General features: G+C 64.6%; 48 protein-coding genes and 5 pseudogenes (2 of these 53 cut by a window edge). 15 read left to right on the forward strand and 38 right to left on the reverse strand.

Features of this window, described 5'->3' with window-relative positions:
* Positions 1–735: pseudogene (locus tag ACNANG_RS12400) on the reverse strand (LysR family transcriptional regulator); it reaches 158 nt to the left of the window's first position.
* A 269-nt stretch (positions 736–1,004) separates the two neighbouring features.
* Here ACNANG_RS12400 and ACNANG_RS12405 point away from each other — a divergent pair.
* Together ACNANG_RS12405 and queC are read left to right on the forward strand one after the other, a co-directional pair.
* On the forward strand, positions 1,005–2,501 hold the full coding sequence (locus ACNANG_RS12405; RefSeq protein ID WP_420227532.1) for an MFS transporter: 1,497 nt from the start codon (positions 1,005–1,007) through the stop codon (positions 2,499–2,501).
* A 96-nt stretch (positions 2,502–2,597) separates the two neighbouring features.
* Complete coding sequence (gene queC / locus ACNANG_RS12410; RefSeq protein WP_420227425.1) at positions 2,598–3,296, forward strand: 7-cyano-7-deazaguanine synthase QueC; 699 nt, start codon at positions 2,598–2,600, stop codon at positions 3,294–3,296.
* Between the two features lie 33 nt (positions 3,297–3,329).
* Here queC and ACNANG_RS12415 read toward each other — a convergent pair whose 3' ends face one another.
* The 4 genes and pseudogenes from ACNANG_RS12415 to ACNANG_RS12430 form a co-directional block, all read right to left on the reverse strand.
* Positions 3,330–4,250 carry a CAAX protease gene (locus tag ACNANG_RS12415; protein WP_420227426.1) on the reverse strand — a complete coding sequence of 307 codons (921 nt, stop codon included), beginning with the start codon at positions 4,248–4,250 and terminating at the stop codon, positions 3,330–3,332.
* 307 nt (positions 4,251–4,557) lie between these two features.
* A pseudogene (locus ACNANG_RS12420) lies at positions 4,558–5,813 on the reverse strand (malic enzyme-like NAD(P)-binding protein); the annotation flags it as partial.
* Between the two features lie 226 nt (positions 5,814–6,039).
* Entirely contained in the window at positions 6,040–6,993 is a 954-nt protein-coding gene (locus tag ACNANG_RS12425; protein ID WP_420227427.1) for a hypothetical protein, read from the reverse strand.
* Complete coding sequence (locus tag ACNANG_RS12430) at positions 6,990–7,946, reverse strand: Bug family tripartite tricarboxylate transporter substrate binding protein (protein WP_420227428.1); 957 nt, start codon at positions 7,944–7,946, stop codon at positions 6,990–6,992. The genes ACNANG_RS12425 and ACNANG_RS12430 overlap by 4 nt, the downstream gene beginning before the upstream one ends.
* Before the next feature lie 189 nt (positions 7,947–8,135).
* On the opposite strand from ACNANG_RS12430, the gene ACNANG_RS12435 reads away from it, so the two are divergent.
* On the forward strand, positions 8,136–9,086 hold the full coding sequence (locus tag ACNANG_RS12435) for a LysR substrate-binding domain-containing protein (RefSeq protein ID WP_420227429.1): 951 nt from the start codon (positions 8,136–8,138) through the stop codon (positions 9,084–9,086).
* 35 nt (positions 9,087–9,121) lie between these two features.
* On the opposite strand, the gene ACNANG_RS12440 is transcribed toward ACNANG_RS12435, so the two are convergent.
* The 3 genes from ACNANG_RS12440 to pcaB form a co-directional block, all read right to left on the reverse strand.
* Complete coding sequence (locus tag ACNANG_RS12440; protein WP_420227430.1) at positions 9,122–9,904, reverse strand: MBL fold metallo-hydrolase; 783 nt, start codon at positions 9,902–9,904, stop codon at positions 9,122–9,124.
* A gap of 99 nt (positions 9,905–10,003) precedes the next feature.
* Positions 10,004–11,194 carry a 3-oxoadipate enol-lactonase gene (pcaD, locus tag ACNANG_RS12445; protein WP_420227431.1) on the reverse strand — a complete coding sequence of 397 codons (1,191 nt, stop codon included), beginning with the start codon at positions 11,192–11,194 and terminating at the stop codon, positions 10,004–10,006.
* 14 nt (positions 11,195–11,208) lie between these two features.
* Complete coding sequence (gene pcaB / locus ACNANG_RS12450) at positions 11,209–12,594, reverse strand: 3-carboxy-cis,cis-muconate cycloisomerase (RefSeq protein ID WP_420223204.1); 1,386 nt, start codon at positions 12,592–12,594, stop codon at positions 11,209–11,211.
* Positions 12,595–13,445: 851 nt separating this feature from the next.
* Between pcaB and ACNANG_RS12455 the strand changes: the two are divergent.
* Both ACNANG_RS12455 and ACNANG_RS12460 read left to right on the forward strand, forming a co-directional pair.
* A pseudogene (locus ACNANG_RS12455) lies at positions 13,446–14,132 on the forward strand (DNA-binding response regulator); the annotation flags it as partial.
* Between the two features lie 409 nt (positions 14,133–14,541).
* Positions 14,542–15,195, forward strand: a complete 654-nt coding sequence (locus tag ACNANG_RS12460) for a DNA-binding response regulator (protein WP_420223205.1) — start codon at positions 14,542–14,544, stop codon at positions 15,193–15,195.
* Between the two features lie 258 nt (positions 15,196–15,453).
* Here ACNANG_RS12460 and ACNANG_RS12465 read toward each other — a convergent pair whose 3' ends face one another.
* The 12 genes from ACNANG_RS12465 to ACNANG_RS12520 form a co-directional block, all read right to left on the reverse strand.
* Positions 15,454–16,707, reverse strand: coding sequence for a glycosyltransferase WbuB (locus ACNANG_RS12465; protein ID WP_420223206.1), 1,254 nt, complete (start codon positions 16,705–16,707; stop codon positions 15,454–15,456).
* Positions 16,704–17,264 carry a putative colanic acid biosynthesis acetyltransferase gene (locus tag ACNANG_RS12470; protein WP_420223207.1) on the reverse strand — a complete coding sequence of 187 codons (561 nt, stop codon included), beginning with the start codon at positions 17,262–17,264 and terminating at the stop codon, positions 16,704–16,706. Before ACNANG_RS12470 ends, ACNANG_RS12465 begins: the two co-directional genes overlap by 4 nt.
* Positions 17,261–18,160 carry a glycosyltransferase family 2 protein gene (locus ACNANG_RS12475; RefSeq protein WP_420223208.1) on the reverse strand — a complete coding sequence of 300 codons (900 nt, stop codon included), beginning with the start codon at positions 18,158–18,160 and terminating at the stop codon, positions 17,261–17,263. The genes ACNANG_RS12470 and ACNANG_RS12475 overlap by 4 nt, the downstream gene beginning before the upstream one ends.
* A gap of 1 nt (position 18,161) precedes the next feature.
* Entirely contained in the window at positions 18,162–19,310 is a 1,149-nt protein-coding gene (locus ACNANG_RS12480) for a glycosyltransferase (RefSeq protein ID WP_420223209.1), read from the reverse strand.
* Positions 19,303–20,568, reverse strand: a complete 1,266-nt coding sequence (locus ACNANG_RS12485) for an O-antigen ligase family protein (protein ID WP_420223210.1) — start codon at positions 20,566–20,568, stop codon at positions 19,303–19,305. Before ACNANG_RS12485 ends, ACNANG_RS12480 begins: the two co-directional genes overlap by 8 nt.
* Positions 20,565–21,497, reverse strand: a complete 933-nt coding sequence (locus ACNANG_RS12490; protein WP_420223211.1) for a glycosyltransferase family 2 protein — start codon at positions 21,495–21,497, stop codon at positions 20,565–20,567. The genes ACNANG_RS12485 and ACNANG_RS12490 overlap by 4 nt, the downstream gene beginning before the upstream one ends.
* Before the next feature lie 6 nt (positions 21,498–21,503).
* Positions 21,504–22,862, reverse strand: a complete 1,359-nt coding sequence (locus ACNANG_RS12495; protein ID WP_420223212.1) for a lipopolysaccharide biosynthesis protein — start codon at positions 22,860–22,862, stop codon at positions 21,504–21,506.
* Between the two features lie 2 nt (positions 22,863–22,864).
* On the reverse strand, positions 22,865–23,818 hold the full coding sequence (gene fcl, locus ACNANG_RS12500) for a GDP-L-fucose synthase (protein WP_420223213.1): 954 nt from the start codon (positions 23,816–23,818) through the stop codon (positions 22,865–22,867).
* A 6-nt stretch (positions 23,819–23,824) separates the two neighbouring features.
* Complete coding sequence (gene gmd / locus ACNANG_RS12505) at positions 23,825–24,937, reverse strand: GDP-mannose 4,6-dehydratase (RefSeq protein WP_420223214.1); 1,113 nt, start codon at positions 24,935–24,937, stop codon at positions 23,825–23,827.
* A gap of 178 nt (positions 24,938–25,115) precedes the next feature.
* Entirely contained in the window at positions 25,116–26,210 is a 1,095-nt protein-coding gene (locus tag ACNANG_RS12510; RefSeq protein WP_420223215.1) for a sugar phosphate nucleotidyltransferase, read from the reverse strand.
* On the reverse strand, positions 26,207–26,713 hold the full coding sequence (locus ACNANG_RS12515) for a GDP-mannose mannosyl hydrolase (RefSeq protein WP_420223216.1): 507 nt from the start codon (positions 26,711–26,713) through the stop codon (positions 26,207–26,209). The genes ACNANG_RS12510 and ACNANG_RS12515 overlap by 4 nt, the downstream gene beginning before the upstream one ends.
* A complete protein-coding gene (locus ACNANG_RS12520) occupies positions 26,703–28,112 on the reverse strand; it encodes an undecaprenyl-phosphate glucose phosphotransferase (protein ID WP_420223217.1) in 1,410 nt (469 codons plus the stop codon). Before ACNANG_RS12520 ends, ACNANG_RS12515 begins: the two co-directional genes overlap by 11 nt.
* 277 nt (positions 28,113–28,389) lie before the next feature.
* Here ACNANG_RS12520 and ACNANG_RS12525 point away from each other — a divergent pair, with 277 nt between their 5' ends.
* The 3 genes and pseudogenes from ACNANG_RS12525 (at position 28,390) to ACNANG_RS12535 (ending at position 32,862) form a co-directional block, all read left to right on the forward strand.
* Positions 28,390–29,523, forward strand: a complete 1,134-nt coding sequence (locus tag ACNANG_RS12525; RefSeq protein ID WP_420223218.1) for a polysaccharide biosynthesis/export family protein — start codon at positions 28,390–28,392, stop codon at positions 29,521–29,523.
* Between the two features lie 95 nt (positions 29,524–29,618).
* A complete protein-coding gene (locus tag ACNANG_RS12530; RefSeq protein WP_420223219.1) occupies positions 29,619–31,862 on the forward strand; it encodes a polysaccharide biosynthesis tyrosine autokinase in 2,244 nt (747 codons plus the stop codon).
* Positions 31,863–32,077: 215 nt separating this feature from the next.
* Positions 32,078–32,862 (forward strand): annotated as a pseudogene (locus ACNANG_RS12535) (response regulator transcription factor).
* Between the two features lie 35 nt (positions 32,863–32,897).
* Here the strand turns inward: ACNANG_RS12535 and ACNANG_RS12540 are convergent.
* The 6 genes from ACNANG_RS12540 to ACNANG_RS12565 all read right to left on the reverse strand — a co-directional run bounded on the left by ACNANG_RS12540 (position 32,898) and on the right by ACNANG_RS12565 (position 38,320).
* Complete coding sequence (locus ACNANG_RS12540) at positions 32,898–33,767, reverse strand: ABC transporter substrate-binding protein (RefSeq protein WP_420223220.1); 870 nt, start codon at positions 33,765–33,767, stop codon at positions 32,898–32,900.
* Positions 33,768–33,945: 178 nt separating this feature from the next.
* Positions 33,946–34,941, reverse strand: coding sequence for a Bug family tripartite tricarboxylate transporter substrate binding protein (locus ACNANG_RS12545; protein ID WP_420223221.1), 996 nt, complete (start codon positions 34,939–34,941; stop codon positions 33,946–33,948).
* A gap of 118 nt (positions 34,942–35,059) precedes the next feature.
* Entirely contained in the window at positions 35,060–35,866 is an 807-nt protein-coding gene (locus ACNANG_RS12550; RefSeq protein ID WP_420223222.1) for an aspartate dehydrogenase, read from the reverse strand.
* Between the two features lie 67 nt (positions 35,867–35,933).
* On the reverse strand, positions 35,934–36,758 hold the full coding sequence (locus ACNANG_RS12555) for an IclR family transcriptional regulator (protein WP_420223223.1): 825 nt from the start codon (positions 36,756–36,758) through the stop codon (positions 35,934–35,936).
* Entirely contained in the window at positions 36,755–37,681 is a 927-nt protein-coding gene (locus tag ACNANG_RS12560) for an alpha/beta fold hydrolase (RefSeq protein WP_420223224.1), read from the reverse strand. Before ACNANG_RS12560 ends, ACNANG_RS12555 begins: the two co-directional genes overlap by 4 nt.
* Positions 37,682–37,771: 90 nt before the next feature.
* A complete protein-coding gene (locus tag ACNANG_RS12565; RefSeq protein ID WP_420223225.1) occupies positions 37,772–38,320 on the reverse strand; it encodes a cupin domain-containing protein in 549 nt (182 codons plus the stop codon).
* Positions 38,321–38,698: 378 nt separating this feature from the next.
* Here ACNANG_RS12565 and ACNANG_RS12570 point away from each other — a divergent pair, with 378 nt between their 5' ends.
* Positions 38,699–40,147, forward strand: coding sequence for a DEAD/DEAH box helicase (locus tag ACNANG_RS12570; RefSeq protein ID WP_420227533.1), 1,449 nt, complete (start codon positions 38,699–38,701; stop codon positions 40,145–40,147).
* Between the two features lie 15 nt (positions 40,148–40,162).
* Complete coding sequence (gene otnI / locus ACNANG_RS12575; protein ID WP_420223226.1) at positions 40,163–40,984, forward strand: 2-oxo-tetronate isomerase; 822 nt, start codon at positions 40,163–40,165, stop codon at positions 40,982–40,984.
* 78 nt (positions 40,985–41,062) lie between these two features.
* Here otnI and ACNANG_RS12580 read toward each other — a convergent pair whose 3' ends face one another.
* The gene (locus ACNANG_RS12580) at positions 41,063–41,467 is read right to left on the reverse strand and encodes an RES family NAD+ phosphorylase (protein WP_420223227.1); all 405 of its coding nucleotides are present in this window, start codon (positions 41,465–41,467) and stop codon (positions 41,063–41,065) included.
* Positions 41,468–41,741: 274 nt separating this feature from the next.
* Positions 41,742–42,145: pseudogene (locus ACNANG_RS12585) on the reverse strand (MbcA/ParS/Xre antitoxin family protein).
* A gap of 272 nt (positions 42,146–42,417) precedes the next feature.
* Here ACNANG_RS12585 and ACNANG_RS12590 point away from each other — a divergent pair.
* Complete coding sequence (locus ACNANG_RS12590; RefSeq protein ID WP_420223228.1) at positions 42,418–44,043, forward strand: peptide chain release factor 3; 1,626 nt, start codon at positions 42,418–42,420, stop codon at positions 44,041–44,043.
* Between the two features lie 71 nt (positions 44,044–44,114).
* A complete protein-coding gene (locus ACNANG_RS12595) occupies positions 44,115–44,810 on the forward strand; it encodes a hypothetical protein (RefSeq protein ID WP_420223229.1) in 696 nt (231 codons plus the stop codon).
* A 123-nt stretch (positions 44,811–44,933) separates the two neighbouring features.
* On the opposite strand, the gene bfr is transcribed toward ACNANG_RS12595, so the two are convergent.
* The 6 genes from bfr to ACNANG_RS12625 all read right to left on the reverse strand — a co-directional run bounded on the left by bfr (position 44,934) and on the right by ACNANG_RS12625 (position 52,551).
* Entirely contained in the window at positions 44,934–45,413 is a 480-nt protein-coding gene (gene bfr, locus ACNANG_RS12600) for a bacterioferritin (protein WP_179582979.1), read from the reverse strand.
* A gap of 254 nt (positions 45,414–45,667) precedes the next feature.
* On the reverse strand, positions 45,668–45,970 hold the full coding sequence (locus ACNANG_RS12605) for a (2Fe-2S)-binding protein (RefSeq protein WP_420223230.1): 303 nt from the start codon (positions 45,968–45,970) through the stop codon (positions 45,668–45,670).
* A 202-nt stretch (positions 45,971–46,172) separates the two neighbouring features.
* Entirely contained in the window at positions 46,173–47,624 is a 1,452-nt protein-coding gene (locus tag ACNANG_RS12610) for an efflux transporter outer membrane subunit (RefSeq protein WP_420223231.1), read from the reverse strand.
* Between the two features lie 113 nt (positions 47,625–47,737).
* Complete coding sequence (locus ACNANG_RS12615; protein ID WP_420223232.1) at positions 47,738–50,038, reverse strand: MacB family efflux pump subunit; 2,301 nt, start codon at positions 50,036–50,038, stop codon at positions 47,738–47,740.
* A gap of 10 nt (positions 50,039–50,048) precedes the next feature.
* A complete protein-coding gene (locus ACNANG_RS12620; protein WP_420223233.1) occupies positions 50,049–51,617 on the reverse strand; it encodes an efflux RND transporter periplasmic adaptor subunit in 1,569 nt (522 codons plus the stop codon).
* Positions 51,618–51,789: 172 nt separating this feature from the next.
* Positions 51,790–52,551, reverse strand: coding sequence for an SDR family oxidoreductase (locus tag ACNANG_RS12625; protein ID WP_420223234.1), 762 nt, complete (start codon positions 52,549–52,551; stop codon positions 51,790–51,792).
* 332 nt (positions 52,552–52,883) lie between these two features.
* On the opposite strand from ACNANG_RS12625, the gene ACNANG_RS12630 reads away from it, so the two are divergent.
* Together ACNANG_RS12630 and ACNANG_RS12635 are read left to right on the forward strand one after the other, a co-directional pair.
* On the forward strand, positions 52,884–53,792 hold the full coding sequence (locus tag ACNANG_RS12630; protein ID WP_420223235.1) for an AraC family transcriptional regulator N-terminal domain-containing protein: 909 nt from the start codon (positions 52,884–52,886) through the stop codon (positions 53,790–53,792).
* Between the two features lie 115 nt (positions 53,793–53,907).
* Complete coding sequence (locus ACNANG_RS12635) at positions 53,908–54,756, forward strand: NUDIX hydrolase (protein WP_420223236.1); 849 nt, start codon at positions 53,908–53,910, stop codon at positions 54,754–54,756.
* A gap of 139 nt (positions 54,757–54,895) precedes the next feature.
* Here ACNANG_RS12635 and ACNANG_RS12640 read toward each other — a convergent pair whose 3' ends face one another.
* Positions 54,896–55,138, reverse strand: a complete 243-nt coding sequence (locus ACNANG_RS12640) for a DUF3717 domain-containing protein (RefSeq protein WP_420223237.1) — start codon at positions 55,136–55,138, stop codon at positions 54,896–54,898.
* A gap of 154 nt (positions 55,139–55,292) precedes the next feature.
* Here ACNANG_RS12640 and ACNANG_RS12645 point away from each other — a divergent pair, with 154 nt between their 5' ends.
* Positions 55,293–56,021 (forward strand): glycine zipper 2TM domain-containing protein, encoded by a 729-nt coding sequence (locus ACNANG_RS12645; protein WP_420223238.1) that lies wholly within the window; start codon positions 55,293–55,295, stop codon positions 56,019–56,021.
* Positions 56,022–56,134: 113 nt separating this feature from the next.
* Here ACNANG_RS12645 and ACNANG_RS12650 read toward each other — a convergent pair whose 3' ends face one another.
* From ACNANG_RS12650 to ACNANG_RS12660, 3 genes are all read right to left on the reverse strand, one after another.
* Positions 56,135–56,608 (reverse strand): SET domain-containing protein, encoded by a 474-nt coding sequence (locus ACNANG_RS12650; RefSeq protein WP_179588476.1) that lies wholly within the window; start codon positions 56,606–56,608, stop codon positions 56,135–56,137.
* A 254-nt stretch (positions 56,609–56,862) separates the two neighbouring features.
* Positions 56,863–57,411: a hypothetical protein gene (locus ACNANG_RS12655; protein ID WP_420223239.1), complete on the reverse strand. Its 549-nt coding sequence runs from the start codon at positions 57,409–57,411 to the stop codon at positions 56,863–56,865.
* Positions 57,408–57,671 carry the 3' portion of a hypothetical protein gene (locus ACNANG_RS12660; protein ID WP_420223240.1) on the reverse strand. The gene runs 303 nt beyond the window's last position, so only the last 264 of its 567 coding nucleotides appear in the window; its start codon lies off the right edge, out of view; its stop codon occupies positions 57,408–57,410. Before ACNANG_RS12660 ends, ACNANG_RS12655 begins: the two co-directional genes overlap by 4 nt.

A 57,671-nucleotide genomic window follows, 5' to 3' on the forward strand; every position in this document is an offset into this window, starting at 1 on the left:
GGTCGGGAACGCTGGCGATCAGGTCCGAACCGGCAGCCAGGGCCAACGCTGCGCCATAGCCGCCCACGGTCGTCACGATGTGGCGCGTTTTACCTTCCTGGCTGAGCGCGTCGTCGATCGGGCCGCTGTCCCGGCCACGGCGCGAGACCAGGATGTGCTGCCCGGCTGCATATCGGGTGGTGGTGATGCGGCGTCCGGTCAGCGGATGCCCACGGCGCACGACGCCGATCAAGCGGTCGGCGAACAGCCGCTGCGCGCGCACTTCGGGCCCCATGTCCCGGCCGATCACGCCGGTTTCCAGATCCACGTCGCCTTGACGCAGCGGCGTGCTGTCTTTATCCAGCTTGGGCAGAAAGCGCAACCGCACCTGGGGGCATCCCGCGCCACCCGCGCAATTAACGCCGTCCCGAACGTTTCGACGAATCCTTCGCTGCACCGTAGCGTGAAGGCCGCCGCCAGCTGGGGCAGATTCAATACCTTGTCGGGCTGCAGGACGGCGTGGGCATCGCGCAGGACCGGGCCGATGCGCGTGCGCAGTTCAATGGCGCGTGGCGTCGGCACCAAGCCTCGGCCGGCCCTGACCAGCAGCGGATCGCCGGTGGTGGCGCGCAGACGGGCCAAGGCGCGACTCATGGCGGACGGGCTCAGGCCCAGGCGTTCGGCGGCGCGCGCGACATTGCCTGTGTCCAGAAGCACATCCAGGGTGACCAGCAGATTGAGATCGGGGCGGGACATGTGCGCAAGGTAGCACGGTGCCGGTCGCCTGGGGAGTGACATGGCGTTCCATGCATCTATGACGTTCGGATCATGCGGCTTCCGCCATGTCATGACGTTGCTTAATCTTGGACTTTCTGGTCTTGCAGCATGCTTCAAAGGTTCTTATGCGAACGTTCTGGATAGGTCGATTTTCGGTGTTGCAGTCTGGTGGGCAGTCGCAGGTATCGGGATCCGTACCGGTGCCGCCTTGCCGGGTCAAGCCCGCCCTGGCTGGCCTGTGTTTGTCGATGTTGCTGGCGTCGCTGGGCACCAGCATCGCTAACGTCGGGCTGCCTGCCTTCGCCCAGGCGTTCGGCGCCCCGTTCGGGCAGGCGCAGTGGATCGTGCTGGCGTACCTGCTGTCCACGACGACGCTGATCGTGGTGGCAGGCCGGCTGGGTGACCAGTTCGGCCGGCGGCGCGTGCTCGTTGCGGGCGTGATGCTGTTCACGGCAGCATCGGGCTTGTGCGCGTTAGCCCCATCGCTCAGCGTACTGATCATCGCGCGGGCGATGCAGGGCGCTGGCGCGGCGGCCATGATGGCGCTGACGCTGGCCTTTGTCGGCGACCTGGTGCCCAAGGCGTCGGCGGGTCGCGCCATGGGTTTGCTCGGCGCGATGTCTGCCACGGGAACGGCACTGGGGCCGGCTGCGGGTGGACTCCTGCTGTCGATGTGGGGGTGGCCTGCGCTGTTCGCGGTCATGCTGCCGTTGGGTGTATCGGCGGCGTGGTTAGCAGGGAAGTATCTGCCTGCACCAGCGCTCGCCCCAGCACCAGCGCTCGCCCCAGCACCAGCACCAGCACCAGCACCAGCACCAGCACCAGCACCAGCACCAGCACCAGCATCTGCCGCTGCACCCGCACCCGCCCCCGCACGCACGCTCGTCTCCGCCTCGGTACTACCTTCACCGCCTGCTACCCGATCCTCTACCGCCGCAAGACTGGATGCCCAAGGCATGCTGCTGCTGACGCTGAGCCTGGCCGCCTACACCCTGGCCATGACCCTGGGTCGAACGTCGGGCGGCCCGGGGACCATGGTCCTCCTGCTTGTCACCGCAGCCATCGGCGTCATTGCCTTCGTCCGGGTGGAAACGCGAGCCGCCTATCCGTTGATCCGCCTCGATATCCTCCAGCGCCCCGACGTCGGCGCCGGGTTCGCGTACAGCGCCGCCGTGTCGTCCGTGGCCATGACGACACTGGTGGTGGGGCCTTTCTATCTGTCGGCCGGGCTGGGGTTGCGGCCGGCACAGGTAGGCCTTGTGATGTCCGCGGGCCCGATCGTGGCCGTTCTGCTCGGGACGCCAGTAGGCCGCTGGGTTGACCGGCATGGCGCAGCCGTCATGACGCGCGCTGGCTTGCTCGGGATGCTGACTGGCTGCCTCCTGCTCGCGGCGGACCCGATATCTTTCGGCGTTCCAGGCTACCTGTTTGCTCTGGTCACCCTGACCGCAGGCTATGCGGTATTCCAGACGGCCAACAATACCGCCGTCATGGCCTCGTCACGCCACGATGAACGCGGCGTGGTCGGCGGCGCGCTCGGGCTGTCACGCAACCTGGGCTTGATCAGCGGTGCATCGTTGATGGGCGCGATCTTCCTGTCCGGTGCGGCCACGACCAACCCGTCGGCTGCGTCACCGGGCGCCGTGGCGGCAGGCCTGCGCCTTGTCTTTTTTGTGGCGGCAGCACTGATCGCCGCGTGCCTGGTGGCCCGCCAGGTCTTGCGCCAAGCCCGCCAGCGCAATTGACCTGCCTATAATTCCCGATTGTCCGCCGCGACCAGACGCCCCGCGCTTGCTTTCCGTGCGCGGCGTGCTCCCTTCACTTTCCGACCGAACATCCACATGATGCGAAAAGCGCTCGTCCTATTTTCCGGAGGCCAGGACTCCACCACCTGCCTGGCCTGGGCTGCCGACCGGTATGAAGTGGTCGAAACCATCGGCTTCGACTACGGCCAGCGCCACCATGTCGAACTCGACGCGCGCCAGCACGTGCTCGAGGCCATGCGCGCCCAGTTTCCCGACTGGGCGCCGCGGATCGGCGCCGACCACATGGTGGACCTGGGCGTGCTGGGCGCCATCAGCGATACCGCGTTGACCAGCGACACCGAAATCAAGATGGCCGCGAACGGCCTGCCCAACACCTTCGTGCCGGGCCGCAACCTGGTGTTCCTGACGATGGCATCGGCCGTGGCCTACCGTCGCGGCCTGGACGTGATCGTGGGCGGCATGTGCGAGACGGATTTTTCGGGCTACCCGGATTGCCGCGACGACACCATCAAGGCCCTGCAGGTGGCCGTGTCCCTGGGCATGGGCCAGCGGTTCACGTTCGACACGCCTTTGATGTGGATCGACAAGGCGGAAACCTGGGCCCTGGCCGACGATCTTGGCGGGCAGGCTTTTGTCGACCTGGTGGTCGAGCATACCCACACCTGCTACCACGGCGACCGCAGCCAGCGCTTCGACTGGGGCTACGGCTGCGGCACCTGCCCGGCCTGCGAATTGCGCCGGAACGGGTTCGAGAAGTGGCGGGCGGCGGCGTAACGGCCGAGATATGTCGGCGACGGCGCTGTGGAATTATCGCGGCACGATAAGAAAGCCGGATGCAGGGTCGCCAACAAGATGTGCTGCCACGACGCAGTTGTGTTCGTGGCAGCGAGCTACCGATTCAGCCAGCACATTCAAGGACCCGATGGGATGGACCCTGGCGAGGTGCTGGAAGCGCCGGATCTCGGCGGCGTTGCATGCACGATAGGCATTCTGCAGAAGCCCGTTGATTTCAAGCCAGCTCAGGCTTTCGGGGTGGATCAAACGTAGCAGGTTTTCTGCCTTGCTCAATTTCTCGTGCAGGTGAGCCAGTGCGTCGACTTCGGCCTGCACGCCGTATCGTTTCCACGCCGGTTCATGGTGGAACAGCCGATTGCGAAAGTCTCTGAGGGTCGCGACGTTCTCTTTAGCCTGCGCCAAAAGACTACCGGCCTGTTGCGTTGGCCAGCGTCCGGAGAACACGGAAGACAGATGCCTGGGCCAGATCAAGTTGCGTCCCATGAACTCGGCGTCCAGAAGACACTCCCAGGTTGAAAAGTCCGTTTTTGCCAGCACGCCTGCATGGGTCGGTCGGATGTGTCCTTTAACCTGGTAGCGCTTGCGAGTGTCCGCAATGTATTTCCGGGCCGCGGCGACGAAGTTGTCATTCACGATCTGAACGGCACGGGGTGACGCTGCGCCTGCGCGATAGGAGCGGTACCGCAGCTGGGTGCTGGACCACCAGAAGGTGCCGAGGTCTCGCGTCAACGCATGATCGATGGCGTTGCGGAGGCTGATTTCAACGGCGCTGATCAATGGGTACAGAGCACTGCAGACATGCGCGTTCCAGAGGTAGACACCCATCAGTTCAACGTCGTTTGCTGGCTGGAAGACGAGCCGGTAGCTGTTCAATCGTTCAGTGCTGATGAGTTTGTTGATCAGCTCGGGTCGGTAGTGCAGCGTGGTCGGCATTACGGGCACCTTCGGCATTGGCGTGCGGGCGTGACGTCATTGACCGCTGCAGGCCGAAAACCTAAAATCGTGGCAAGGTTGGTGGTGGCTTCCAATGGGCGAAAGCCTACGACCCATCATGTAAGACCTGATTTCACCCCGGCCGCGAGCCGGGGATTTCATTTGTGGCGTACAAATGTCCTGGCGACATCTACGTATGCCTGCGCCACCCATAAAAAAGCGTCCGGCAAACACCGGACGCTTTTTCATTCACCAGACCGCGCGCAACGCGCGCGGCCCACCCGGCTTACGCCGAGAAGTTCTTCAGCAGTGCATCGCGATACGCTTCGATGTCGGCGATGGGACGGCGGGCGACGCCGGATTCCATGGCGGCCAGCGCGACGGCCGAGGCGATCTCGCTGATCAGGCGGGGATCGAACGGCGTCGGGATGAAGTAGTCGGGACCGAAGGTCAGGGTCTTGCCCGGGTAGGCCTTGGCGACCTGCTCGGGGATTTCCTTCTGGGCCAGACCGGCCAGCGCGTTCACGCACGCCAGCTTCATTTCGTCGGAGATGCGCATGGCATCGACGTCGAGGGCGCCGCGGAACAGGAACGGGAAGCACAGCACGTTGTTGACCTGGTTCGGATAGTCCGAACGGCCCGTGGCGATCAGCACGTCGGAGCGCACGGCCTTGGCCAGTTCCGGCAGGATTTCCGGTTCGGGGTTGGCCAGTGCCAGGATCAGCGGACGCAGGCCCATGGACTTGACCATGTCTTGCGTCAGCAGCTTGCCGGCCGAGCAACCGAGGAACACGTCGGCGTCCTGGCAGGCATCGGCGAGCGAACGCGCGGTGCTGGACGTGGCGTAGCGCGCCTTGTTGAATTCCATCGACGAATCGCGGCCTTCGAACACGACGCCCTTCGAGTCGACGAGCAGCACGTTTTCTTTTTCAGGCCCAGGCGGACCAGCAGGTCCAGGCAGGCGATGGCCGCGGCGCCGGCGCCGGAGCAGACCAGGCGCACGCTGTCGAGCGTCTTGTCAGCCAGCTTCAGGCCGTTGACGATGGCCGCGGACGTCACGATCGCGGTGCCGTGCTGGTCGTCGTGGAACACCGGGATCGACATGCGTTCGCTGAGCTTGCGTTCGATGTAGAAGCACTCGGGCGCCTTGATGTCTTCAAGGTTGATGCCGCCAAAGGTCGGTTCCATCATGGCGATGGCATCGATCAGCTTGTCGGGATCGGTTTCGGCCAGTTCGATATCGAACACGTTGATGCCGGCGAACTTCTGGAACAGGCAGGCCTTGCCTTCCATGACGGGCTTGGCCGCGTAGGGGCCGATGTTGCCGAGACCCAGCACGGCGGTGCCGTTCGAGATCACGCCCACCAGGTTCGAGCGCGAGGTGTACAGGCGCGCGGTCTGTTGGTCGTTGGCGATGGCTTCACACGCCGCGGCAACGCCGGGCGAGTACGCCAGCGACAGGTCTTCCTGGTTCGCAAGCGGCTTGGTCGGGACCACGGCGATTTTGCCGGGGATGGGGAACTGGTGGTAGGCGAGGGCCTTGTCCGAGAGCGTGGAGTCCATTGCTTATCTGTAAATCGCCGAAGGGCACAAGGAAAGCATTGTATGCCTTCACGTGCCGGCGCGTGCCGCAAACCATGTTGCAGCGCGGCACAACGGCCCGGTTCCCCGGGTCGGTGCACGCGCTATCCCATATGCCGATAAAAACCACGACAAAGCCTGCGCAAATTCCAAGATCCGCACTGCTTCGGTGCCCGCCGCGTTGCGCGGGGACATCGTCAAGGCGCGCTCATACCCCCTTATGGATGAGCCAGTCGGACACGCGCCCGGCAATCGCAAGGCTGTTGCGATCCATCATCAGCATGTGGGAGTTGCCGTGCATGCCGATGTCCGGAAGCGACAGGATGTCCACCGCGGCATGGGCGTTGGCGAAGGTGCGGATCCGGTCGGCCATGCGTGGCCATCGCGCATCGGTGTCGATGTGATCACCCAGTACGACCAGCGTTGGCACGTCATAGGCGCGGGTGGCGGTGTCCAGCATCGGGATGCTGGCCGGTTCGAGCGCGATCACAGCGCGAACGAGGTCGGGACGGGCATGCGCCGCGCGCAGGGCAAAGACCCCTGCCTGCGAATGACAGACGATGACTGCGGGGCCGGTGCGTTCCAGCAGGGCCAGGTAGCCCGCAAGTACGGCGGCGTCGGTGGTGGTCCAGCGCGGCACCATCTGCCGTGCCAATGCGTCGAAGGCGGCTACCGGGAATTGCGTGTCGGGAAAGGGGCAAAGCGCGCCGGTGGCCGGATCCCGGGTGCCGATGCGAAAGCGCGTAAAGATGTCCGCGGGGGTCTGGATCACGGGCGCTTCCGGCCAGACGTGCGGCACCGGTGCAAATCCCGAGCGGCCGCGTTCCACCGCGTCGCAAAGATAAACGTCGCGGCCGCGACGCAGGAATTCGTGCAGCCAGCCCGGCCGGCCATCCGGCGTCGTTTCCCAGGTCGCGCCCGTCATGCCGCCACCATGCCAGAGCAGGAGGGGAAGGCGCCCCGCGTCCGGGTCGGCCAGGAAGTACTGGGCGTACATCTGTTCGACCACATAGCGGCCGTTGGGATCGATGCGCACCGGTTGCCCCCCTTCCGCCATCAGGTGTTCGCGAACGGGCAGGCCGGACAGCTCGACGTCGCGCCCGCCGACGTGGAAGGCGCCCATGCCGCGCAGACGCAAGGGAACAGTGGCGTGCTCCGTCATTCGACGCGAATGCCGTTGGTCTGGATGATCGTCTTCCACTTCTTGTCCTCACCTGCGATGAACGCGCCCAAGGCCTCGGGCGTGCCGGGGCCGACGTCCACGCCCAGCTGTTGCATGCGTTCGCTGACGGCCGGGGTGCGCAGGGCGGCCACGAAAGCCTCGTTCAACGTCTGGACCACTGCCTTGGGGGTGCCGGCCGGCGCCATGACCCCGAACCACGGCGTGATCAGGAAATCAGGGACGCCCGCTTCGGCAAAGGTCGGCACATCGGGGATGGAGGGCGACCGCCGTTCGCTGGCGACCGCCAGTGCGCGCAACTTGCCTGACCGGATGCTGGCGAGCGATGCCGGCAGGTTGTCGAAATACATGTCGACCTGGCCTCCGAGCAGGTCGGCCGCCACTTGCCCGGCGCCCTTGTATGGAATGTGGGTCAGCTGCACGCCCGCCTTGGTGTTGAGCAGTTCGGTGGCAAGATGCGCCGAAGTACCGATGCCGGACGAGGCCGAATTGAGTTTGCCCGGATGCGTCTTGGCATAGGCCAGCAGGTCCTTGAGCGTCTTTGCCGGCACCGATGGGTTGACGACCAGGACGCTGGGCACCGTCCCGACCATGACGACGGGCGCAAAGTCCTTCACGATGTCGTAGGGTGCGGGCTTGTACAGCGATGGCGCGACGGCGCAGCCGAACGCGCACATCAGCAAGGTGTAGCCGGTCGGCTCGGCGCGGGCGACTGCCTGCGCGCCGATGTTGCCACTTGCGCCGACGCGGTTTTCCACCACCAGGGTCTGACCAAAACGCTTTGACAGGTGTTCACTGAGCACGCGCGCCAGGATGTCTGGCGTGCCGCCCGCGGGATAGGGGACCACCAGGGTGACGGGCCGGTCCGGGAAAGACGCGGCATGGGCTGGCGCAGCCAGGACGGACACCGTGGCAGTGAACGCGGCAACGGTCATCGCGACCCCGCGCAGTAGAGGGGAACGCAGTAAAGGGCAACGCAGCATGGCGGACATCATCAGTCTCCAGAATTTCCTGGCTCGTCGCAGTGCGGCCGGGTCCGGCGGACTATACCGAGCACGCATCCCCGCGCCCAATGCCGGGATGGCAATGCGTCCATAGCAAATTTGGTATAGATTCCTTCAACCATGATCCGCGCACATACCCCTGGCGATACGTCGAGGCTGCCGCAACTGCGGCGTATCGACATGAATCTGCTGTTGACCTTCGATGCGTTGATGAAGACACGCAGCGCGACGGCAACGGCGGCGCAACTGCACAAGACGCAGCCCGCCATCAGCCGTGAGCTGGCGCGGCTGCGGCAGGTGCTTGACGACCCCCTTCTGGTGGTGACCAAGGGGCGGCTGGTGCCCACCGAGCGGGCGCTTGAACTGCACGCAACCGTGCGCGACTCGCTGATTCGCATCGAAACCGCGCTGGCGCCGCCCGAGGCGTTCGAACCCGCGCGGGCCGCCGGCGTCGTGAACATCGGCACCGGCGCGCATACCGAATTGCTGCTGGCGGCTCCCTTGCTGGAGCGCCTGAGGCGCGCCGCGCCGAATCTGGTGGTGCGCTTCCAGTCCGTGCACGGAAATGTGGAACCCGACGATCTGGACAGCGAAAGGATGGACATCGCGATAGGTCTGTTCGCGAATGTGCCGCCTCGGTTCCACAGTGTGTCGTTGTTCCGGGACAAGCGCGTCTGTGTCGTCGCGTCCCGGCATCCCATGGCGCATCGCAAGCGGCTGAGCCTTGACGATCTAAGCCGCTTCCAGTGGTTCGCCTTCGCGCGGATGTATGGCCGGGAGACCAACTTCGACCGGCTGTTGAAGCCGTCGCATCGCGTCGCGTTTTCGGCCTATCTGTCAGGATTCGGGATCACGCCTTATGTGCTGCTCGACACCGATTACGCGACCACGATGCCCAGCCGCGTCGCGCGCGTGCATGGCCGGCATTTTCCGTTGACGACGATCGACCTGCCGGCGCCCCTGCGCGACATCGAATGCTTCATGACCTGGTCCAAGCGACAGCACACGTCGCCGTTGAACCGTTGGATACGCGAGCAGATTGTCGACATCGTCAACCAGGAACCGGAATGAGCCCGGGCCGGTAGCCTTACCGCTGAGTCACGCCGTCACCCTGCGCGCGCCTTGTCCGTCAGCCATCCCGCCGCGGGGCCGCCGCACAGATCGATCAGTTCGGGCGATTCCAGGTCTTCGTTGAACCACGCCGAAATCGACGCGCGGCGCTCGCCGACATAGACGGGCGTGTCCTGCTCCAGACGCATGCTCAGGTCATGGCCAGGGATCAGGAGCGTGCCGGGCACCTTGCGCCACACGGCCCAGATGCGGTCCAGGCTGCTGACGCTGGCGGCGTGATCGTCGCTGTCATGCACCGCCATCGACAGCAGCTCGGCGCGGTTCTTGGCGGCGTCGCCGGTGAACAGCACGGGCAGGTCCGACGCGGTCAGGTAGAACAGCAGATGGCCGGGCGTGTGGCCGGGGGCGGCGATCGCGGTCAGTCCGGGCAGGATCGTGTCGCCATCGCGAAGCCGGGTCACGCGTGGGGAGGTCGACAGTTCCTTCACGTACAGCTCGGGCAGCGGATTGAAGCCGGGCGGCTGGTCGGCGGCCCACGCCAGTTCGTCGGCGCCGATCCAGACGGTGGCGTTCGGGAACAGCGTGAAGTTGACGGCGTGATCGTAGTGCGCGTGGGTCAGCACCACGTCGGTAACCTCGCCAGGCGCGACGCCACAGGCATTCAGCTGGCGCAGCAAGGGCTTGCGCACGCCAAAGGCGCCCACATCGATAAGCGCCGTGCGGCCGCCGCCGCGCAGCAGGGCTACGGTGCTCCAGCCCAGCCCGCCGTGACACACTGCGCGGCCAGGGTAGCCCTGGATCAGAACGTCGAGTTGCATGGATGTCTCCTCCGTCAATCCGGGCGTTCGAGCGCCCTGTGATGACCTGTTCACAAGGCGCCTGGCAGCGCCTTCTGGCAGTCCAGCTGCAAGGTCAGCTTACTTCGCTGCCGCACCCTTGGCCGCGTCTTCGCTTGCTTTGGCCAGGATCTTTCCGGCCAGCGCAAAACCGGTGTTGGCCGCGGGCACGCCGCAATACACGGCCGCTTGCACCAGCGCTTCTTCGATGGCCTGCGCTTCGACCCCTGCGCGCAGGGCGGCGCCCACGTGCAGTTCGAATTCTTCCCAGCGGCCCAGCGCCACCATCATCGACAGGACCATCATGCGGCGTTCGACATCCTGGAAGCGGCTGGACGTCCACAGTTCGCCCCACGCATAGCGGGTGATGAAGGCCTGGAAGCGTTTGTTGAACGGCGTGACGGACGCCACGCGCTGTTCCACGTACTCGCGGCCCAGCACCTGCTTGCGGCGGTCCAGGCCGTAGGCGTAGCGGTCGGCTTCGGTTTCCACCGGCGGCTCGACCAGGAATTCGATGACGGCATCGCAGAACTGCACGGGCGTTTCGGTGGCGGCGATGTGCGCGGCGGGCAAGGCGACGACGGCGGCGCCGTCGATGGCGGCGGCGATCTGTTGGCCCACCGCGGGCGGCGTCGACAGGTCGCGTTCACCGGTCAGCACCAGGGTCGGGACCTTGATGGCGGACAGGGACGACGTCAGGTCCAGGTCACGGATGGCCGCGCAGCAGCCGGCATAGCCCGGCGCCGACATGGACAGGAAGGTGTTGCGCACGCGCTGGAATTCGATGCCGTTGCGGGCGACGAATTCCGGAGTGAAAAAGCGCGCCATGGCCATGTCGGCAATGCTGTCCATGCCTTTTTCGAGCACGGTGGCGATGCGGGTGCGCCAGATGGCGGGGTCGAACTTGGGCGCGGTGTTGGCCAGGATCAGCCGGCGCAGGCGCGCGGGGCGATTGGCCGCGTACCACATGCCGACCATGCCGCCGAGCGAGACGCCGCAGTAGTCGAAGCGGTCGAGCCCGGCCGCGATCGCGACGGCATCCAGGTCCGCGCCCAATTGCGCAATGGTGTATTCGCCAGCCGGTGCGTCGGACGCGCCATGGCCTCGCGCGTCGTATCGCACCACATAGAAATGGCGCATGAGGCGCGGCATGACCGGGTCCCATGCGGCGAAGTCGGTACCGATGGAATTGCCGAGGATGAGCGGCGGCAGGCTGCGGTCGCCGTCGGCGCGCCAATAGATGCGGGCATCGCCGCTGAGTGCATGAGGCATGGGATCTCCTGGTGTTATGGGTGGGCAAGTCGCCACTGGCGCAGCACGGCATCGCACATGGGCTGGCAGGCGGCGATCTGCGCGGCGGGGCTGGCAAGGCGGTCGAGGGTGGCGTCGTCAAGGACGGCCGTCACGTCGGGCATGGCTTTGAGCAGGTCGGCGACCGGCGTGCGCTGCTGGATGGCCTGTTCGCACACCTGTTCGACGATGCGCGCGGCGGCGGCAGGGCCAAGCTTGCCGGACAAGGTCAGCGAAATGCCTTCGGAATAGACGACACCGTACAGACGGTCGATGTTGGCCTGCATGGCTTCGGCATCGATGCGCAGGCCTTCGCCGATATCGACCGCGGCCGACAGGCTGCTGCCGGCCAGGTCGAACAGGTCGGCCAGCACGGGCAGGGCATTGGGCCAGCTGCCCAGTCCCCGTTCATGTTCGGATGCCAATTCGCCGGTCAGGATCGCCGCGACCATGGGTGCGCGATTGGCGGCGTCGAGCAGGTACATGCTTGATACCGGATTGCGTTTGTGCGGCATGGCGGACGATCCGCCGCGGCCTTCGCCGGTGGGCTCGAAGGCTTCGGCCACCTCGAATTGCATCAGCAAGGACACGTCGCGGCCGATCTTGCCGAGCGCGCCACACAGAATGGCCAGCTCGCTGCCCAGTCGGGCGATGCGATCGCGGGCGCCGTGCCACGACATGGCAGGCGTGCGCAGTCCCAGTCGGCCGGCCAGCGCCTGCGTGACCGCCCCGGCGGCATCGCCATGCATAGCCAGGGTGCCGTTGGCGCCGCCAAATTGCAGCGTGCACGCTTCATCGCCCGCCGCCTTGAGGGCTGCCGCGCAGCGCGTGACGGCGTCCAGCCACCCGGCGACTTTCCAGCCGAACGTGACCGGCGCGGCCGGCTGCAGCAAGGTGCGGCCCAGCACGGGCGTGGTCCGGTACCGATCCACCTGGACGGCCAGCGCATTGCCCAGCCGGCCAAGGTCGCGTTCCAGCACGTCCATCGACGCCCGCGCCTGGCACAGCAACGCGGTATCGCTGATGTCCTGGCTGGTGGAGCCGAAGTGCACGTACGCCACGGCGGCGGGGTCCACTTTCTGGACCGCCGCCTTGAGCGCTTTCATCAAGGGGATGGCAAGGGTGCCGGCGTTGCGGGCTTCGGTCGCAAGCTGAAAGGGATCGATACGGAAGGTGGCGCAGGTACGGGCGATAGCGTCAGCGGCGCTGGCGGGGATGACTCCGCATTCGGCCTGGGACGCGGCAAGCGCCGATTCAAACCGGATCATGGCATCGATCACGGCGGCATCGGTCCAGAGGGAACGCAGGGCCGGTGTCGAGAAGAAGGAGTTCAGGGCATCCACGGTGTAGACCACTCGCAATTCGGGTACGGGGTGAGGCAAGCCACGCAGGGGAGGAATCGTGTGGACGATAGCACGCGTCCCGGACGTGGCCAGGAGGAGAAAGAGGCGGTAAGGAGTTGTCCTGGGATGAGGGCCCACCGTGCGGAAAAGCGCCTGCAATACGGCTGGCGCAACATAGGCGAAGGTTGAGGCGCTTACTGCGGCGCAACATGGGAAAAGGTTGAGCATGCTCAACCATGCCTCGTCTACCCGAGTGAATCCGACTCGCTAATCTTTGTCCTGCATTCGCTCTGTGGGACGCGCCGTGGGTGCATGGTAGTTTGGAGGTGTCGCAAATCGTAAGCGTGAGAAAGGGGTAGCCGGAAGGCGGGCTCATCAGTAAATGGATGCGGTGCGGAGTGATTTCGACCCTTCGTTTTGGGTTGAAAAGTCAGGTCCGCGTCAGTCTGACTGCTTGTAGGCGCATTTCTGACTGCAACAGGAGAAATTAATTTGTTACGGCGTGGGGCTGAATACCATCGGATTGGAAGGTCCAATCCGGTTTTACGCGCCGACAATGACGTGTTCATGCGAATTAATGCATCCCTTTTTCCATGCATTTGCATGTTTTCCCTAGAAAAATTAGGCGGCGAAAACCGGTCTCAGTCTTTTGATTGAGGTCTGATGATGGGCCTGATGGCGTAGGTAAGCATTACGTCTGAGATGCATTGATTTAGAGGATTTCGCAAACTAGTATCTACTCGTCGATCCTCTTCAGGCTAATCACAACGACGGTTGAGTCAACCGCGAGCGGCCAGATGCCCCCTATACGAATCGGACTGATGAGGTGGGGCTTCATGAAAAAAATCAACACCTTCCCTACTCACAATTAATCTCGCCTCGAGGGCAAAATGGCAAAAGTCTTGCTGGTAGAAAGTCAACCACTGTTGATGCACGGTCTGTGTCAGATCCTGACACGCGCCAACAGCGCGACCGAAGTGGTCGTCGTGAACATGGCCCGTGCCGAACAGGATGCTGCAGCGCATCAAAACGCCGATCTGGTTATCCTGAGCGTACTGCCCGACGTGGCCGCCACCGATGCCCTGCTGGAACGAGTGCGTACGCTGCTTGACCCCCAGAAGATGCTGCTGTTGTCGGATGACGAGTCCTTCAAATTGTCGGCGCTTCGTTCATCGCAAAAGATCTACGGCTGCGTTCGCAAGACCGAATCCCTGGAAGTGCTTGAAGCCGCGATCCGCCTGGTCATGGTCGGCGGTTACTGCTTCCCTGGCGAAACCGCCGCGCCCGCGCCGTTCAACGCCATGCAGCCTTTCCAGCTGGGCCACCCGACCCGTCAGCCGAGCGCCGATGGCCGCGCCGCCGTGGCCGGTGCCGAGCTGTTGAACATCACGCCGCGTCAATATCAGGTGCTGGTGCTGCTGGCCCGTGGTTATCCGATCAAGACGGTCAGCCGCATGCTGAACATTTCGGTCGCCACCGCCAAGACGCATGCCTGCACGCTGTATCAGCGCCTGAACGTGAAGAACAAGAGCGAAGCCGTCTACGCAGCCCTGCAGCGCGGCGCCACGCTCGATTGGCAACCCGACCGCGCGTCCGCCGATCTGAGCCCGGAGCCGCCTGTAAATTTTAAGCGTGCCGACGACCTCGGGTGGCGCTCGCCATCTAGCTTTTCCAGTGTGGAGCTTCCCGGGACGGCGGGTGGCTTGGACATCCGTCGTCCGTTGGCCGCAAACTCTTGAGACTCACAGACCCGGGACTGCAACCGGATGCCCCGACCACAGGCATCCCCCATAAAAGTCCCGGCGTCCGTCAACCGTTGGTCATCCACATGCAGGAGATACACCGCCCCTACACGCTAGCTATGATCGGTCTCACTAACGCGATCATGGCCTCATGGTATCGGGAAGTTTGAACGATAGGTCGCGCAACGGTGTAGCAGCCCTCGGCTGTGCAGCCGCCGTCTAGCCCCATACCTGGATTTCCAGAATGAATGTTTTGCTGATCGAAGACCAGCCTGTTTTCCAGGCGGCCGTGCGCCGTGTCCTGGAAACCATCCAGGGCGTCAATAACGTCTCATTGATGACGCCCGACAATGTTGCGGAGCAGGCCAGCTCTGGAACCGTCGAACTGCTGGTGTTCGGATGCACCTCGCGCAGCGATACCGATCTTCGGCTGCTGTCCGATGCCGTGCGCAAGTTCATGCCATACCGCAGTCTCGTGTTCTATGACACGCCGGACCCCAGTTTCATCTACGGCGCCGTGCTGTCCGGCGTCTCGGGATATGTGCCCAAGTCGGCCACGCCCATGGCCGTGTGGGCCGCCATCAACCTGGTGCTTGCCGGGGGCTACTGTTATCCGCCGATGGCGGGTGGCATGGCGCCTGCGATGTCCAGCGTAGGCGCGCTCAATCCGGCCTCGGGTCCGATAGCGCTGCGCGCCGGGCCGCGTTCCGAACTGACCAAGCGACAGTACGAGCTGCTGCGGCTGCTGGCATCTGGCGTGAACATGCGCATCATTGGCGAGCGCATGGGTATCTCCGTGGCCACCGTCAAGAGCCATGCCCGCAGCCTGTATTGGAAGCTGAGCGCAAGCAACCAGACCGAAGCGGTATTCAACGCCATCCAGCGCGGCCTGTTGTAAAGGCTGAGTGGTGCGACGGCAAGACTAGAGACGCGGCTTAGGCCGCGTTTGTGTTATGGGCAGGCCCACAGCGCCTGGCCAGCGGCATGCGTAGGCACGATGATGCCGCAGCCGTGCACGAACGACCGGTGCTTGCACGAACGACCGGTGCTTGCACGACTGGATCACATGCTTGTAAAAAAGCCCGGCCCCGAGATCATCCCGGGGCCGGGCTTTTTATCGTCCGCCAGCGCGTTGGCACGCGCCTGGCAGGGCCGTTCAAGGCTTGGACTGGTGCTGGGGCGCGCGGGCGTCGGGCAAGGTCTGCAAGAGGGCTTCTTCGAAGCGGCGGAAGATCGTTTCCGCGTCGAGCCAGTTGCGGGCGTAGGTGCGGCCGGCGGCGCCAAGCACCGTGCGGCGAACCGGATCCCGCGCCAGCTTCAGAAGGGCATCGGCCATCGCCGCGGCGTCTTCAGGCGGCGTGAGCACGCCGCAGTTCGCGACCACGTTGGCCAGTTCCGTCCCTTCGGGCGACGCGCAGATCAGCGGCTTGCCGCTGGCCAGGATGCCCGTGAGCTTGGAGGGCATGACCAGGTCGGCTGCGTCCTTGCGTTGCGGCAGCAGATGGATGTCGGCCGCGCCCAGGAGTTCGGACAGGCGTTCGATCGGCTGCAGCGGCAGGAAGTGCACGTTGGGCAGGTCGCGGCACGCAGCCTGCAGCACGGGTTTCGTCGGGCCTTCGCCGCAGAACACGAACCGGATATCGGGTTGCGCGGCCAGCAGGCGCGCCACTTCGCCCAGGATTTCGAGGCCCTGTTTGCCGCCCATGTTGCCCGAGTACAGCGCGACCACGGCATGCTCGGGAATGCCGAGTTCGGCGCGGATCACGCTGGGCCGATCCAGGGGTTTGACGGCATCCAGATCGACGCCGTTGGGGAAGAGCACCACCCGGTCCGGCTCGACGCCCTTGGCCAGCAGACGCTCGCGCATCTTGGACGAGATGGTCGACACCCGCGTAAAGCGGCGCATCAGGAAACGTTCGACACCCAGCACGGCCTTGCGCAGCGTCTTGCCCGACAGCATGCCGAGATCGAACGCCGCATCGACTTCGAAGTCCTGCACGTGCAGCCAGCTGCGGCTGCCGACCACGGCGGCGCCAAGCAGCGTGGCCGGGGCGCAGAACAGCGGCGGTTCCACGACCAGCACCGCATCGGGCCGGTGGGCAAGCCGCCACCACGCCACGGGCAGGCTGGTCGCCGCAAAGCTGGCCAGGTGCAGGATGCGCTTGAGGCCCGACGGCCGCTTCGGCACCCACAAGGGCACGCGGTACACCGTCACGCCCTTCCAGATTTCCTTGCGGTAACGCCCGGCCTTGTAGCCGTCATGCACTTGCCATTCGGGGTAGTAGGGCGGCGCCGTGACGACGCTGACCTCGTGGCCGCGCGACGCGAGCCAGGCCGCGAGTTCACCGGTGTACTTGCCGATGCCGGTAAGCTCGGGCGAAAAATTGATGCCGTAAAGCAGGATCTTCATGGGGCCGAGACCGTGCGTTGCCGCACGACCTTGCAAGGATTTCCGTGATTGACGGTGCCGCCCGGAACGTCCTTGAACACCGAGCTGCGCGCGCCGACGATGGCGCCGTCACCAATGCTGACGCCCGGGCCGACGAATACGTCGGTGGCGACCCAGGCCTGCTTGCCGACACGGATCGCGCGGGCACGGATGGGGAAATCGACTTGGGCCGAATCATGGTCGCCCGCGCACAGATAGCTGCGCTGCGAGACCACCGCGTGATCGCCGATGGTGATCTCGCCCAGGTTGTACAGCACCACGTCATCCCCCACCCATGCATAGTCCCCGATCGTCAGGTTCCAGGGGTAGGTGATGGTCGCGCTTGGACGGATCACGACGTTCTTGCCGATCTTCGCGCCGAAGCAACGAAGCAGGAAACGCCGGAAGCCGTAGGCGATCTGCGGCGACCCGCGAAACAGCGACGCCTGCGTCAACCACCACAACTGCACGGTCAACCCACCCCGCCGGCGAAAGCCCGCCGGCATGGTGAACAGGTCCAGTCGCTGGAAGTCGCTCATGTCGCCGATTCCTTCGTGGCGGGCCGGGCGGTGACCACGCCGGGGCGGACCAGCTTGGTCTGCTTGCGCGCGGCCAGTTCGTCCATCTTCAGGCCGATCTGCCAGTAGTAGGTGGCGCGGGCCATGGCGTAGTGGAAGCCGGCGGCGCCATCCAGGAAACCGAACTTCAGGATGTAGCTGTGCAGGAAGCTGATCAGCGGCTTGAAGGGCAGGTTGTCCAGCACCTTCTTCATCATCGAACGCAGGCCCAGGTTGGCCTCGCGCGGATCGTTCATCAGGCCCTTGCTGCGCAGCTGCGCTTCCCAGTCCGAATAGCGGTTGTGCTTGTCGAAATAGTGATAGAGCGAATCATGGTCGTCGTGCAGCATGCGGTGCTTGAGCGCGAAGGTGCGGCCCTTGATCGCAGGCTGGTAATGGCCTTCGACTTCCCACATGTTGGCGGCGTCCAGGTCGTCATAGTCCAGGAATTCGGACGACGCCTGATGCACCAGCACCAGCTTGTAGACACGATGGCCGTAGGCCAGCTTCTTGCCGGCGAATACATAGTCGAAGCCCACGAATGCGCCGCCGTAGCCTTGCGAGAACTTGGGCAGGCAGGCGCGGATCTCGGCCGCCAGCTCGGGCGACATTTCTTCGTCGGCGTCGACATACAGCAGAATCGGATAGGTGCAGGGCAGCTCTTTCAGGCACCACTGCTTCTTTTTCGGATAGCGGCCGTTCCAGTCGAACTGGACGACTTTGGCGCCATACGATTCGGCGATCGCGCAGGTGTTGTCGGTACTGCGGGAGTCGACGACAAAGACCTCGGCGAAGTCGGTCAGGCCGGCCAGGCACTTCGCGATATTGGACTCTTCGTTCTTGGTCATCACGATGACCGAAACGGGGATGCGTTCCATCTCAAACTCCACGGGGTTGTTGCTTGCGATCGGCGATCAACGTGCGGAACAGGTCGACCACGCGTTGCGCGTGTTGATTCAGGGAAAAGTCGTTGGCACGTAAAGGGCCCAACGATCGGAGGCGTTTTGCGGGTTCGCGTTCGTACAGCAGCTTGCGGACCGCTTCGGCAATGGCCTCGGCGTTGCTGACCGGAACCAGCACGCCGAACTCGCCGTCGCTCAGGATCTCGGCAGGGCCGGACGGACAGTTGGTGGCCAGCACCGGCACGCCCAGGCTCAAGGCCTCGACCAGCACGATGCCGAAGCTTTCATGCACCGACGTCAGCAAAAAGATGTCGGCGGCGGCCACCGCGGGAAACGGATTGTCGAGATGGCCCAGGAACTTCACGCGCGACCGCGACGGACGCGCTTCATTGAGCGCGCGCAGTTCTTCTTCCAGCGGGCCTTCGCCGATCACCAGGAACTGCACGTCCGGATCGTCCAGGATCTGGGCGGCGGCCATCAGGGTCTTGTAGTCTTTCGACGGCGCCAGGCGGCCCACCGACACCACGCTGAACTTCGCGTCGCCGGTTTGCGGGGGCGGGGCTTCCTGGCTTTGCCGGCTGACCTCTTCGACCGGCAGACCGTTGTAGATGTGGCTGCATTTGCCTTGCAGGTCGGGCACCAGCGTGACCAGGTCGTCCACCACGCCGCGCGACACGCCGATCACCACGTCATGCCGTGGATACAGCGTGCGCAGCAGGAAGGTCTTGAGTCCCTTCATCGAGGTGGTCGAGTAGTGGCTGGACGGCGCGTTGTGCTCGAAGGCCACCGTACGGAACCGCCGGCGCGACATCGTGCGCATGACCGCGACCGCCGCGTTGCACAGCAGGCCATGCGAGCAGACGATTTCAGGCTTGGTGCGCTGGATGGTGCGCCAGAGCCGGAACAGCGCGATGGGCAGCATGGCGGCGAACTTCAGCTTCGATTCGCCCACATGCATGCCGCGTTCGACTTCCGGATTGTTGACTTCGTACTCGTGGTCGAGCCCGCGCAGCAGGAACAGCGACGTGCCGAACCCGTGGTGCGGCACTTCGTCGACGATGAAGCTGACGCATCGTCCGACGCCGCCGCGGTGCAGGTCCGGTGCTACAAACAGCACGTCAGCCATGGTGGGGCACGCCTTCTGGAGTGTAGTAATGGACCGGTTGAGGCGTGGTTTCCCGATGGGCATTGCGGATCAGCGACAGACAGTAGGTGAGCAGCACGCCGACGAACGCCGTCTTGGGTGCATATGCCAGGCCGCCCGACAGCGGGTCCACGATCAGGTAGATCGGCACGGTCGCCAGGATGTAGCGGCGATGCAGTTCCAGCTGCGCGTCGCGGTAGCTCGGCAGCATGGACATCAGCAGCACGAACACGGCGGGCAGGAACACCAGCACGGTGCCGACGATGCCGAACTTCATCAGGTAGAACATCCAGGAGTTGTGCGCGAAGGTGCTCAGCTCGAAGCCGTTTTCCCCCATCACCCAGCTCTTGAAACCCGCGCCCTGGCCGAGGATCGGCGCCTGCTGGTACAGCTGCACCTGGCCTTCCAGTTCCTGGATCCGCGCGCCGTAGCTCGAATCGCTTTCCAGGTCATTGACCGAGATGATCCGGTCGATCAGCACGTCGGCATAGCCGATGGCATAGAACAGGGCGAGCACGCCGATCAGGGCCGGCACGAAGTACACGATGGACTTGCGCATGGCGCCGACGCGCCCGCCCAGCAGTGCGGCGATACCGATGGCCACCCCCAGCTGCAGGTACTGGCTGCGGTTGAGGGAGAACACCAGCGCGGCCAGCATGAACAGCGTCATCATGTAGGCAGTGCGTTTCTTGATGCCGAGCTGTTCCTGGAAGTACAGGACCGACACGATCGAGAACGGGATCACCCACACGCCGATCCGCAGGTTGCGCACGGGATTCGACGCGCTGAACACGAACAGCTGTTCGACGGCGATCCAGGCCGCGACCGCCATGCCGGACCAGATGAAGAAGCGCTGCAGCGTCATGTAGTTGTCGTGCGACTGCAGGTCCTTGTAGCAAAGGAACGGTATCGACAGGAAGTAGATCAGCACGCGGAAGTCCCGCACCGCATCGCCGGTTTCGATCGTGTTGGTGTGACGGAACTGCATCATCACGACAAACAGCAGGGCGATCAGTTGCAGGGCGAGCAGAAAGCCGATGCGGGCGCTGGGAAGGGCATACGCGGTAGGTTCCGCCAGCCGGGCGAACTTCACGGCCACGATGGCCAGGAAGATCGCGTCCCACGGGCTGAGGTTGAACGAGCCGATCTTCAGGAACAGGGCGTCGTTGTTCATCACCAGGGCGGTGAACATGAACCACCCCAGCAACGGCAGCGTGGAGAACTGGCGGTAGTTGGTCATTTGGGCTCTCGCTGCCAATCATCGACACCGACCAGCTTGGTCAGAAACTTCTCGGTCAGGTAGCGCGTATCGCCCTGGCGGGCGTGCGCCAGCATTTTCTGGGCGACCACGCGCAGGTCATCGACCCGCGTGCCGGAACGCCCTTCTTCCTTGTTGAGACCCGCAACGATCTGCTCGCGCTCCGAACGATGGATGTGATCCATCGTGGTCGTCTTGGTCTCGGCATGCACGGTATAGACACCGTAGGCTTCGGGCACGACGACGTTGCTGCCGGCGCGCAGCAGGCGGCTCCACAGTTCCAGGTCCATGCAGTACTGCTTCTTCTCGTCGATGAAGCCGTACTTTTCCATCAGGTCCCGGCGCCAGATGGCGGCCTGGTTCGGGATGGACGCTTTCACCACGGCCAGCGACTTGCGCGTCATGGGCGTGTAGCGCACTTCGCGGTAGATCTGGTTTTCGTGGTTGGCCACATACAGGTTGCCGCTGACGATCGGCGCGCCGGTACGCATGGCCGCTTCGGCCAGGGCCATCAGCGCGCCGGGGTAGAACAGGTCGTCGGAGTTCTGCCAGCCGACGTAATCGCCCGTGGCGCGGCGAAAGCCCTTGTTCAGCGCGTCGGACTGGCCGCGGTCCTTTTCGCTGACCCAGTAGGCCAGGCGGTCTTCATATTTGCGGATGATGTCGACGCTGCCGTCCGTCGAACCGCCGTCGATGACGATCAGTTCAAGGTACGGATAGTTCTGGTTCAGGATAGACAGCAGCGTGCGTTCCAGGAACTTGGCCTGGTTGTACGACGGCGTGATGATGCTGATCTTGGGCAGCAGGGACGGGAAGGCCGGACGCGCGACGGGCTCGTGCAGACGGCTGACGAAGGCGCGCAGGGTCCGGGTCGTCTCATCGTGTCTGTGGGCAATGTAGGCTTCAAGCATAGCGACTCATCCAGCGGTTGCAGGCCGGGACGCAACAATGCTCCCGTGCAGGTATCGAAGAACCAGCCACACTCCACCGAGCGTGACTGCCGAATAAAGAATGCGGGCCCAGGCCGCGGCGCTTTCGCCGAGCGGACCCACCAGCAGCCAGAGCGCAAGCAGCGACACCAGGCCCGCGCCACCGTTGAGCAGCGCGACAGCCTTGCTGTTGCCCAGCCCCAGCAGCGAAAAATGCGATGCCACGTTCAGCGACAGCATTCCCGAGGCGATCACCAGCAGCTGGAACAGCGGCAGGTGGGCCTCGGCCATATCCGCGCTCAGCATCAGGCGCAGGATCAGGTGGCTGAACACCATCACGCCGGCGGTCATGACCGCCGACAGCATCAGGTTGGTGACCAGCAGCTTGCGGATGGTCTGCGCCGCGGCCCGCATGTCGCCCTTGGCGGCCGTGGTCATGCGGCTCACCATCGGCATGGCCTTCTGGAACAGCGCCACCGTCACGGTGTGGATGATCTGGCCCACTTGCGCGCCAACGGTATAGATCGCCAGGATGGTCGGGCCCAGGAAGGCACCCACCAGCACCCGGTCGACGGAACCGTAGGCCAACGCACTCAGGCTGTTGAACCAGGACCATCCTCCGAACCGGAACGCGCTGGACATTTCCTTGCGATCCGACTTCGGCCACACGATCTGCCGGCCACTGGCGCGGGCGAACAGATTCATCTTCAACATCGCGGTCGCAAGCAGACCCAGCGCCTGCGCCGTACTGGCCCAGGCCGCCGAATGGGTCAACGCCGCGGTCGCGCAGGCGGCGGCAAGCGTGGCGGTCTTGCCCAGGGTCTCGCAGATCGCCGTCGTCTGGAAATCTTCGCGGCCTTTCAGGCACCCGGTGAACAGTTGATCCAGCTGCTGGCACAGGTACATGGCCAGCGCGGGAACGGCCAGCGTCGACACCTTGATTCCGCCGAACGTGAGCGAATCGCCCAGGGCCAGCGTGATGCCAATGCCGATCACTGCAACCACCGTCACGAAGGCCAGCGCGATCGCGATCAGCGCCGCACTGATGGCGGCGCCCCGATAGGCGCCGTCTTCTTCATGACGTTTTTCCGAAACGAGCTTGGTGGCCGTCACGGCCGCGCCGATATTCGCGGCGTTGCCGAAGCCGGCCAGCGCCATGACCATGGCGTACTGGCCGAAGCCCACCGAACCGAGCTGCCGGAACAGCAATGGGGTCGAGACGACGGCAAGCAGCGGGCCGATGCCGTATTCGAGAAGACCCCATATCGAGGCGTTGTTCCTGAAACGCGCGGTCGCGCGTTGCCACCTGCCGCCAGATGGCGGCAGTCCGGCTTGCTCTGGTCGCATCGTCAGGCCGCTTCGGTTTCTGGAGAGGTCGACCGCGACAGGAAGTGCTGGTAGGTCATGGCAATGCCTTCCCGCAATTCCACTTCGGGACGCCATCCCAGGCCGTTCATGCGATGGGAATCCATCAGCTTGCGCGGCGTGCCGTCCGGCTTGGACGGGTCATAGATGAGCCGGCCGTTGAAGCCCACGACTTCGGCGACGAGGGCGGCCAGATCGCTGATCGCGATGTCCGAGCCCGAACCGATGTTGTACAGACCATCCGCGGATTCGTGGTTCATCAGCTTGACGCATGCGCGTGCCAGGTCGTCCACATACAGGAACTCGCGGCGCGGCGTGCCCGAACCCCAGATCGGCACGACGCGGTCGTGACGGATCTTGGCCTCGTGCAGACGGCGGATCAGCGCCGGCAGCACGTGGCTGTTCTGGAGGTCGTAATTGTCATTCTGACCGTACAGGTTGGTCGGCATGGCGCTGAAGAACTTGACGCCATGCTGCTTCGCGTACGACTCGCACATCTTGATGCCGGCGATTTTCGCGACGGCATACGCTTCGTTGGTGGGCTCCAGCGGCCCGGTCAGCAGGGCCTCCTCGCGGATGGGCTGGGGCGCCATCTTCGGATAGACGCACGACGAACCAAGGAACAACAGCCGGTCCACTTCCGCCAGGTAGGCGGAGTGGATCAGGTTGCTCTGGATCATCAGGTTCTGATACAGGAAGTCGGCAGGATAGGTGTTGTTCGCGTGAATGCCGCCGACTTTCGCCGCCGCCACGTACACCTCGTCGAACTTCTGTTCGGCGAAGAACGAACGCACCTGTTCCTGGTTGGTCAGGTCCAGCTGCGACCGGCTGCGCGTGACGACGTGCTCGTAGCCCTGCTTGTGCAGTTCACGCACGATCGCCGAACCGACCATACCCCGATGGCCGGCGACAAAGACGCGTTTGCTTGTCGAGGTCATGGCGGTTTATTCCTTGTAGGCGAACGTTTCGTAGCCGTGCTCTTCGACCAGGGCGTCGCGCTTGGCATCGCTCAGATCCGATGCCACCATTTCGGCCACGAGTTCCTGGAACGTCGTGCGCGGTTCCCAGCCCAGCTTGGCCTTGGCCTTGGACGGGTCGCCCAGCAGCGTTTCGACTTCGGTCGGGCGGAAGTAGCGCGGGTCGACGCGAACGATGACCGAGCCGGGCTGCAGCTTGCTGTGCACGGGGCTCAGCTCGACAACCGCTTCTTCCGTGACGCCTTCACCGCGCCAGCGCAGCATGATGCCCAGTTCGCGAGCGGCGGCGTTGATGAAGTCGCGCACGCTGTATTGCTGGCCGGTGGCGATGACGAAGTCTTCGGCCTTGTCCTGTTGCAGCATCAGCCATTGCATTTCGACGTAGTCGCGGGCATGGCCCCAGTCACGCAGCGCAGACAGGTTGCCCATGTACAGGCAATCTTCCAGACCCAGGGCGATACGCGCCAGGCCGCGGGTGATCTTGCGGGTCACGAACGTTTCGCCGCGACGGGGCGATTCGTGGTTGAACAGGATGCCGTTGCACGCGTACATGCCATAGGCTTCGCGGTAGTTCACGCAGATCCAGTAGGCGTACATCTTGGCCGCGGCGTACGGGCTGCGCGGGTAGAAAGGCGTGGTTTCGCGCTGGGGAATTTCCTGCACCAGACCATACAGTTCCGACGTCGAAGCCTGGTAGAAACGGGTCTTGTCGGCCAGGCCCAGAATGCGCATGGCTTCGAGCACACGCAGCGTGCCGAGTGCATCGGTGTTGGCGGTGTATTCGGGTTGTTCGAACGACACGCCCACATGGCTCTGTGCGGCCAGGTTGTAGATTTCGTCGGGTTGAACGGCCTGGATGACGCGCGTCAGGCTGCTCGAATCGGTCAGGTCACCGTGGTGCAGGACAAAGTTGCGCGGCTCGGCGGTAGGGTCCTGGTACAGGTGGTCGACGCGGGCCGTGTTGAACATCGAGGCACGCCGTTTGATACCGTGGACTTCGTATCCCTTTGCCAAAAGCAGTTCGGCAAGGTAGGCGCCGTCCTGGCCAGTAATTCCGGTAATCAAAGCCTTCTTCGGCATGGTGCGATCCTTCGAGCAAGTCGTGTTGGTGTGGTAGGCGCCACGCTTAGGAGACAAAGCGCCGTGGTCCCGCGAGTGGGGTGCGGTGAAGACTGAAGATTAGTTTTTCGTGGGGTCCAACCGGTATCGGCCAGAGCGATTACAGAAACTCATCCTTCAGACGTAATGCGGCAATGCATCATGCGTTGCTGAATGCGCCGACAGGCCCAACCAGCGCGGGTTTGGCGCGTTGGAGAGGCGAAAGGGGGTCGGTGGAGGAGATGGATCCACCGTCATTCATCCGATGGGCGCCTGAAGGCAGCAGCAGGTCGCTTGCGTCGGCGCTGGTGACGGGGTCGCGTGTCGCGTAAACGACAGTGCCACGCGTGTCACGTGTATGGGGATCGGCGGAAGCGTCCGGGTCGATCGACTGCGTCGGCGGGGTTCCGCCATCGAGCTGCCAGGCCACATCCAGCGGAACGATCGCCGCGATGCGCGAACGCGGAAGCATCATCGATTCGATGGTGCCGACCGGACTTTGCGAAAAATTCACGAGCTCGAGCTTGAACACCTGTTCGGCCTCGCTGCCGTGCTCGACGGCGAGTCGCGCGCAATCCAGGACGGCGGGCGCATGACGGCTGAGCTCGGCGATCCAGACCGATGCCTTGGCGATCAGGATGCCGCTGTGCCACAGATCGATCTCGTCGTCGTTGGGCGCGCGATCGATCCCGGCGGCGTCGATGTACCGCAGCATGGGCAGGAAGGCGGACGGCGGGGTCGTGTCGTCGGTTTCCCGTGGCACCCGGAAACTGGGGCGCCGCGGCGTCGGCTGGGCGCGCGTCATGCCAAAGGCCACCATGCGGCCCGCGGTGGCCGCGCGATGCGCCGTGGCAAGCCCCGCGATCAACGCCGGATCGCTGTCGATGCCGAGTTCGGCCGGACACAGCAACATGACGGGATCCGTGCCCTTGCGCACCGCCATCAGGGCGGCGCAGGCCACGGCGGCTGCCGTGCCCCGTCCGCAGGGCTCGAGCAGCAGATGCGCATTGAAGATCCCCATCTCCTCGAGCTGGTCGCTGGCCACGAAGCGGAAGGCTTCGCCGCAGACCAGCGTGGCCCGGTTCAGCGCCCCGATCCCCCGCAAGGTCATCAGCGTCTGCTGGAGCAGGCTGCTGCCGTCTTCTCCGGTGGTGAAAGGCTGCGGCAGTTGCTCGCGCGACAGGGGCCAGAGCCGCGAGCCGCTGTCACCGCACAGCACCACGCTATGGAAGTCGGGAGAAGGGGCTTGGGTCACGGATTCTCCAGGAAGTAGGACTTCGTGTATCGATGCACATCGTCGCGGGCGAGGATGGCGTCGCGTTCAAGCCAGGTGTATTGCGAGTGCTGCGACACCGGCAGCTCCAGACCCGTATCCGGCAAGGTCATGGCGTACGCGAGCACGACGTAGTGCGTCGATGCCGTCGTGTCGCCCGAAAAATCGGTGTCGTAAAAATGTTCGTAGGTGCCGCGCGGCGTGGCGGGCGGATGATCGTGGGGCAGGCCCAGTTCTTCTTCCACCAGTCGCTTGAGCGCATCGCCTATCAGTTCGTTCTTGCGGATCCGCCCGCCCGGCACGAACCAGGAGTTCTGCGCGGGCTGGTTGGTGCGCAGGCCCAACAGGTATCGGTCGCCGCAGCGGACCACGAGATCGATCGATACCAGTGGCACCGAACCGACAGCTTCTTTGAAACGAGGTGTGTCGAGACGGGCAAGCGTGGGCTGGCGATCCCGGTGGAGCGGCACGTTCTCAATAGGCATTCTTGCCCACCCAGCCGGCCACGGCAGTGCGAAGAATGATCTTCAGGTCCATCCAGAACGTCCAGTTCTCGATGTAGAAAAGGTCATATTCGACACGTGCGCTCATCTTGCCGACCGTATCGGTCGCACCGCGCAGGCCGTTGATCTGGGCCCAGCCGGTAATGCCGGGCTTCACGCGGTGGCGCATCATGTAGCAGTCAACGATGTTCTTGTAGATCTCGTTGTGCTCCATGGCGTGCGGGCGCGGGCCCACCACCGACATCTCTCCCTTGAGCACGTTCAGGAATTGCGGCAGCTCATCCAGGCTGGTCCGGCGCAGGAAGGCGCCGACCTTGGTCGTGCGCGGATCCTTGCGGGTCGCCTGTTTGACGACGCCGCCTTCCTTGTGCGGACGCATCGACCGGAACTTATAGAGATGGAAGGCCTTGCCGTCGATGCCGAGGCGCTGCTGACGGAACAGAATCGGACCGGGCGACGACACCTTCACGGCAATTGCGATGGCCAGCAGGACCGGGCTCAGGGCGATCAGCACGGCGGCGGCGAACACGCGGTCGAAGGCTGCCTTGACCAGGCCACGCACGCCGTCGTTCGGGAAGCTGTTCAGGTCCACCGTGGGGTGACCGAAAAAGCTGCCGACGCGGCGGCGCGACAGGTGATCGGGCTGCACGTCAGGAATCCAGCGCAGGTCCACCAGTTCGTTGCGCAGGTGCAAAACCACATCCTGCACGGTGGCGCCCGGCTGCATGGCCTTGGTCAGCCAGATTTCCCGGATGTCCTTGTCACGCACCAGCTGACGCAGGCTGTCGAGCGACGCAACCCGTTGGACCGAGCCCGGCAGTTCCTTGGCGGTCTGATCATAGATGGCGACCACTTCATAACGGTGATCGACGGCCTGCAGCGCGCGGCGATACAGCTCGCTGCCCAGATCGCCATAACCGAAGATGACGATGCGGGTGGGCGACGTATCTTTCTGGCGCGCGGCGCGGCGGGTGTAATACAGCACCAGGCGCATGCCGATCATGCCCGTGGCCGCGGTGACAAGCCACGTGCCGGCCCAGAGCGAAGATACCGGACGGCCGGCATCGATCGCCGACGCCAGCACGACGCCCAGGCTCAAGACCAGCAGCCAGGCCGACGCGCACCGCAGGATATCGGATGCGCAGCGGCGGCGGCCGGCGCCATAAAGCGCGAACAACGGAAACAGCGCCAATACGCCCATGCTGCAAAAGCACAACACGAATAGATGCATGACCGGAATCTGTCCCGGCGGCTGGGCCAGCAATGCGGCACTCAGCCAGCCGGTAGCGGCGACCAACATGAAATCAGCCAATCGTCGAAGGCCATGGAAACCGATGGGCGCCGACGCTGCGTCGACCACCAGTTCGCGATCCTGCGCCATGGGGGTGCTCCTGAAGCGTTATTGATATAGAGAGGGGAAGAAGGCGAGCGCCGGCGATAGGGGGCGCATCGCTCCGCCGTGAGCGGTTAATGGATAGTAGTGACCCGGGGGTTGCCCGTTAACAAGGCAAATGATCTAGTCAGATGGCTGACCCGATGGATTAGGCCATCCGCCCAACTGTTAGGCCCTTCTGAAAAAGCGTGCAATCGCATCTCGCCAAACTGCAGGACTAAGCCCGTCGCTTCTTCCGTCTACGCACCTATATCACCGGGACACCATGAACACTTCGCTCAAAACTGCGGGTCGTATTGCTACGACGATCGCCCTTGTCACGCTGCTGGGGGCGTGTGCATATGCGCCAGGCATGCGCTTCGAACGCGACGCCCAATCGGAACCAGGGGATGCTACGTCCGTTCCCCAGGTCACGCCTATCACCCCTTCGTATGTGCTGGAGCAGAAAGCGATACGCGAACAGATGGCTGACGACACCGTCCGCACCCTGTTCGGTACGCCGGAACCCTATCGCATCGGACCGGGAGATATTCTGTCGGTCGTGGTCTGGGATCACCCCGAGCTGGTCCTGCCCTCGGCAACCTATGCCATTCTGGGCGGCACCACCGGTATCAGCATCGGTGATTCCGCTGCCGGTATCCCGGGCTACCTGGTATCCGCAGACGGTTACGTGCAGTTCCCCTATATTGGAATGGTGCGCGTTGCCGGCATGACGGAACTCGAAGCCCGCGACCTGTTGCTGCGCGGCGCCCGCGACCACATCGAGAATCCGCAGATCACCCTGCGTATCCTTGGCTTCCGCAGCAAGCGGATCTACGTCGAAGGCGAAGTCAAGACGCCGGGCTCGGTCGCTATCAACGACGTGCCCATGACCTTGATGGAAGCGCTCAACCGTACCGGCGGCGTGTTGCCGACGGCCGATCGCAGCCAGATCAATGTGACACGCGGTGGACAGACCATTCGTGTCAGCCTGCCCGATTTGTTGCGCCGCGGTCTCAACCCTTCGTCGATCGCGTTGCAGTCCGGCGACATCGTCCGTGTCGTGCCACGTGAAGAAAGCAAGGTGTTCGTGCTGGGCGAAGTCACCCGGCCCACGACGCTGGTGCTGCGTGACGGTCGCCTGACCCTGAACGAAGCACTTGGCGACGCCGGTGGCCCGAACCAGGCAACCGCCGACAGCAGCCAGATTTTCGTTGTGCGAAGCAATGCACAAGCCCGTCCCGAGGTCTATCACCTCGATGCCCGATCGGCGAGCGCCCTTGCCGTGGCGGAGAATTTCGAGCTGAAGCCCAAGGACGTCATTTTCGTCGATGCCGGAGACCTGGTCCGCTGGAACCGCTTCATTACGTTGCTCTTCCCCAGCGCGCAGACCGTCCAGACCATCCGCACGATCAACTGATCATCGCGGACAGCACAGGCGCATGGGAGTCGTAACTTGACCACATCCTTCATCCAAACACCCACCACTTTTCCTACTGATACCGAGAGGTCGCAATGAGCTTGCCTATCCAGCCAGCCGGGGGCGTAGTTCCGCGTGACGCCGAGACCCCGCTCGCTTCGTATATCGACGTTCTGGTCTCCCAGCGTTGGGTCATCCTTTCCGTCATCGTCCTGTGCACGCTCATCGGTGCGGCGTATGCGCTGTTCCGTACACCCGTGTACCAGGCGGACATCGCGGTGCAGGTAGAAGAAGAAAGCCCGACCGCCACCAAGAGCTATCTTGGCGACGTGTCGTCGATCTTCGACATCAAGCCGGCAGCGTCCGGCGAGATGGAAGTGCTGCGGTCGCGTTCGGTGATCTCGACCGCCGTCGACACCTACGCACTGTATATCCATGCCCGTCCCCGCTATCTGCCGCTCGCCGGTGAATGGCTGGCACGCCGCAAGAACCCGCCTGCCATCGCCGGCAAGACGCAGCTCGGTGGCTACGTCTGGGGCAAGCAGGAAATCTCCGTCAGCCGCCTGGACGTTCCTCAGGACCTGATCGGCGAGAACCTGCGCATCGAAGCCCTGGGCGACAACAAGTACGTCCTGACCGATCCGGCTTCCGACAAGCGCTTCCAGGGCACGGTCGGTTCCGCCGTCCGGTTCGCGACGCCGTCGGGTCCGATCGACATCCAGGTCGACGGCCTGACCGGCGACGCCGGCTCGACCTTCGTGGTCCGCCGCAATTCGAAGCTGCAAGCCACCGAAGCCGTGCAGGCCCAGATGGCCATCTTCGAACGCGGCAAGCAGTCGGGCGTGATCGGTGCGACCCTGAAGGGCAACGACCCGGTGCTGATCGCCAGCGTGCTGAACGAAATCGGCCGCAGCTATGTGAAGCAGAATGCCGACCGCAAAGCCGCGCAGGCCCGCAGCTCGCTCGCTTTCATCGAAGGCCAGTTGCCTGACCTGAAGCGCCAGCTGGAAACCGCTGAGCAACGCTACAACTCGCTGCGTAACCGTCGCGGTACCGTTGACCTGGGCGAAGAAGCCAAGCTCGTCCTGACCCAGTCGGTCGAGACGCAGACCAAGATCTTCGACCTGAAGGCCAAGCGTCAGGAATTGATCGGCCGCTTCACGCCGACCAGCCCGACCATTGTCGCCATCGATCGTCAGATCGCATCGCTGTCGTCGGACGTGAACAACCTGGGTGGCCGTATCCGCAACCTGCCCGACCTGGAACAGGACGTGGTCCGCCTGCAGCGTGACGTCAGCGTGAACACCGCGCTGTACACCACTCTGCTGAACAACACGCAGCAACTGAAGCTGGTCAGCGCCGGCAAGGTGGGCAATGTCCGCCTGATCGACGAAGCCGCGATTCCGGAAGAGCCGCTGGCACCGAAGAGCTCGACCATCGTCGCAATCGCCCTGCTGGTGGGCGCCATGCTGGGTGTGCTCGCTGCCCTGATGCGCAACGCCATGTTCGGTGGTCTGTCGAACCCGACCGAAGTCGAACGTTTCACCGGCCTGCCCGTGCTGTCGGCCATCCCGTACAGCCCGTTCCAGGACAAGCGCTGGCGCAAGCAGACGGCCAAGGCAGGCAATACCGCTGCCGCGCCGATTCCCGCGCCGCAACTGCAGCAGGACGCCGTGATTGCCACCCTGCGTACCTTCCGCACCGCGCTGGGCGTGCAACTGCGTGACCGTCCGAGCAACGTGGTCGCCATGACCGGTCCGGTGGCAGGCGTGGGCAAGTCCTTCCTGTCGGCCAACTTTGCGATGGTGCAGGCTGCCATTGGCAAGCGCGTGCTGCTGATCGACGCCGACTTCCGCCGTGGCCGTCTGAACCGCTACTTTGGCGTGGACGAAAAGAACGGTCTGGCCGAGTACCTGACGGGCAAGCTGCCGTTCGAACAGATGATCCGCAAGAACCTGCAAGGTGGCGTGGATCTGGTGGTGGCGGGCCGTTCGTCGGAAGACACGTCCGAACTGCTGTCGTTGCCGGCCTTTGGCCAGTTCCTGCAGCGCGTCTCGAAAGACTACGACATGGTCATCATCGACACGCCGCCAGTGCTGTTCTCGGGTGAGGCGTCGATGGCTGCCTCGTACGCCGCGGCAACCCTGATCGTCGTGCGTTCCGGTGTGAACACCGTGGGCGAAGTCGAAGAAACCGCGAAGCGCCTGGCCCAGGCCGGCGCCCGTGTCGAGGGCGTGCTGTTCAACGGCTTCAAGCTGATGCCTGAACGTTACGGCTATCGTCCGAAGTACGGCCAGTATCAATATGCCCGCTCGGCCTATTATCTCGCCGACCACTGATCGATGCGTCAAAGGCGCGCCCGCCCAGCCGGGCGCGCCGGTCAGCCCGACCGTTTTCACGGTTCGGCTCATCGAATATCCCGCCGTTCAGCGCGGGACTTTCGGTAACCGTTTTCCTTGAATTGTCAAAGAAATCACGGTTTATGTAGAGCGCCCCGAATGAAGGCGATATTATCGGCCGACGTTCCTCCCTTACAGGCACAGATTCCGGCGTCATGACCAAGGTCGTCCTTATCGAAAGACATCCTATCCTGCTGCGCGGTCTGCATCAGGTGCTGGCTGGCATCGATCCTGCGTGGGACGTCGTAGGCGTGGACATTCTTGAACTGACCGATCCGCAGATCTACAGCGGCTCGCAGCTGGTCATTCTGTCGTTGCCAAATGACGAGCAGGCGGCTCAGGCATGCTTGAGCATTGTCCAGCGCGTGATCCGGCCGTCCAGGATATTGATCCTGTGCGATGTGGCGGACGGTGTATTTCCCGAGATTCCCCCCACGACAATATCGTTGGATATATCAGCAAGGCCGCGCCCATTGATCTGCTGGAATCGGCGATCCGCATGGTGCAGGCAGGCGGGCAGTGTTTTCCGGCGCGTCAGGTGCGCGACCCGTTGCCGCCCGATGCCGATCTTGCGGAACCGGTCATGCCGCTCAATGACGGTGAAGTGGATTCTGTCGATGCCGATCTGCTGGGCATTACGCCGCGGCAATATGAAGTGCTGGTATTGCTGGCGCGCGGGTATCCGATCAAGACTGTCAGCCGCATGCTGAATGTGTCGGTGGCTACCGCCAAGACGCATGCCTATACGCTGTATCGCCGGCTCAATGTGAAGAACAAGAGCGAAGCGGTGTATGAAGCGTTGCGGCGGGGCGCCACGCTGGACTGGATGCCGCCGGCGCCGCCGGCCGCACCCGTCAAGACGCCCTTGCGGCGGGCATCCGACCGGGACGTCGTCGTCCCGATACACGACCTCGACGGCCGCCAGAACGCCTTGTTCTGACGGCCGTTTTTTTGGCCGCGTCGGGTAGCGGGCGATCAGATCGCCAGCTGGTTATACGCCTTGTCGCCCGGAGTCAGGGACCAATCCTTCATCCACTGGTAGGTGAAGTCGAAACGGCTTTCGTCGAATTCACGGCTGACCGCGTAGTGCACGAAATGGTTGTGCAGCTCTTCCGGTTCCAGCTGACCCTGCACCTGCGCGGTCAGGTGGTGCTTGTACTTGGCAAAGTCGGTCTTCAGGATGCGGGCCGCTTCGTTCAGCGCGGCGCGGTAGCCGTTGCGCACGTCTTCGGGCACGTCGGGCGAGATCACTTCGGCGCCGCGATAGAAGACCACGCTGATGATGTGCGCGCCTTCTTTCAACGCCAGGCTGATGAACGGTTCCATGACGGCAGCGGCGCGCAGCTTGCCCGTCTTGAGCTGTTCATACCGTTCGAACGGCGATCCAAAGTGCTGCACGACCACGTCTTCACGGGCCAGCGATCCGCCCAGGATCTGCAAGGACGTGTAGTGCGACCCGGTGCGTTCGTTGATGCCGACGGGCACGCCCGCCAGGTCGCGCACTTCCTGGATGTCGTCGTCGAACGTCACGATGGCTTGCGCGGCCACGGCCGGGCGCAGGGCGTGCACGCGGCTGCCGCGGCCGCTGTGTTCCGAGCGGTCAAGACCGGCCCATTCGCACAGGTTGTAGGCGTCGGCGGTGCCCTGTTCGTACAGCGATTCCTTTTTGCGTTCGAAGGGGTCGTATGAGGCGTGGCTTTCCTTGGCGTCGTATTTTTCGACCAGCTCGACGCGCAGGCCGTGCTTTTCGAACAGGCCGAGTTCCTGGGCAACGTAGATCGGCAGGTCGAATACGGGGCCGTTTGGCGCAAGTTTGATCAGGGGAAGGGTGGTGGTGGTCGTCATGATGGCCTCGGTCGCCCGTCACGGGCGCAGTGTTGTCGTGGCGACCATGCTAAGGATCGTGACCGGCAAGGGCAAAGAAGCAATCCACGCTTGGATATGTGAAAAACGTTGGACAAAAAAACCGGCCCCGGCGTGTCGGACACGCGCGGGGCCGGCTGGCGCCGAACGGAAAGTCCGTTTATTCGGCGGTGATGTTGCGTTCCTTGATGACCTTGGCCCAGGTCGCGGTCTCGACACGCATGGCCTGGCTGAAGTCGTTCAGGCGCAGCGGCGACACGGTCAGGGCCTGCGCGGTCAGGGTGTCCAGCGTGGCGGGCTCGTTCATGATCGCGGTCACGTCACGCGCCAGTTGCGCGGCGATGGCCGGCGGCGTTGCCTTCGGAGCGAACAGGCCATACCACGACGTGACTTCGACACCCTTGATGCCGGTCTCGCCCAGCGTGGGCAGGTCGGGCATGAGCGGAGTGCGGGTCGCGTCGGTCACGGCCAGCGCGCGCAGCTTGCCCGATTTGATGTGCGGCATCAGGGTCGGCAGGTTCGCGAAAATGACCTGGATCTGGCCGCCCAGCACGTCGTTCAGCGCCTGCGTCGTGCCTTTGTACGGCACGTGCAGGATGTCGGCGCCGCTGGCCTGCTTGAACAGTTCGCCGGCCAGGTGCAGGCCGCTGCCCACGCCGGGCGATCCGTACGACACGGTGCCCTTGTTGGCCTTGCTGTACGCGACCAGATCGGCAATCGACTTGACCGGGACCGAGGGATTCACCGCGATCACGTTCGGCGCCTTGGCGATCATGCCGATCGGCAGGAAGTCGGCCTCGACGTTGTAGGGCAGGTCTTTCAGCAGGGTGGGGTTGATCGTCATGTTGCCGGCCGGCACCACCAGCAGCGTGTGGCCGTCACCGGCCGCGCGCTTGACGATGTCGATGCCGATGTTGCCCGCGGCGCCCGGCTTGTTTTCCACCACGGCGCTCTGGCCGTACTTGTTCTGCAGGCCGGTCGCGAAGATGCGCGCCAGCACGTCGATCGGGCCGCCGGGCGGGAAGGGCGCAACGACACGGAAAGGCGCTGACTTGAGCGCGGCCACGGCGCTGGCGTCATCGGCCTGCTGAGCGTGGACGGCGGTCGTGGTCAGGGCCGCGGCAACGGCGGCGATGAAAAGGCGGCGGGTGAACATGGGTGACAGACTCCAGAAACAGGTGCGCCGCGTCGGTGGGCGCGGCAGCGGTCGGCCCGGCGTGGGACCGGGGCGGATGCCGGCCAGGGCGGGTGGCCCGGACCGGCGACAAAAAGGGTCAGATGGCGACGGCGTGGGCCTGGTTGCCGATGGCGCGCACGACGCTGTACACGGTCAGCGCCGACGTCTTGGGATTGGCGGCCAGCGGGCGGCCGCGCATCGTCAGTTCGAAGCTGCCGAAGGCGCCGCTGGCCTGCACGTGGTGCACGTTTTCCTTGCTGGTGGGGTCGGCGATCAGGCGCACCTGCGTCTTGTCCAGGCCCACGCCGGCCAGCGACAGGGTCGCGGCCACGTTCGCGTTCTTGGGATACAGGCGGGCGGCCTCGCCGGCCGACCCTTCAAAGATCACGGTCGGCTCGGTCAAGGCGTCCAGATCGAAAGCGCCGTCGGCCGGCGTGTCCTTCCAGGCATTGGCCGGCTTGCGGCCCGTGTAGACCACCGAGTCCAGTCCGCCGATACGGGCGGCGGCCAGGGCGTCGATGCCGCCGATGGCGCCCGACAGCAGTTGCACTTGCGTCTTGCCTTGGCGCGCGGCGGCTTCAAGCTGGGCGGCAATGTCGGTATCCGACAGCGCGCCAATCGACACGACCACGCACGGAATGCCCTGTTGCAGGGCGGGGATGACATGCTCGGCCAGGGCGCTGTGGCCGGCGCACTCCACCAGCAGATCCGGCCGCTCGCCTGCTTCGGCCAGGCTCGTCACCACCTTGGCCTGGGGCGCCACGCGGGCCAGGGTGTCCTGCGCGGCGGCGCGGAAGGCCTCGCCCACGATCACACACGAGACCGAGATATCGGCGTCATTCTTCAGGATTTCGAGGACGCTCGTGCCGATGGCACCGCATCCGATCATCGCGACTTTCAACATGGTCAAGGCTCCTGGACAGCGTGGGCTGTCCGCTTCAGGGGTAAGGCGAAATTCGAGGTGTTGCGGGTCATGCCTGCGGCGAATAATCCAGCAGCCGCGACAGGTCATCGGCCGTGCCGCGCACTTTCTGGATCAGTTCGGCCAGGCGGCCCTGTTCGACGCGCGCGGACGGCAGCGCGGCGCCCATGGCGGCGATGATCTGCCCGCTGTGGTTGCGCACCGGCGCGCCGATACTGGTAATGCTGGGCTCGTAAAAGCCCGATCCCATCGCGTAACCCTGGCGGCGGTCCTGCTGCAGCAGGTCATGCAGCGCCGACACCGTGGTGGGCGTGCTGGCCGAAAACTGCTCCAGTTCTTCGGACCGGTACAGGTCGCGCAGTTCGGCCAGGGTCAGGTCCCACAGCGCCACGCGCCCCAGCACCGTGGCGTGGGCGGGCAGGCGGGTGCCCAGGCTGACCGCGCTGGGGAAAAGGGTGGGCGCCGACACTTTGGCCACGTACACGATCGACCGCGCGTCGCGCACCACCAGATTGCAGGAATAGCCGATGTCGTCGCGCAGGCGTTGCAGCAGCGGCGTGCCAAGTTCGGTCAGTTCCAGCGACGCCAGGTACTCGAAGCCCAGGCTCAGCACCGCCATGCCCAGGCGGTAGCTGCGGCCACCCTCGGCGCGTTCGACGAAACCCAGGCTTTCCAGGGTGGTCAGCAGCCGGAAGATGGTGGACCGGGGCAAGCCAAGCCGGCGGGCGAATTCGGGCGCCGACAGCGTCTTTTCCTGGCGGCTGAACTGGCACAGCAGGCGCAGGCCGCGTTCCAGGCCCGGAACGATATAGCGGTCGGCGTTGACGCTGTCGTCGGCGGCGTCGTCTTCCACCTGCAAGGATTGTTCGGTCATGCTCGGGCCTGCAGGCCGGCAAAGGCCTGGCCCAGAATCGCGGCGACGGCGTCGGGCCGCTCGATATGGCAGGCATGGCCCGACCGGGCAATGCCTGCGTACGGCGCACCGAACTGGTCGGCAATCGCGCGGCAGCCGGCCGGCGGCGTCACGCTGTCTTCATCGCCCGAATGCACCTGTACGGGCACGCCGGCGGGCAGGGCCGCATAGCGGCCGATATCGTCGCCACACAGCAGTTCGACCGCCTGCCGGTACCCGGCCAGGTTCAGCCGTTCCATGTTCCAGCGCACCCAGGCCAGGGCCTCGGGTTCCTGCGCCGGCGACAGCATCTTGTTGGCGCGTTTCAGCGCCATCTGTTCGATGCCGAGTTCATCCAGCGCGCGCAGCCGTTCGCTGCGCACCACCGGCTGGCGCTCGGCCATGGCCGGGTTGCCGTAGCCCCGCGCGGGGCTCAGCAACACCAGGCTTTTTACGATGTCCTTGCCCAGGCCGTGGGCGTAACAGCTGGCCATGATGGCGCCGAGCGAATGGCCCGCCAGAATGCAGCGGTCCACGTTCAGCGCCTGCAGCAGCGCGTGGACCTGCGCGGCATAGTCCGCCGCGCAGGGGGCGGCGGGCGACAGCGGCGTCGATGCGCCGTAACCCGGCGCATCCCATGCGATCACCCGCGTCGTGTCCGACAAGGCGACCGCGGCGCGCAGCCACGATCCGGCGCCGGAACCGATGCCATGCAGCAGCACGATCGCCGTGCCGTTCGCGTTCAGGCTGCCTGCTTCCCGATAGCACAGCGTGCCACCGGCGGTCTGTACCGAACGTTCCGGGAACCGGGTGGCCAGCAGATCCAGGGTCGCGTCCGACGGCAGGCCGGGCACGGCAGGGTCGTTGGCGTTCAAAGAAGCAGCGTTCGGTGCGGCGTTCGACACGGCGTATTCCTGATAAGGGTTCCTGCGGGTACAACGGCTGCCAGCGACCTGCGGAGGGCAGGCAACCGGCAGCGACACACGGGCGGCGGATTACTTGGCCAGGTTGCGCTTGATGGCCGCCAGCGGGTGATCCGCCGGGTAGGTCGGCGTGACTGGCTTTTTGGCGCCGAGCATCACGCACATCAGCGCATCTTCGTCGCCGATGTTGATTTCTTCGCGGTACACGCCTGGCGGCACGGACACGAGGTCACGGTCGGTCAGGATGGTTTCGAAGCGCTCGCCGTCCTTTTCCAGCACGACCTTCAGCTTGCCGCGGATCACGAAGAAGATTTCTTCGACGTCGGTGTGCAGGTGCGGAGGGCCTTCGTGGCCGGCCGGGATCACCATGGTCGAGAACGTGAAATGTTCCGACGGGACGGTGTTGGCATCGGCGGCGACGCCGGTGCCGCCCGTGCCCACGTAGCGCATTTGCGCGCGGCGGTACTTGGGGTCGAAATCGGCCTGGAACTTGAGCGCGTCCCAGTCATACTTGCGCGTCGAGAACCGCGCGACGCGCGAGTTCATCCAGGATTCGAAATCCGTGCCTTCCGGCTGGGTCAGCGTGCTGGCGACCTGGCCTTGTTCCGACATGTCCGTCATGGTGTTCTCCAAGGGGTGTGAGTACTGTGAGGTGCAGCGGCTAACCCGCGCCACGTGTTTTATATATAAAACACGGATTTAATAGTGAAACAACAGGACTGAATATACTGCCGTCACTGGTCGAAGTCACTAGGGTAAACACTTAAAAAGCATTCCCAGGTACAATGGTGGCAACGGCATGCGGCTCCAATCCGCATACGAGTTTCCAGTTTCGTCACGGCTGTGGTCACCCCGGCGCTTATGCCCGCGGTTCAGGCTACCCGGTCGGCGCCTCCACTGGCTCACCTCCCTATTCCCCTTCCGGCTGCCTCGATTGGAGTCGCTTGCATCGTCAAGCGACCGGCTGTCGCTGGAGTTGCTTTGAACACAACAGACATCATGTTTGCCGATCTCGGATTGGCCGACTCGCTGCTGCGCGCGATTACCGAAGCGGGCTATACCAGCCCGACCCCGATCCAGGCCCAGGCCATTCCCCAGGTGCTGCAGGGCGGCGACCTGCTGGCCGCGGCCCAGACGGGCACCGGCAAGACGGCGGGCTTCACGCTGCCCATCCTGCACCTGCTGTCGACCCGCAAGCCCGCCAACGTCAAGGCGGGCCGTCCGCGCTGCCTGATCCTGACGCCGACGCGTGAACTGACCGCCCAGGTCGAAGAGTCGGTCAAGACTTACGGCAAGTATCTGCCCCTGACCTCGATGGTCATGTTCGGCGGCGTCAACATCAACCCGCAGATCTCCGCGCTGCGCAAGCCGCTGGACATCCTGGTGGCCACGCCAGGCCGTCTGCTCGACCACGTCGGCCAACGCACGCTGGACCTGTCGGGCGTCGAAATCCTGGTGCTGGACGAAGCCGACCGCATGCTCGACATGGGCTTCATCCGCGATATCCGGAAGATCCTGCAATACCTGCCCAAGCAGCGCCAGACGCTGCTGTTCTCGGCCACGTTCTCCGACGAGATCCGCACGCTGGCCAAGGGCGTGCTGCACAACGCCGGCGAAGTGTCGGTGGCCCGCCGCAACACCACCACCGAACTGGTCCAGCAAAGCGTGCTGATGGTGCCGAAGGAACAGAAGCGCGACCTGCTCAGCCACCTGATCCGCACGCACCAGTGGGAACAGGTGCTGGTGTTCACGCGCACCAAGCACGGCGCCAACCGCCTGGCCGAAAAATTGGCCAAAGACGGCATCACCGCCGCCGCGATCCACGGCAACAAGAGCCAGTCGGCGCGCACCAAGGCGCTGGCCGGCTTCAAGGAAGGCAACCTGACGGTGCTGGTCGCGACCGACATCGCGGCGCGTGGCCTGGACATCGACCAGCTGCCCCAGGTGGTCAACTTCGAACTGCCCAACGTGCCGGAAGACTATGTGCATCGTATCGGCCGCACGGGCCGCGCGGGGTCGTCGGGCGCCGCCGTGTCGCTGGTGGATAACGGCGAAGAAGGCAAGTTCCTGGCCGACATCGAACGCCTGATCAAGCGCAAGATCGATCGTATGGACCTGCCCGAATTCGTGGTGGGCGCCCCCGATAACGACGAGCGTCCGCCGCGTCCGCAAGGCCAGCGTCATGGCCGTCCGTCGGGCGGTTCGTCGCGCAGCGGCGCCCCTGGTGGCCGTTCGGGCGCACCCGGCGGCGCGCGCTCAGGTGCTCCGGGTGGCGCACCGCGCAACGCGTCGGGCGCTGCCCCGCGCGGTGGCAACGGCGCCGCACCATCGCGCAACCCGTCGTCCCAGCCGGCCCGCGCGCCGCAAGGCCAGGCGCCACGCAATGCCAACGGCAACGCCGCGGCCGCACGCCGCCCCGCGCTGTTCAGCAAGACGCCATCGCGTTGATGTCCAGCACCGCCCATGCCCCGCTTCGCCGCCAACCTGTCCATGATGTATGCCGAGCATGCCTTTCCCGATCGCTTTGCCGCGGCGGCGCGCGACGGGTTCGAGGCGGTCGAATTCATGTTCCCGTACGACTGGCGGAAAGACGACCTGGCAGCCCGTCTTCGTGATGCGGGCGTGCTGAACGTACTGATGAACGCGCCGCCGGGCGACTGGCTCGCCGGTGAACGAGGTCTGGCCGCCTTGCCTGGCCGCCAGGACGATTTCCGCCGCAGCATTGACGCGGCCCTGGTCTATGCCGACGCGTTCGCCTGTCCGCGTATCCACGTCATGGCGGGCGTGGCGCCTGAAGGTGTCGACCGGGCGTTATGCCTCGACACGTATAGACAGAACCTGGCCTGGGCCGCCGACCAGGCGCGCAGCGCCGGGCGCACCCTGCTGATCGAGCCGATCAACACGCGCGACATGCCCGGCTACCTGCTCAATCGCCAGGCCGACGCGCACGCCATCGTGTCCGCGATCGACTCACCGCACTTGCAAGTGCAGATGGACCTGTACCATTGCCAGATCATGGAAGGGGACCTGACGACACGGCTGCGCGCCCTGCTGCCGACCGGCCGCGTGGGTCACCTGCAGATCGCCGGCGTGCCCGACCGCCATGAGCCGGACCAGGGCGAAGTGAACTATGCGCAATTGTTCGACGTGATCGACACCGTGTCGGCGCAGTGCGGCTGGGACGGCTGGATCGGCGCCGAATACCGGCCGCGGTACGGAGCGGAAGCCGGTGGGACGACGCGCGGGCTGGGGTGGGTGCGGCCGTGGTTGAAGCGCGGGAACTGATGCCCGGCGATGCGGCCCACGCAAGCCAATCGTCGTTGCGTTCATCTGCAGTGAGGGTGACTCTTGCGCCACCCGCTTTCACACCGGCGTGATCGCCGACTTGGAATACCAGCCGGACATCTTGCTGCCGTCCCACACGAAGGCAATGTGCTGCGACTGCCGGCAGTTCGAAAGCGCCCTGGGCCGGAACACCGCCACGCACTGACCTTCGGGACGCCGCACGCTGTCGTACACGATGCCCCAGCTGTTGTCGGTGCGCAGCGTGCGCGCAAAGCGCTGCGCCACCGAATAGTCCACCGGGTCATACAGGCCGGGCAGTTCCGCCTGCTTGCCCCGCACATCGTGCAAGGATGCCGACAGGTTCGCCAGGTAATGCCGCATGTCGATTTCCATGGCCGGCTCGCTGGTCGCGGCCAGGAAGCGGGCGCGGTGGTACATGGTTTCGGCAATGGCGGTCTCGACTGACTCGCCGGCGTAGTACACCCCCAGGATCCATCGGTAAAGCGGCTGCCCGCCGGATTCAGGTGCGTGAACGCCGCCATGATCGGCGTGGTGCCTTCGCCGCTCACCCGGTCGGCGGCCGGCACCAGCTGCAGGGCACCCACTTCATCGCGCACGCGCGGATTGGTCAGGTTTTCGATCGCGAAAATGATGTCCAGGTCGGCCGGATCGGCCACGCGGTCGTACAGGCTGGTAGGTGGGAAACGGCTGGGGACGAGGCGATGGCAGGTCCATCGGATACGCGTGGTCTTGACGGTCATGTCCAGCCTCCGCGTTGCGCGTCCAGATAGGCGCGGACCACATACAGATCGCTGGTCATGCCGCTGAGCAGGCGGTCCAGCGCCGGACTGCCGCTGAACAGCGGCGCGGTATTGGGCCGGCGCAGCCAGGCGTCGGCCCGTTCGGGTTCGGGCAGCAGCACCTGCAGCGCCTTGTAGATCCCGAAGATCAAGGACAGGCGTTCCAGGGTGTCGCGCGGCAAGGGCGCCGGCGGGCCGTCTTTTTCCAGCGGTACAGCGTCGAGCGCGGCACGCCGAGCAGCGTGGCGGACGCGTCCGGGTCCAGCTGCCAGGCGTCGGCAATGCGCAGAAAGGTACGCAGCGCCGCGGCCGAGGCGGGCAGGGTATCAAGAGCGGCGGGCTTGGGGGCGATGGCGGGCATGGCGATCACTAAAAGTAGGCCGGGGATCAATCGGCCAATTCATGAACGCCTTCAGCATATTCCCATATGAGAAAAAATTCAAATGAAAGTCTCATGTAAGAATGACGGGCGCCATGACAGCAGGCGTTTGCGAGAGGTGCCGCGTCGTCGTTCGCTGCGCCTGCATCGGCCTCGGCATTGGCTTGGCATCGGCGTCGATGCCAACGCCCGCGCCGGCCATCCACGCAAGCCGTTCGGACGAGGTCGGCCGGGCAGGGTAAAATGGATCCCAAATGAGCCTCTCCAATGAAGTCGCCCGGCGACGCACCTTCGCCATCATTTCCCACCCCGACGCGGGCAAGACCACGCTGACCGAAAAGCTGTTGCTGTTCGCTGGCGCGATCCAGATCGCCGGCAGCGTCAAGGCGCGCAAGGCGTCACGCCATGCGTCGTCCGACTGGATGGAAATCGAAAAGCAACGCGGCATCTCGGTCGCGTCATCCGTCATGCAGGTCGAATATCGCGACACCGTGATCAACCTGCTCGACACCCCGGGTCACCAGGATTTTTCCGAAGACACCTACCGGGTGCTGACCGCGGTCGACGCGGCGTTGATGGTGATCGACGCCGCCAACGGTATCGAACCGCAAACGATCCGCCTGCTGCAGGTCTGCCGCGCGCGCAACACGCCCATCATCACCTTCGTGAACAAGATGGACCGCGAAGTGCGCGAGCCGCTCGACCTGCTGGCCGAGATCGAATCCCATATCGGCATGGACGCCGTGCCCTTTTCGTGGCCGGTCGGCATGGGCAAGTCCTTTGGCGGCGTGTTCGACATCCGCCGCGACCGCATGCGCGTGTTCCGCCCTGGCAGCGACCGTATCGCCCAGAAAGACGAAGACGTCATCGACGGCATCGACAATCCGGAAATCGCCCAGCGCTTCAGCTCCGCCTGGTCGCAGGCCAAAGACGAAATCGAACTGATCTCGTCGGCTTCCCAGCCGTTCGACAAGGCGGCCTTCCTCGATGCCCGCCAGACGCCGGTGTTCTTCGGGTCGGCGATCAACAACTTTGGCGTGCACGAGATCCTGGACGCGCTGGTCGACCTGGCTCCATCGCCCGGCCCGCGCCATGCGCTCGAACGTGACGTCGTTCCCGATGAGGCCAAGTTCAGCGGCGTCGTGTTCAAGGTCCAGGCCAATATGGACCCGGCCCACCGCGACCGCGTGGCGTTCGTGCGGGTGTGTTCGGGCCGCTTCGAGCGCGGCATGCGCCTGAAGGTCAGTCGCACCGGCAAGGAAACGCGTCCGAACAACGTCGTGTCCTTCCTGTCGCAGCGGCGCGAACTGCTCGAAGAGGCCTTTGCGGGCGACATCATCGGTATCCCCAACCATGGCGTCCTCCATTTGGGCGATGTCCTGACCGAAGGCGAGTCCCTGACCTTCACCGGTTTGCCCTTCTTCGCGCCGGAGTTGTTTCAGGCCGTAGAAGTGGCCGATCCGTTGCGGACCAAACAATTGCGTATCGGTTTGACGCAGTTGGGCGAAGAAGGCGCGATCCAGGTGTTCAAGCCCGTAGCGGGTGGCGCTTTGTTGCTGGGTGCAGTCGGCCAGTTGCAATTTGAAGTGGTCGCGCACCGCCTGAAAAGCGAATATGGCGTGGCTGCACGGATGATGTCGACCCGATATTCGCTGGCGCGGTGGATCACGGCCGAGGACCCCAAGGATTTGAAGAAATTCATGGATGCCAACGCCCAGAACATCGCGTATGACGTGGTCGATGCGCCTGCATTCCTGTCCGGATCGTCGGCACAGCTGCGGGTGGCGCAAGAGCTTTATCCCAAGGTGCAGTTCCATGCGCTGCGCGAGCACGGCGGCCAGGTATTCAAGACCCGGGTGGGCGATTCCGCGTTCGCCTGAGAGGCCGACTAGAAGGATGGCGTGACGACGGCAGGCTTGCCCGTCGCCCGCCATCGAAAGAGGTGAACGACATGCAACGCAAGCACATGTACATGGCGCTCGGCGGCCTGGGCGCAGTAGTGCTGGCCGGCTTCCTGTTGGGACTATGGTTGTCGTGGCACGCACCGGCCGACATCGTGACCGCTTCCGGTGCGCCGATTCCCGAAAACCGGCCCGGCTCCGCCGAAGCGCCCATCGCACAGATCGACGCCAGCCGTTTCGTTCCGGAACCGCCCCAGCCCCGCCTGGACGGTACCCGCGGCGTACCCCGCCGCGCCGTGCAGCCCGCCGCCCCCATCCCCATGGTGTCCGCCCTGACCACGCCGCCGCCCGACACGGTGCTGTCGACGCAGGCGCCTGATCTGGCCAAGCTGCAGGAACAGTACGACGAAGGCAAGACGAGCGTCGCCCCGCCGGTGGTGGTGCAGTCCGTGCCGCAAATGCCCATGGCCCCGATCGCCACGGTGGACGCGACCGACATGGCGCCACCCGTGGCCCAGGGGCCGATCACGCCGCCGACGCCCATGCCGGCATCGGCAGCGGCGGCGTCGTCCGCCGGATCGGGTTCGGAAGGCTGGATGGTGGCGCTGCGCACGGATCTGCAGCGCTGTTCCGAGCAAGGATTTGTCAGCCGCGCGATTTGCGTCGAGCAGGCCAAGTGGCGGCATTGCGGCCCGAACGATGGCTGGGGCAAGATCGCCGAATGCCCACGCACGGGCAACAACTAGGCTGCGTAACGAAGGCAGCATAAAGAAGGCAGCATGAAAAAAGGCCGCGTGCACCGGGTGCATCGCGGCCTTGATTTTTCCGGCAGCTGCGGATCGCCGCAACGCCGTTCACGCAACAGGCAATCAGTCGCCCTGTTCGTCCATCTGCGATTGCAGGTAGTTCTGGATGCCCACCTGATCGATCAGGCCGATCTGCGTTTCCAGATAATCGATGTGCTCTTCCGTGTCGTCCAGGATTTTCTGGAACAGGTCGCGCGACACGTAGTCGCGGACGCTTTCACAGTAAGCCATGGCTTCCTTGACCGTGGCTTGCGAGAGCGTTTCCAGCTGCAGGTCGCAATCCAGGATTTCCGGCACGTTCTCGCCAATCAGCAGCTTGTGCAGATCCTGCAGATTGGGCAGACCATCCAGCATGAAAATACGCTTGATCAGCAGGTCGGCGTGCTTCATTTCGCCGATCGATTCGTCGTATTCGTGCTTGCCCAGGCGGCCGAAACCCCAGTGATTCAACATGCGGGCATGCAGGAAGTACTGGTTGATCGCCGTCAGCTCGTTCGTGAGCTGCTTGTTCAGATGTTGGATAACGGTCTTGTCGCCTTTCATGATGCACCCCGCAGTATTCGTGAAGAACGAAAGGTTAGCACCGAAGACGTAAAACCCTGGCGACCGTACGTCACCGGGTGATTCGCACCGCGACTAACAAGCGAAATGGATATGAGACGAGGTCTTGATTGGCCTGGCAGAATTGCAAGGATGCGGCAGTCGGAGTGGACTGCCGATTCGGCTGAGCCGAACGGTGCCGGTGATTGGCGCTGCCGCTGTTGGCGCCAGGCAGTGCTTGGCGCGGATCGATTCGGTCAGGCCGCCTTGGCGATGCGGTGCACCGGAAAGCGGCGCGTGGTGGCGCTGGACCGCGTGGGGGCAGCGGCAACCGTTGCCACTTCTGGCGCTGGCCGGTTGGCAACGACCATGTCGGCTTCAAAGGCCGCATTGCAGGCGCCCGCGCCGGCGGGCAGATATTGCCGTGCGGTGTCGGCGCAGCAACCGCAACACGTAGCCACGCCCAGATCGAACTGCAGATCGGACAGCGTGTTCGCGCCGGCAGCTACGCTGTCGCGCACTTGACGTTCTGTAATGGCATTGCAGACACAGACGTACATAGCGTTACCGTTGCGAGGCTGGCAGGACCAGCCCCGATATCGATGTGAATGAGAGTAATTATTAATAAGTTTTCCGGTGAATGCAAGTGGCCTTACATCGTAGATGCAACGGTCGAGACGTGAAGCAGACCGCGTCAGTGCTTGGTTTGCCGAGGGTGACGGCTTACTTCCCTAGGGGAAACCGCCTAGCGCCCGGCTACTGTCAGGTCATTGCGCCACCCCCGCCCAACGCCTTGAACAGGTCCAGTGTGGATGTCAGACGGGCCAGTCGCAGCTGCACCAAGGTGTCCTGGGCCGAAAACAGCGTGCGCTGCGCATCGAGCAGGATCGTGATGTCGTCGGCGCCCTGGCGGTAACGCAGTTCCGACAGGCGCACGGTGCGAGCCGCTTCTTCCCGGATTTCCAGTTGGGCGATCTCCGAATTGCGGTTGCGGTCGATGTTCGACAGGGCGTCTTCGACTTCTTTCAGCGACCCCAACACCGCGTTCCGATAGGTTTCGACCAGCGCGCGGCGCTGCGACTCGGTCAGGGCGACCTGATTGCGCAGCCGGCCCCCATCGAACAGGGTCTGCGCCAGGCTGCCGGTCAGGCCCATGCTGTACGCGGGGTTGGCCAAGGAAAGCAGGGCGGCGCTGGCCAGCCCTGTTGACCCTGACAGGGACAGGCTGGGTAACAACGCCGCCCGCGCTACCGCCACATTGGCATCGCCTGCGGCCAGCTGCGCTTCGCTGCTTGCCAGGTCGGGGCGCCGCACCAGCAGGTCCGACGGCAAGCCGGCGCCGACTTCCGGAATGGCAATGCCATCGAAACTGGCGGTTTGCACCGTGAACCCCAGCGGGGCGCGTCCAAGCAGAATCGCCAGGGCGCTTTCGGCCTGCCTGCCCTGGACTTCCAGCGGCTGGATCGCGGCGCGCTGCGCCAGCACGGTCGTGCGCTGCCGCGATACGTCCAGGTCGGACACGGCGCCATTGCGCTGCCGGATTTCCACAATGTTGAAGACCCGTTCCGCAATGGCCAGATTGTCACGGGCGATCTGCAGCCGTACGCGCGCCGCGATCACCTGGAAGTAGGCGTTGGCCACCCCGGTCGTCAAGGCAAGCCGGGCGGTTTCGTAGTCGTAACGGTTGGCGGCCAGGTTGGCGCGCGTGCCCTGCAAGGTGGCTGCCAGCCGCCCCCACAGGTCGACCTCGTAACTGATGCCCAAGGTCAGTCCGGTGGACTGCGTATTGCTCCATGCGGCGTTGGACGTGCCGGGATTATTGCGACGGTCGGCCGTCGTGCCGTTCAGACTCAGGGCAGGGAACAGGGTTGCGCCGGCCGACCGCACCGTAATCTCTGCCTGCACCACCCGTTCGGCTGCGATGGTCAATGTAGGACTGGCCGCCAGGGCTGTGTCCACCAGCGATACCAGTTCGCCGGATTCGAAACCGCGCCACCATTCCCGGTCCAGTAGCTGGTCGGACGGAGACGGCTCGGCCCACGCCGTGGGCAGGTCCAGTTGCGGGGCCACGCCGTCGATGCGGGTCGCGCATCCACTCAAGGCCAGGAAAACGATCGATGCAAGGGCCACGGCACCCGTGCGGATCATGGCCGCGATGGGAATGCCGGGACGCACCGGCCCGGCGCCGTGACCAAGCGTGCAACAACGAGACATGCAAATACAAGGCGTCAGAGAACCAGACAAAGCCGGAACGGGCATACGGGCTACGGGCAGGCAGGAAACATGCATATGAGAACCCGGCATGCGATGGCGAAAAAGCGTCATGGTCATTCCGCCGACAGGGCGACCACGGGGTCGAGCTTGGCGGCTTTCTTGGCGGGCAGGTAGCCAAACAGCAGCCCGGTGGCGAACGCGCAGCCGAAGGCCAGCAGCACGGGGGCAACCGAATACTGGACAGGCGTGCCGAAGGCGCCCACCACGGCCGCCACGGCAAGGCCACCCAGCACGCCGATCGCACCGCCCAGCGCCGACACCACCACGGCTTCGATCAGGAACTGCTGCATGATGTTGCCCTCGCGCGCCCCGGTCGCCATGCGGATGCCGATCTCGCGGGTGCGCTCGGTGACCGACACCAGCATGATGTTCATCACCCCGATGCCGCCCACCAGCAAGGAAATGGCGGCAATCGATCCCAGCAGGATCGTCATGGTGTTCTGCGTCTGCTCGGTGGTCTCGATGATCGACGCCATGTTGCGGATCTGGAAATCGACCACGCCATGGCGCTCGAGCAGCAGGTTTTCGACCGCGGCCTGCGTGTCATCAATCTGCTTCAGGTCGTCCACCGCAACCGTCACGTTGCGCAGAAAACGTTGCCCCGACAGGCGCAGGCTGCTGGTTGCGTACGGCACGAACACGATGTCGTCCTGGTCGGAGCCCATCGGCGATGCGCCCCGGTCGCTCATCACACCGATCACCTGAAAGATCAGGTTGTTGACCAGAATGAATCTTCCGACCGGATCGCTGCCATCTGTAAACAACGCCTTGGCCACGGTGGAACCGAGCACGGCCACCGTTGCATAGTCGGCCTCGTCCTGCTCCGAAAAGAAGGTGCCGCGCCCCACCGGCCACTGCCGCGCAAGCGGAAACTTGGCCGACGTGCCGTTGATGCTGGTGCTGTAGTCGGCACTGCCCTGGCGCACCGTGGCCGAACTGTTCTGCTCGGGCACCGCGGCCATCACGTTGGGCACCTTGTCGATCGCGTACACGTCATTCAGCACCAATGTGGCCGTGCTGTTGAAGCCGCGTTGATTGGGCGCGCCGGGGCGCACCAGCAGCAGGTTCGACCCCATGGCGCTGATGCGGTCGATCACGGCCTGCTTGGCGCCATCGCCGATCGCCAGCATGGTGATCACGGACCCCACGCCGATCACGATGCCCAGCAGCGTCAGCACCGCGCGGAACACGTTGGCGCGCAAGGACCGCAGGGCCATTCTGGCGGCTTCGACCATGTCGCCCAGGCCGGAACCGGCGTGGCGGTGTACAGGGGGAACGAAGGCCCTGGCTTTGCGATATGGGGCAGGCGATGGGGAGCCGTGGGCGGTGTCTTGTGCGCCGTGGGATGCGCCGTGCGAAGTGCCGTGTGATGTGCGGTGGGATGCGCCATGGGATGCCACGCCCGCTGCGGCCATTGGCGATCCGCCGTCGCTCACGATGTTCCCGTCCTTGATCTCGATCAGCCGGTCCGCATGGTCCGCCACCTCGCGCGCATGCGTGATCAGGATGACGGTATGGCCGCGTGCCGACAGCTCGGCCAGCAGCTTCATCACATCCGCGCCGCTCTTGCTGTCCAGCGCGCCGGTCGGTTCGTCGGCCAGGATGATACGGCCGCCATTCATCAGTGCACGTGCAATCGACACCCGCTGCTGCTGCCCGCCCGACAACTGATTCGGACGATGATGACTTCGCTCGCCCAGGCCAAGCTCGTCCAGCAGCAACGCGGCGCGCGTGTGGCGTTCGTCTGGATCCATGCGGGAGTACATGGCCGGCACTTCGACGTTCTCGATGGCGTTGGCCGTGGCGATCAGGTGGTAGCTCTGGAAGACGAAGCCGAAGTCCTCGCGCCGCAGCCGGGCCAGCTCGTCGCGCGACAGGTCGGATACGTCCTGGCCCATGAAGCGGTAGCTGCCGGTCGTCGGGCGGTCCAGGCAACCCAGAATGTTCATCAAGGTCGACTTGCCCGAGCCGGATGCGCCCATCAAGGCCACGAACTCGCCTTCCCGAATCGTCAGGTCGATGCCGTGCAGCACTTCGACTGCCAGGTCGCCATTGCGGTAGGTCTTGGTGACGCCGATCAGTTCGATCAGCGGCGGCGCGTGGACGTCGGGGGCGGACGCGTCAGCAGCGCCCTGTGCGTCAGCAGCAGCCTGTGCGTCAGCAGCGCCCCATGCGTCAGCAGTGCCCTGTGCGTCAGCAGTGCCCGGCGCGTCCGCAGTGCACTTCGCGTCAGCAATGCCCTGCGCGTCAGGTCGCACGCCGCCGTCCGTGTGTCGCATCGCCGGGTTGCCGATCGTGTCGCGCATCGCAGGGTTGCCGCCCGTGTCGCGCATCGCAGGGTTTCCGGATGTCATGCGTCGCGCCTCATCGTCCACGCGGCGCGCCGGCAGACATGCCGGACGGCATGACGCCCGGCGGCAGGGCGTTGCCCGATGCGGCCCGCGCGGGCGATGCCTGCTGACGCACTCCGGCAATCACCTGCTCGCCTTCCTCCAGACCCGACAGCACCTGTACCTGCACCCGGTTGCTCACACCCACCTCGATCTGCCGTTCCTCGATCTTGCCGTCCGGCGTCAGCACCTGGATCGTGGCGCGGCGCGGACCGCGGGGAGGGCGGCGAGCCGGTGTGTCGGCGTTGGCGGGAGGTTGGCCCGTCGAGGCGGCAGGCGGGGCGCCAGCCGTCGTGGCGGCGCTAGGTCGCGCGTTCGCACGGTCGCGCGAGCCCGGCACCCAGCCTGCCGACGCGCGGTCCGCACCGCGGTCGGTCTGGCCTTCAGTCGAACGACGCGGCAAACGCTCGCCGCGTTCGATGTCGGGGACCACGCGCGCTTCGCGGCCGGCACTGACGGGCGCATCCGCGCCTGCCCCGCGACCCGCGCCCGGTCCCTGCTGCATCTCCTCACGCCCGGCCCACAGGCCACGATTGCCCTGCTGGATCGCGGCCACCGGCAACAGCAGCGTGTCTTTCACCGCCATGGCGACGAAGAACACCTGCGCGGTCATCGACGTCATCAGTGCGCGATTGGCATTGGGCACGTCGAACAGCGCGTTGTACAGCACCACATTGTTGGTCACGGTCGGCGTCGGCTCGATCTTGCGCAGGGTGCCCCACCACCGTTGGCCTCCGCTGCCGAGCGTCGTGAAATACACGTCCATGCCCTGGCGCAGCTTGTTCACGTCCGCTTCGGACACCTGCGTCTGCACGGTCATGGTCGACAGGTCGGCGATCCGCAGAATGATCGGCGCCGACTGGTTGCTGTTCAGCGTCTGCCCCTGCCGCGCGGTGATCGACACCACCGTGCCGCTCATGGGCGCGTAGATCTTTGCGTAATTCAAGTTGGCTTCGTCGGCGCGCAGGGTGGACTCGGTCTGCTCGATCTGGGCCTGCAAGGCCGCGATCTGCGCACGCGATGACTTCAGGGCGGCCTCGGCTTGCTGATAGGCGTCGGCACTCGTGGCCCCTTCGGCCCGCAAAGCCTCCTGGCGTTTGAATTGCAGTTCGGCCAGCACGAGTTGCGCTTCGCGATCCAGCTTGGTGGCCTTCTGATTGCGCAGGCCCGCGCGCCGCGCATCCACATTGGCCAGGAACACGGTCGGGTCGATCTCGGCAAGCAGATCGCGCTCGGTCACCACCGATCCGATCTCGACATGGATCTTCTTCAACTGACCCGACACCTGCGCGCCGACGTCCACGTAGTCACGCGGCTGCAGCGTGCCCGTGGCCGACACCAGGTCTTCCAGATCGCCTCGCGTGACCGGCACGATCTGGTACAGCTCCCGCGGGCTCTTGGCCGCGAACATCTGTTTCCATGCGACGTAGCTGCCCGTACCCAGCACGGCAAGGATGACCGCGGCAATGACGGCGCGGCGCCCTGGCCGGGCATGCGATCGCGGGCGAGGGCGGGCGGTTGAAGGGGAGGCGGGTCCGGGCATGGGCGTCAACGCGGCAGTCGATTCAAGAAGACGCGATGCCGGTATGGGCGCCGCGCAAGGATGAGCGGCGCCAGTGTGCGCAATGGCCGTACGTAACGCAATGCTTCAGGGCATCGCGAAATTCATTGAAATAGGTTTCAGCAAAAAAGGCCAGGACAGGGAGTCAGCAACCTCAATACGGGCTGGCGGTCGGGCGCACGATGATCTCGCTCACGTCCACATCGGCAGGCTGGTTGATCGCGTATTCCATCGCACGCGCAATCGCATCGGCGGGAATAGCGACACGGCGGAAGGTACGCATTTCTTCACGGCCGCCTTCATCCGAAATGCTTTCGGCCAATTCAGATTCCGTCACCCCGGGAGAAATGACAGTGACGCGCAGGTCCGCACCGGCTTCCTGCCGCAGTCCTTCCGACAACGCGGCCACCGCGAACTTGGTTGCGCAATACACCGCCGCGGTCGGGCTGACGGCATGGCCGCCGATCGACGAGACATTGATCACGTGCCCCGCGCGCTGCGCCTGCATGATCGGTAGCACGGCCGCGATGCCGTGCAGCACGCCGCGGATGTTCACGTCGATCATGCGATTCCATTCATCGATCTTCAGTGCGTCGAGCCGCGACAGCGGCATGACTCCCGCATTGTTGACGATCACATCGATCCGTCCAAAGCGGCGCCGCGCCTCGGTGGCGAAGGCCTGCACGCTGTCCAGTTGCGTCACATCCAGCGCCTGCACGTGCACCGTGGCGCCGGTGGCGCGCAGGTCGTCGGCCAAGGCGTGCAGCCGATCGACGCGGCGTGCCCCCAGCACCAAGGTATGGCCGGCCTGCGCCAGGCGGCGTGCTGTCGCTTCGCCAATGCCGCTGCTGGCGCCGGTGATCAGGATGACCTTGCGGTCAATGTTGTGAACGGACGAGGAGGTCGGTGAGGTCATGGTTCGGATCCTTGAAGTTTCATGCGAACGGCACCCTGCCGTTCACCAAGGCCTCCATCCTAGGATCGCCATGCCCCTGTGCGAATGGCCAGGGCTATGGAAGTCTTGCCTATTCCTCTTCGACCAGGCATTTATTCGCCGATCGCTTACGATTTCATGGCACATTTCCATGGCACACACCGTGCATCCCTGGCAGAACCACCATGACTTCTTCGTCCGGCACCCCACAGCCCGCCCACCCCGACGGCCTTAGGCAGGAATCCGCGTCTGCGTGTGAGCCCTTGCGGCCTCACGTTGCGGCATCCTTGTCGCCCTCTGCCCGCCAGCAGCGCATGATCGATCTGCTGAAGGAACTCGCGCCGGCCGAGGGCTACACGCAGTCCCCGCTGGACAGCGTGCGCTACATGCGCGCGAACGGCCCGCTGGGCCGTACGCCGGTGCTGTATGAGCCCAGCATCGTTATCGTGTGCCAGGGCCGCAAGCGCGGCTTCTTTGGCGATCAGGTCTTTGTGTATGACGCGCAGCACTACCTGGTGCTGTCCGTGCCGCTGCCGTTTTCCACCGAGACCGAAGCCACTGCCGACGAACCCATGCTGGGCGTGGCCCTGCGCATCGACCTGGCCATGCTGTCCGACCTGCTGATGACGCTGGACCATGCCAACGTCGCGATCGCCGACGCGCCGCGCGGCATGGTCGCGACCCGGCTCGACGACCGGCTGGCCGCGGCCGCATTGAGACTGCTCGAAGCCTTGCGCTCGCCCATCGAAACACAAGTGCTGGGTCCCGCCATCGTGCGCGAGATCGCCTACCTGGTCCTGATAGGTGAACAAGGGGGCGCCTTGCGGGCCGCGCTGACTCACCAGGGGCAGTTCGGCAAGGTGGCGAAAGCGTTGCGGCGTATTCATGCCGACTTTGCGTCGTCACTCGATGTCGGCCTGCTGGCGCGCGAGGCGGGCATGAGCGAACCGGCGTTCCACGCGCATTTCAAGGCCGTCACGCACACGTCGCCCATTCAATATTTGAAGTCGACGCGGCTGCATCAGGCGCGGCTGCTCATGATCCGCCAGGGGCTGACGGCCGCGGCGGCGTCGGCGCGAGTGGGCTATGAAAGCCCGTCGCAATTCAGCCGCGAATTCAAACGCTTTTTTGGCCGCAGTCCGGTGGAAGAGGCGGGCTATATGAAAACACTGTTCGCGCTGACACCCGCCCGGCCCGAACAGCGTTACGTGACGGCGCATTGATCGCGGTCGCCATCCTGGCCGCGTGTAATGGCGCCCGGCCGCCATTACTTTTGGACAGACCCCCGCATCGCCCTTTGCGGCACAATCTCAGTCCACTCATGAGGTGCCAAACAGCGTGCTGGATTTTCTTCTCGACCGGGCCCGGGTGCCTGTGCCACCGACTTCTCTCGAACTGCGCATCGCCGGCCGCGCCTGCGGCTGGGTCGCGGCAGACGTTCCGGCACTGCTGACCGACCTGTCCGCCGACTTCGTGCTGGACGACAGCACGTTGCACTTCCTTCCGGCTCAGGCGCAGCTGGTGCGAGCCTTGGGCTGGCCCACCGCAACCGTCAGTGCGCTGATGGAACGCGCGGCCAAGGCACTGTATGCGGCCGGCCGCCTGACTGGCTGGCGCAACGAACTGCTCGATGTGGTCGATGACAAAGGCGAGGTGTGCGGCGTGATCGAGCGCGCGGCCGTCAGGCCCTTGGGCATTGCCACCCATGCGGTGCATCTGGATGCGTGGACCCCCGACGGCGACCTGTGGATCGCACAGCGCGCGTTGACGAAGAACACCGACCCGGGCATGTGGGACACCTTGGTGGGCGGGCTGATCAGCGCGGGTGAAACGCCCGAATTCGCACTGGAGCGCGAAAGCTGGGAAGAGGCCGGACTGCACGCGCAGGCGCTTGCCAACAGCCACCGGGTGGGCCAGTTCCGGGTCGAACGCGTCCTGCCCGAGGGCTATCAGGTCGAGATCGTGACCGTGGTTGATTGCGTGCTCGACCGGGATGCCCGGCCAGAAAACCAGGACGGCGAAGTCATCGCGATCCACGCTGCGCCCGTCAAGGAAGTGCTGGGGATGTTGGCCGACGGCGCATTCACGCTCGAAGCGTCCTTGTCCTTGCTGTTGAGCCTGGACGCCCGGGGGATCCAGACGGGCGTTGAACGGGAAGCCCTCAGGCGTCTGGCATTGCCACGCTGATCGCGCATCGCGGGAACATTACAGCCGCTGCCGGGGCACCAATGCATGGGATCGCGTGATGACCCCTTTTTGCGTGATGACCCCCTCTTGCATGACACCCCCTCTTACATGACGCTCCCTCTTGCGTGACGCTCCCATCTTATTGCTGCGCCTGCTGCTGCGCCTGGCGCGTGCGGTGTTCGAACCAGACGGCAAGCGCCCGCTGCGCCGGTTTGGGCAAGGTCTCGAGATCGATTTCGCGCTGATGCGCCATGATCATCTGCGCATACGGCGTCGCCAGCGCATTGGCTTCGGCGCACAGCCGCAGCTCTTCTCCGGTCGACGGATGGCGTTGCCGCCAGAAGTTGATGGCGTGTTCGATGTCGTTAAGGGTCATGTGCATGCGCCTATTCCAGCCCTTCACGCGGCACCCGCGCAACAGCGCGTCACATTTCGACATGGTCGAAACACAAACCTGCTGAGCTTGTGCACGCCGGAAACAGCCTTGGAACAGGCTTGGATGTACCTTACGTGAATCTTACGTGTGGAGCTTCATCATGTCCCCATTCAAACGCATTGGCGCCCCATTCCCTGTGTTGAAGCGCGAACGCGGCGCAGCCTCGCTGCATCCCTTGATTGCCGCGGCAGCGGTTTGCCTGATCATCATGTCGGGCGTGGCGGTCGCGGTCATGACGGGTGTCCTGCCTTCCCCAATGGCCAAGTCCGGACCGGAAAGCCAGCTCAGCGCAGAAGCGCGCGAGCGGGAAGCCGACACCGTCGCCAGCCGTTTCGGCAAGAGCTCCCCAGCGACCGCCGCCGCGCCCGTGCGCAGCGCGGCGCCCGTCGAACGTGCCCCGGTGGCGCGCGCTCCGGAACCCGCGCCTGAACGTGTGGCGGCCGTCAATCGCTGCTCGGATTGCGGCGTGGTCACCAGCGTGCGCGCGGTCAAGGTCGAAGGCCAGGGCAGTGGTGTCGGCGCGGTGGGTGGTGGTGTGGTCGGTGGTCTGGTCGGCAACCAGTTCGGTGGCGGCAATGGCCGCACGGCATTGACCTTGTTGGGCGCGGCCGGCGGCGCACTGGCGGGCCACGAAGTCGAAAAGCACGTGCGCAGCACGACGAGCTACCAGATGACCGTGCGCATGGACAACGGCACGACCCGCACCTTCCGCAGCGCCTCGCCTTACAACTGGCGCGAAGGCGATCCGGTGCGTGTGATCAATGGCCGCGTCAGCTCGCGCAATGTCGAGTCCGGCATGCAGTCGGTTCGGGTGAACGACGCGGGGTAGGCAACGCACTTGCGGGATCGGCGGAAGACCGGGCCGACTGCCGCGGCCGCTGCATTCGTCAGTGCCCCGAATCGATCATTGGGAGCTTGCAAGATCCGTTCAGTGCACTGGCGTCACTTGCGCTTGCGGGCCTTGGGCGCCAGCATCGTGCCCCGGCAATGCGCCGACCCGCACAGGCACTTGTACTCGTCCTTCAGCTTCTGCGTGTAGCGCGCGTCGATCACCAGGCCGTAGTCGTAGAACAGTTCTTCGCCGCGCGGAATCGGTTGCAAGGACACCACGAAGATGCGGCCATCATCGGTCTCTTCCGTCTCGCAATTGGGCTCGCACGAATGATTGATCCAGCGGGCATCATTGCCGCCCTGGCTGCCATCGATCACCTTGCCGTTGCCCAGCGCAAAAAAGAACGTGTGGAACGGATCGTCCGGATTGACCGGATGACGGCGGTCCGCTTCGGCGCTGCTGATCAGCTCGCCGATGTATTCCATGATCCGCACGCCCGCCGGGATCTTGCGTTTGGCATAGATGCCATTGCCGTGGATCCGGGAGCGCTTGACCACATGCCAGGGCTTGGGCGGAATCCCCATTGCGTCGAAGGTATCGTTCGCATCGCTTGACGTGTCGGCCACGGTATCGGCGGACGTGTCGTCCGGCATTTCGGCGGACGACTTGCGGGAAGAAGAAGCAGGCTGGCTTGTCATTGACGCATCAAGATAAAAAGCGCTGGAAAACGAAAGAAAACAGACCCGGCATCATCACCTTCGGTCAATGCGCCGGGTTGGCGGATTGTCGCATGGCATATCGCCTGCGCAGTCGATAAGTTGGCGACGGTACGGCGCGATCAGTGCAACACGCCCCACCGTTCCACGGCCGGCTCGGCAGCGGCCCATTGCCATGCGCCGCTCGAATGCTGGCAGACCTGCGTCGTAAACCACTGCCACGTGATCGCATCCTTCTTGCCGCCTTCGACCGACACCGCCACTTCCTTGCAGGGCGCCAGCGCATTGTCGATGTTGCGCAAGACCGTGACCTCGCCCCGCGCGTCGTTGTAGGACAGACGGTGATGCACCGACCACAGCCGGCTCTCACCCACCTCCATCTGGCCCGCCGCCTGCGCAACCTGGTCCTGCTCGGCCCGCTGCATGTCGCGGAACACCTTGGCCACGCCCGCGTCGGTCGCGGACCGCACGGCCACGCCCACGCCGATCCCGATCGCCGGGTTGCCCGTGGCCGCGCCCGTCATGATGCCCGCCGCGGCGCCGGTAAAGCCGCCGATCGATCCGCAGCCGCTCAGCACCACTGCCGCGGTCGACATCGATGCCAGCATGACCGCGGCACGGATCCACCGGCGGTGGGGTGGGCGCCCGACACGCGATACGGCGGGGATCACTGCAGAGCTCCCCAACGCTGCGTCGCCGGTTCCGCCGACGCCCATTTCCACGCGTTCACGTCACGGCAGATGGTCGCCACATAGAAGCCGCTGCGAGGCACTTCGTCCTTCACGTCATCCACGGAAAACACGATCTCCTTGCACGACATGGCGCCCGATCCCATCTCGCGGTTGACGGTCACGCGGCCGCGCACGTTGGGTTCAATCTCCAGCCGGTGATAGCTCTCCCACTGCGCCACCTGGCCCACCGCCAGGTTGCC

The organism is Pigmentiphaga litoralis (genome assembly GCF_048632615.1).
In the GTDB taxonomy this organism is placed as follows: Bacteria; Pseudomonadota; Gammaproteobacteria; order Burkholderiales; family Burkholderiaceae_B; genus Pigmentiphaga; species Pigmentiphaga litoralis_B.

Bases quoted from the DNA above. Each gene is read 5' to 3' on its own strand.
- ACNANG_RS12640 (WP_420223237.1), bottom strand. From the start codon at position 55,138: ATGCACATGACCCTTAACGACATCGAACACGCCATCAACTTCTGGCGG.
- ACNANG_RS12550 (WP_420223222.1), bottom strand. From the start codon at position 35,866: ATGTTGAAAGTCGCGATGATCGGATGCGGTGCCATCGGCACGAGCGTC.
- ACNANG_RS12525 (WP_420223218.1), top strand. From the start codon at position 28,390: ATGAACACTTCGCTCAAAACTGCGGGTCGTATTGCTACGACGATCGCC.
- pcaD (WP_420227431.1), bottom strand. From the start codon at position 11,194: ATGCCTCATGCACTCAGCGGCGATGCCCGCATCTATTGGCGCGCCGAC.
- ACNANG_RS12475 (WP_420223208.1), bottom strand. From the start codon at position 18,160: ATGGAACGCATCCCCGTTTCGGTCATCGTGATGACCAAGAACGAAGAG.
- ACNANG_RS12570 (WP_420227533.1), top strand. From the start codon at position 38,699: ATGTTTGCCGATCTCGGATTGGCCGACTCGCTGCTGCGCGCGATTACC.
- ACNANG_RS12610 (WP_420223231.1), bottom strand. From the start codon at position 47,624: ATGTCTCGTTGTTGCACGCTTGGTCACGGCGCCGGGCCGGTGCGTCCC.
- gmd (WP_420223214.1), bottom strand. From the start codon at position 24,937: ATGCCGAAGAAGGCTTTGATTACCGGAATTACTGGCCAGGACGGCGCC.
- ACNANG_RS12405 (WP_420227532.1), top strand. From the start codon at position 1,005: ATGTTGCTGGCGTCGCTGGGCACCAGCATCGCTAACGTCGGGCTGCCT.
- ACNANG_RS12595 (WP_420223229.1), top strand. From the start codon at position 44,115: ATGCAACGCAAGCACATGTACATGGCGCTCGGCGGCCTGGGCGCAGTA.
- ACNANG_RS12520 (WP_420223217.1), bottom strand. From the start codon at position 28,112: ATGGCGCAGGATCGCGAACTGGTGGTCGACGCAGCGTCGGCGCCCATC.
- ACNANG_RS12540 (WP_420223220.1), bottom strand. From the start codon at position 33,767: ATGACGACCACCACCACCCTTCCCCTGATCAAACTTGCGCCAAACGGC.
- ACNANG_RS12515 (WP_420223216.1), bottom strand. From the start codon at position 26,713: ATGCCTATTGAGAACGTGCCGCTCCACCGGGATCGCCAGCCCACGCTT.
- ACNANG_RS12485 (WP_420223210.1), bottom strand. From the start codon at position 20,568: ATGACCAACTACCGCCAGTTCTCCACGCTGCCGTTGCTGGGGTGGTTC.
- ACNANG_RS12615 (WP_420223232.1), bottom strand. From the start codon at position 50,038: ATGACATCCGGAAACCCTGCGATGCGCGACACGGGCGGCAACCCTGCG.
- queC (WP_420227425.1), top strand. From the start codon at position 2,598: ATGATGCGAAAAGCGCTCGTCCTATTTTCCGGAGGCCAGGACTCCACC.
- ACNANG_RS12440 (WP_420227430.1), bottom strand. From the start codon at position 9,904: ATGCAACTCGACGTTCTGATCCAGGGCTACCCTGGCCGCGCAGTGTGT.
- ACNANG_RS12415 (WP_420227426.1), bottom strand. From the start codon at position 4,250: ATGCCGACCACGCTGCACTACCGACCCGAGCTGATCAACAAACTCATC.
- ACNANG_RS12460 (WP_420223205.1), top strand. From the start codon at position 14,542: ATGAATGTTTTGCTGATCGAAGACCAGCCTGTTTTCCAGGCGGCCGTG.
- ACNANG_RS12480 (WP_420223209.1), bottom strand. From the start codon at position 19,310: ATGGCTGACGTGCTGTTTGTAGCACCGGACCTGCACCGCGGCGGCGTC.
- ACNANG_RS12645 (WP_420223238.1), top strand. From the start codon at position 55,293: ATGTCCCCATTCAAACGCATTGGCGCCCCATTCCCTGTGTTGAAGCGC.
- bfr (WP_179582979.1), bottom strand. From the start codon at position 45,413: ATGAAAGGCGACAAGACCGTTATCCAACATCTGAACAAGCAGCTCACG.
- ACNANG_RS12545 (WP_420223221.1), bottom strand. From the start codon at position 34,941: ATGTTCACCCGCCGCCTTTTCATCGCCGCCGTTGCCGCGGCCCTGACC.
- ACNANG_RS12620 (WP_420223233.1), bottom strand. From the start codon at position 51,617: ATGCCCGGACCCGCCTCCCCTTCAACCGCCCGCCCTCGCCCGCGATCG.
- ACNANG_RS12530 (WP_420223219.1), top strand. From the start codon at position 29,619: ATGAGCTTGCCTATCCAGCCAGCCGGGGGCGTAGTTCCGCGTGACGCC.
- ACNANG_RS12495 (WP_420223212.1), bottom strand. From the start codon at position 22,862: ATGCGACCAGAGCAAGCCGGACTGCCGCCATCTGGCGGCAGGTGGCAA.
- ACNANG_RS12625 (WP_420223234.1), bottom strand. From the start codon at position 52,551: ATGACCTCACCGACCTCCTCGTCCGTTCACAACATTGACCGCAAGGTC.
- otnI (WP_420223226.1), top strand. From the start codon at position 40,163: ATGCCCCGCTTCGCCGCCAACCTGTCCATGATGTATGCCGAGCATGCC.
- ACNANG_RS12555 (WP_420223223.1), bottom strand. From the start codon at position 36,758: ATGACCGAACAATCCTTGCAGGTGGAAGACGACGCCGCCGACGACAGC.
- fcl (WP_420223213.1), bottom strand. From the start codon at position 23,818: ATGACCTCGACAAGCAAACGCGTCTTTGTCGCCGGCCATCGGGGTATG.
- ACNANG_RS12470 (WP_420223207.1), bottom strand. From the start codon at position 17,264: ATGAGCGACTTCCAGCGACTGGACCTGTTCACCATGCCGGCGGGCTTT.
- ACNANG_RS12630 (WP_420223235.1), top strand. From the start codon at position 52,884: ATGATCGATCTGCTGAAGGAACTCGCGCCGGCCGAGGGCTACACGCAG.
- ACNANG_RS12650 (WP_179588476.1), bottom strand. From the start codon at position 56,608: ATGGGGATTCCGCCCAAGCCCTGGCATGTGGTCAAGCGCTCCCGGATC.
- ACNANG_RS12605 (WP_420223230.1), bottom strand. From the start codon at position 45,970: ATGTACGTCTGTGTCTGCAATGCCATTACAGAACGTCAAGTGCGCGAC.
- ACNANG_RS12590 (WP_420223228.1), top strand. From the start codon at position 42,418: ATGAGCCTCTCCAATGAAGTCGCCCGGCGACGCACCTTCGCCATCATT.
- ACNANG_RS12490 (WP_420223211.1), bottom strand. From the start codon at position 21,497: ATGCTTGAAGCCTACATTGCCCACAGACACGATGAGACGACCCGGACC.
- ACNANG_RS12430 (WP_420227428.1), bottom strand. From the start codon at position 7,946: ATGACCGTTGCCGCGTTCACTGCCACGGTGTCCGTCCTGGCTGCGCCA.
- ACNANG_RS12465 (WP_420223206.1), bottom strand. From the start codon at position 16,707: ATGAAGATCCTGCTTTACGGCATCAATTTTTCGCCCGAGCTTACCGGC.
- ACNANG_RS12435 (WP_420227429.1), top strand. From the start codon at position 8,136: ATGATCCGCGCACATACCCCTGGCGATACGTCGAGGCTGCCGCAACTG.
- ACNANG_RS12565 (WP_420223225.1), bottom strand. From the start codon at position 38,320: ATGACGGACATGTCGGAACAAGGCCAGGTCGCCAGCACGCTGACCCAG.
- ACNANG_RS12425 (WP_420227427.1), bottom strand. From the start codon at position 6,993: ATGACGGAGCACGCCACTGTTCCCTTGCGTCTGCGCGGCATGGGCGCC.